The organism is Telluria antibiotica (assembly GCF_011682055.1).
GTDB classification, from domain to species: domain Bacteria; phylum Pseudomonadota; class Gammaproteobacteria; order Burkholderiales; family Burkholderiaceae_D; genus Telluria; species Telluria antibiotica.
In genome coordinates, this window is sequence record NZ_JAAQOM010000002.1 from 56,175 (window position 1) to 113,144 (window position 56,970).

Sequence of the window (56,970 nt, forward strand, 5' to 3'; positions counted from 1 at the left end):
GGACTGGCGTTCGCCCAGCGCGCACGCGAGTCTCAGCTCGCCCGCCGCCACACGTTCGAGCAGCGCGTCGTGCGCTTGCCCGCGACGCAGGAACTCGGCGCCGAACATGGTCGCGAAATACGGTTCGACCACGAGGCCGCGGCCGAGTTCCTGCATCACGACGAACATGTCGACGGCGTCGCCATCGAAGCCGCCCTGTGCTTCCGGCAGCGGCAGCGCCGTCAGGCCGAGCTCGGCGAGCGTGGCCCAGGCGGCATCCGACACGCCGGGCGGCGAACCCACGATGGCCCGCCGCGCCTCGAACGTGTAGTCGCGCGCGATCCAGCGCTTGAGCGCGTCCGCCAGTTGCAGCTGCTCTTCCTTGAAGTTGAAGTCCATGTCTTTCCTCACAGGCCCAGGATCATCTGGGAGATGATGTTGCGTTGGATCTCGTTCGACCCGCCGTAGATCGACGTCTTGCGGAAATTGAAGTAGTGCGGCAACAGCGGCGCGGCGAAGTCGTCGTCGATGATGCTGTGTTCGCGCTCGCCATCCAGATAGGCCGGGTCGAACGGCAGCGCCAGCGGGCCCGCCGCTTCGACCATCAGCTCCGACAGGCGTTGCTGAATCTCCGTACCGCGCACCTTCAGCACCGACGCTTCCGGCCCGGGCGCCTTGTCCGTTTGCGCCAGCACCCGCAGCACCGTCATCTCCAGCGCCATCAGCTCGATCTCCAGGTCCGCGACCTTCGCCGCGAACAGCGGGTCGTCCAGCAGCGGCGCGCCATTCTTTTGCTCGCGCAGCGCGAGCGCCTTCAATCGTGCCAGTTCGCGTTTCGAGCGCCCGACGGCGGCGATCCCCGTGCGTTCGTGGCCCAGCAGATATTTGGCGTAGGTCCAGCCGCGGTTTTCCTGGCCGACGAGGTTCGCCACGGGCACGCGCACGTTGTCGAAGAAGACCTCGTTCACCTCGTGGTCCTCGTCCAGCATGATGATCGGGCGCACGGTGACGCCGGGCGCGTGCATGTCGATCAGCAGGAACGAGATGCCCTCCTGCTTGCGCACGCCGGGATCCGTGCGGACGAGGCAGAAGATCATGTCGGCGTGCTGGGCGAGCGTCGTCCACGTCTTCTGGCCGTTGACGATGTAGTGATCGCCGTCGCGCACGGCGGTCGTCTTCAGCGACGCGAGGTCGGACCCGGCACCGGGCTCCGAATAGCCCTGGCACCACCAGTCCTCGCACGACAGGATGCGCGGCAAATAGTAATCTTTCTGGGCCTGGCTGCCGAACGCCATGATGACGGGCGCGACCATGTTCACGCCGAATGGCAGCACGGGCGGCGTGCCGGCGCGGGCGCATTCTTCCTCGAAGATGTGGCGCTGCACGGGTGTCCAGCCGGGGCCGCCGTATTCGCGCGGCCAGCCGGGTGCCGCCCAGCCCTCGCGCGCGAGGATCCGGTGCCAGCGCACATAGTCGTCCTTGTGCAGGCGCAGGTGGTTGCGCACCTTGTGGCGCAGGTCGGCCGGCAGCTCGGCCTCGAGGAAGGCACGTACCTGGTTGCGGAAAGCGAGGTCGTCGCCGGTATAGGTCAGGTCCATCTTGTCTCCTTTTATTATGCCGGCCAGAAAAGCACGACCGTTCAAAAGATTGTACCGGAAATCACCGGTGCAAAAGGCTGTGTTCGCGTTAGTTATGTGAACTGAAACCGGGTCGCAGCAGTCATACGCATCGTCGAGTTAACTCATGAGGAGTGACGATGCGTGCCGTGCCGTTCGACGAGCTCTTTGCCCTGTTGTCGGCGGCCCATCTGTCCGCCCCCGACCTGGCTCGGCTGCGGGAATGGATTGCGGGAATCGCCCATCCGGACGAGTGCGTCGCGCTGATCGAGCACGCTGCTCGGGGTCGCCCGTGTCCGCGCTGCGCTTGTCCTCGCGTCCACCGGTGCGGCCAAGCGAGCGGCCTGCAACGTTTTCGTTGCCTCGGCTGCGGGCGCAGCTACAACGCGCTGACGGGGACACCTCTCGCAAGGTTAAGGAAGAAAGAACGTTGGCTGGCGTATCTGCAGTGCGTGCTCGAGTCGCGTACGGTACGCGACGCGGCGCGCATTGTCGGCGTCCATCGCACGACCAGTTTTCGCTGGCGTCATCGCTTCGTTCCAGGCGCGATGCGCGATCGGCCGGCGACCTTGACTGTCATTGTCGAAGCGGACGAAACATATCGGTTGGAATCACAGAAGGGTTCGCGCAACATGACACGTAAGCCGCGGAAGCGCGGCGGCGTGGCGGGAAAGCGCGGCATCATCGGTGAATTCGACTGCCTCCTCGTGGCACGCGACCGCACCGGGCAGACGCTCGATTTCCACACTGGCCGCGGCCAGGTGACGGTGGTGCAATTGAATGTTTGCCTCAAGCCCGTGCTGCCGGCGGACGTCCTTCTGATCAGCGATTCGGCGCTTTCATACCATCACTTTGCGGAGCAAGCCGGCATCATGCACGAGGCAGTGAACACGAAGCCAGGCGGCCGGTCACGCGGCGCAATCCATCTACAAAACGTCGATGCCTGGCACAGCCGCTTCAAGAGCTGGCTGGTGCGGTTCCGCGGTGTCGCGAGCCGCTACTTGATCAATTACTCGGGCTGGCAACGGGTGCTCGATGCGCGACGGCTGGCGACGCCAGCACATCTGCTGCGCGTCGCTGTTCAGCTCGCCTAAATTGCCGCGTCACCGAATTAGCGCGAACACAGCCGCGCAAAAAGCGGACGAAAAAAAGCCGCCCCGATACAAGGCGGCCCAGGCATGATCTCGACGAATCAGCGCTTGCGACGGCGGGCGACGCCCAGCCCACCCAGCATACCGGCCATCATCAGCGCGATGGACGACGGCTCCGGCACGGCGGCAGCCGGCGTGGCGGCGGTCGGGGTCGGAGTCGAGGTCGGCGGCAACGGCAGCGTCACCGGCGGCGGGGCCTGGCCCACGTCGCCGCCGTGTGCGGCTTGCGCCGGGGCCGGCAGCTGCACGACGGCCGGGCCCTGGTTGCCGGCCCCGGTCGGCAGCGTCACGATGGCGCCGTTGCCCTGGCTGCCGCCCGACGTCTGCTGCGGAGGTGCCGTCACTGCCGGTGCGGGTGCCGCGGCCGCAGGCGCCGGTGCGTAGACCACTGGCGCGGGCGGCAAGACCGCGGGCGCAGGCGCACTGGCCGCAGGCGCGGGTGCGCTGGCCACTTGCGACGGCGTACCGCCAGCCACTGCCACGCGCCGACCGTTGTACACGCCCACCAGGGCGTTGCCGCCGGCAGTGGTCGCATACGACGGATTGCCCACGGCCACAGGCAGGACACCAGCGTTTGCACTGAAGGCGCCCCCGACGAGGAACGCCGCGACGAGATAACGAATTGCCATAATGAACTCCTTGCTCAGTCTAAAAAGTTATTCTTAATTTAACTGCTGAGCCAATGTATCACAGCTGTAAAAATCACAATTTTCAATTGAACGGCATAAAAAAAAGACGAGGCCCCTGGGGGAGCCTCGTCTTCAGCCATCCTTTTCGGATGAAATGCCGGAAATTCCTATTGCATATTTAACAATCAGTATGCGACAAAATCATTTCAAACTTGACAAATACGGCATCGCGCGCGACGCCAGCCGGGTATCAGCTTTCAACATACCCGACTCGTCGGCCAGGATGTGGGCCGCTTCCTGCAGGTAGACGTCCTTCGCGTTTTTCGCGGCCTTCTCGGCTGCGAGCTCCGCCGTCAGGCTGCGCTCGTCGCCCTGCAGGCCGTCGTCGGCGGCGCCCTTCAGCGCCACATTGGTCTTGCGCGGCGTGGTCGGCATCGGCACCTTGCCGCGCTGTTCCTTGCTGCCCGGGCCGGCGACCGGCTCGTCCGGATTGTCCTTGCCGGTCAGGCGCGCTTCGCGCAGGCGGGCCTTCGCTTCCTGGTTCTCGCGCTCCTTGCGGCGCACGGCCTCGTTCAGCGAAATGACGTTGTCCTTGCGCAGCTTCATTCCCTCGGCGATGTCCTGCTCGATGTCGAGGAAGTCACGGTCCTTGGCGACGCGGGCGTCATGCTTCTTCTGCAGCGGGTTGACCAGTTCCTTCAGGTCGCCCGCCTGCATGTACATGGCCGGCTTGATCTGCGTCCACGGCAGCGCGTTCTCGTACGACGATTCGCCGAAGTTGTCGTCGTCCGACGTCACGGGGAACTTGATGTCGGGCGTGACGCCGCGCAGCTGCGTGGTGCCGCCGTTGATGCGGAAGAACTGGGCGATCGTCATCTTCAGTTCGCCGTACTTCACCTTGTCGTTCTGCGAGAAGCGGTCGAGGTTGATCAGCGTCTGCACGGTGCCCTTGCCGAAGCTGGGCTCGCCGATGATCAGGCCGCGGCCATAATCCTGGATGGCGGCAGCGAAGATCTCCGACGCCGATGCGGAACCGCGGTTGATCAGCACACCCATCGGGCCGTCCCACGCGAGGCCGGCATCCGAATCGCTTTCGACTTCGACGCGGCCTTCGGCGCTGCGCTGCTGCACGACAGGGCCCTTGTCGATGAACAGGCCCGTCAGTTCGACGGCCTCGATCAGGGAGCCGCCACCGTTGTTGCGCAAGTCGATCAGGACGTTGTCGACCTTCTCCTTCTTGAGCTCGCCCAGGATGCGCTTGACGTCGCGCGTGGCGCTCTTGAAGTCCTTGTCGCCCTTGCGGCGCGCTTCGAAGTCCTGGTAGAACGTCGGCAGCTGGATCACGCCGATGCGGCGCTTGACGCCGTTGTCGGTGACTTCGATGATCTTCTTCTTGGCCGACTGCTCTTCCATGCTGATCTTCTGGCGCACGATGGAAACGGTCGTGTGCTTGCCGTCCTGGCCGGCGTCGGCCGGGAGCACGTCGAGGCGCACGGTCGAATTGCGCTCACCGCGCACGAGCTGCACGACGTCGTCGATGCGCCAGCCCATCACGTCCGTGAACGGACCGTTGCCCTGCGCGACGCCGACGATGCGGTCGCCGACCTTCAGCTTGCCGGATTTGTCGGCCGGGCCGCCGGGGACGACCTCGCGGATCACGGTATAGTCGTCGCGCGACTGCAGCACGGCGCCGATGCCGTCCAGCGACAGGCGCATGGCGATGTCGAAGTTCTCGGCCGAACGGGGGCCCAGGTAGTTCGTGTGCGGCTCGATGGCCATCGCGTACGCGTTCATGAACATCTGGAACACGTCTTCGTTGTTCAGCTTCTTGAGGCGGTTCTGGTAGCCCTCGTAGCGCTTGTCGAGCGTCTCACGGATCGATTTCTCGTCCTTGCCGGCCAGCTTCAGGCGCAGCCAGTCGTTCTTCACGCGGCGGCGCCACAGGTCTTTCGCTTCGTCGTCGTTCCTGGCCCATGCGGCCTTCTCGCGGTCGATCTGGAGGGTTTCGTCCGTCGTGAAGTCGAACTTGCCCTTCAACAGCTCGCGGGCATAGGCCATGCGGTCGAAGAAGCGCTGCTGGTACAGGTTGTAGATCTGGAACGGGACCGTCAGGTCTTCGTTGTTGATCGCATCGTCCAGCTTGGTCCGGACAGGCGCGAAGCTGTCGACGTCGGCCTGCGTGAAGTACAGCTTCTCGCTGTCGAGCGCCTTGAAATAGGCATCGAAGATCTTCGCGGACAACGCGTCGTCGAGCGGCAGGGCCTTGTAGTGGTAGCGCGACAGCACGCGCGAAGCCCACAGGGCGGCCTGGGTCTGGGCGGCGGATGGCTTGAGCTGGACGATGGCGGCCTTGTCGGTCTGGACAGCAGCAACCTTTTCGGGCTGCGCCGTGACCACGTGGGCCGACATGGCAAACGCCAGCGCGACCATCAACATCTGCTTCTTCATACTTCGGTTCTCCGGACGGGGAAATGATTGGCGATCGCCAGGCGGGGGGCCGGCAATCGCGCCGACGCAACGGCGGATGCGACCCATTCTACAGGATAGCGCAGCGGCGCAGAGCCGGCTTGTACGCCATTTCAGCCGAGCTTAAGTCTGGTCGGGGCCGCCGCGCCTACGCTTTTACAAATCGAAACAAACTGGTGTGAAACCAACAGTACGCCAGCCCCGCCGCCGCGATGATCAACAGATAAGGCCAGCTGCGCACGGCGAGCCTCCAGTCCACGGGCGATGGCCAGAACGACAGGAATTGCGGCGCCAGCAGCAACGTCAGCGCCAGGTCGACGGGACCGAAATGCCATGCCGTGCGCGTGCGCCACCACGCCACTGCCAGCGGCAGCAACAGGATGAGAAACGGAGCCAGCGCCGCCGGCGCCGCGTTATACCAGCGCAGGTTGGCGAACGTCACGGACCCGAGCTCCCACGTGCGGCCCTTGCCGCGCGGGATGATCGTGAAGCCGACGGGCTCCGCATGGAGCAGCAGCCCGACGCCGAAATGCGCGAGTTCGTGGCAGAACGTGCCGACGGCACTGAGCAGGAAGAACGCGGGATGCAGCCGCGTCACGAGCCAGATGAGGAACGCGAGCGCCATCGACGGCACGAGGTACAGCGCGATCTCGCCCAGGCCGCAGGCCCAGCTGGGCAGATGGGCGGCGCACATTGCCGGCCAGGACATGGTCGCGCCGCGTCAGCCCAGGTAGAAGCAGCGCCCGCAGGCCTGGCGATAACTCTCGTTGCCGCCGATGCTGACTTGCTCCCCTTCGCGGAGGCGGCGTCCTTCGGCGTCGACGCGGATGTTCATCGTCGCCTTCTTGCCGCACGTGCAAATGTTCTTGATTTCCTCGATGTCGTCGGCCAGCGCCAGCAGGTACGCGGAGCCGGGGAACGGCTCGCCGCGGAAATCGCTGCGCAAGCCGTAGCAGATCACCGGGACGCCCCGTACCTGGGCCACCTGGTGCAGCTGCACGACCTGCTCCTTCGTCAGGAACTGGGCTTCGTCGACGAGCACGCAGGCCACGGCGGGCGCCTGTTCCAGGAAGTTCGTGGTCTTGTCGAACACGTCGGTCTGGCGGTGCGGTCCGAGGCGCGACGTGATCTGGCCGACGCCGTAGCGGTCGTCGATGGCGGCCGTGTACAACTGGACCTTCTGGCCCTGCTCCTCGTAGTTGTGTGCCACCTGCAGCAGCGACGTCGATTTGCCGGCGTTCATCGCCGAATACCTAAAATAGAGTTTTGCCACTGCTTGCCTGACCGGATGACCGTTGTACGATCCGTCGATTATAGCAATCGGTCCCGGCGCCGCGCCAGCCGGCTCAGTCGCCCGGGTGGTATTTGCGCTCGAGGTGTTTGTCGATGTCCGCGCGGTAGTACAGCACGTCCTTGAACTCCCCGCGGCTGTACATCGCCGCCTGGTCTGTGAAGTGCGGCGACGCCGGATCGCCGCTCTCGCCGCCCGCGAGAATGCTCTTCGCGCGCACGCGCGGCCCGAATTCGACCGCGGCCACGAAGCTGTTGCCGCGGTCGCCGTAGATGCGCTTCGTCGTCTGCGGCGCCGTCATGCCGAACGACGCCAATGATCCCCAGTTCGCCGACGTGAAGCCGACGGGCAGGCTCGGCTTGCCGTCGTCGTAGCGCTGGTCGACGGCGCCGGACAGGCGCTGGAAGCGGTTGATCTCGCCCCACGGCGTCTTCCAGTCGCCGAAGTCCGCCTGCAGCTTGTCGCTCGCGCGCGCCAGCGCATCCAGGCGCTCGCGCGGCGTCAGGCGCGTCTGCACGAAGTCGATCACGGGAATGTGGTCCGCTTTCGCGCGGGCCGACGACTGCTTGACCATGTCCTGCGCCCAGTACACGGCGAGCGACGTCGGCACGGAGGTCGTCGAGAAGCGCAAGTCCCAGCCGCGCAGCAATGCCACCTGGGCGGCCAGGCGGGCCTTCAGCGGATCGGCGTCCGGCAGCGCGTCCCAATCGTTTGCGACGGCCGGCATGAGGGGCTCGAACGCCGTCAAATAGCTGTCGTAGGCTTTTGCGATGAGGCCATCGAGCGTGAGATCGTGCGCGTCGTGCAGGACGCGCTCCGCGTGGATGCCGCGCGGGTTCTGCGGCAGCGACCACATGTACGCGGGATACTTGACGCAATCCGGACTGCTTGCGCCGAATCCGGTGCACGGCCAGTTGTTCGTGTTCGAGATATAGCCGCTCTTCGGATTGAACACCGTGATCGTCTCGGCGACGTCATGCAAGCCCTGCCACTCCGTCGCGGGGTCGCTGCCGTCGACGGGCTTCGTCCAGTCGAAGCGCGGGTCGCGGCGCGGGATGAAATTCCCGTGGAAGTAGGCGATATTCCCGTCCGCATCCGCGTACACCGTGTTGTTCGACGAATTCGTCCGCAACTGCATGACCTTGTAGAACGCCGCGTAGTCGCGCGCCTTCGTGCGGCCGTACGACTGCATCAGCGCGTGCATCGGGTCGTCCATCATCCGGACGGCCACCCACTTGCCGTCCTGCGCGCGGATCACGGGGCCGTGGTGCGTGAAGTACGCGGTGACGGTCCGGCTGGCCATGCCTTGATCCGTGCGGTACGGCAGCGTGATGGTCTTTGCGCGCACGGCGCGCTCGCCGTCGCCGTAGCGGTAGACCCAGCGGCCGTCGAGCGAGCTCACCGTCTCGAGGTATTCGTCGATGACGTCGCCGCCGCCCGACGTGTGCATCCAGCCGATGCGGTCGTTGAAACCCTGGTAGACGAAGAACTGGCCCCACGTGACGGCGCCGTACGCGTTCAAACCTTCGTCGCTCACCATATGGATCTCGGGGCGGAAGTAGAACGACGTGTGCGGATTGATCATCAACAGCGCGTGCCCGTCCGCCGTGCGGCGCGGCGCGATGGCGAAACCGTTGGAGCCGCGCGGTTCCGGGTCGAAGCCCTGCCCGGACTCATTCGCATCGGCCAGCGCGACGGACGGCGCCGCCGGCTTGCCGTAGAAGTCTTCGAGGCCGTTCAGGTTGATCGTCTCGATGTCGCCGCCGATGCTGCCCTCGCTGAACGCGAGCGCCATCCATGGCTCGAACCGCGTGATCAGCTTCGGCTTGACCCGCGGATGCGTGACGAGATACCAGTTCAAGCCGTCGGCGTATGCATCCATCAGCGCCTTCAGCCACGCAGGACTCGTAGCATATTTTGCCTTCAGCTCGACCGGGTCGATGTACAGCTTCATGCGCAGGTCGCGCCAGATTGCCGTCTCGCCCTCTACTTCCGCCAGGCGCCCGAGCGCGTTGATGTAATTGAGTTCGACGCGGTTGAAATCGTCCTCCGCCTGCGCGAACAGCATGCCGAACACGGCGTCCGCATCCGTCTTGCCGAACACGTGCGGGATGCCCCAGGTGTCGCGCAGGATCGTGACGCGCCGCGCCGTCGCCCGCATGCGCGCGAGGTCCGCCGACGCGAAGGCGGCTCGGGCCGTCGCCGCCACGGCGGGTTGCGCCGCCGCCTGTGCGTGGACGGGCTGGGCCAGCACGCACAACGCCGCGCAGGCGGCAACGAACGGCGTCAAGCGGGGCATCGTCATGGGGTCTCCGGGATCAGGCGCCGCCGAGCGCGGCGAGCTTCTGGCGCAGCACCTCGTTTTCCGTCATCAGGGTGGCGACGCGGTCCTTCAATTCGCCGACCTGGCTGCGCAACGCCTTGACCTGGTCTTCCGGCGAGTCGGGCACGGTTTCCTTTTTCGGCTTCGCGCCGGTCTTCTGCTCGCGCACCTGGCGCGCGGCCTGCTGCAATTCCTTGCGCCCACCGGCGACGGCGGCGACCTGCGCTTCCGGCGGCAGCGACGCGACACTGGCCGCGGCGCTGACGGAAATCGTCCCGCTGCGCACGGCGTCGACGAGTTCCGGCGCGGCCGTCTTGCGGATGCGCTCGATCTGGCTCAGCGTGTTCGCCGACACGCGCGCGGCCTTGGCGACGTCCTCTCGCGTGCTCCACGGCGGATCGGAGGCATCGTCGGCGGCATCGGGCGCCGCCTGTTCCGGCGCGGCGTCGGCCGGTTGCTGCGCGGCGCGCTGGGCGGCCCGCGCGGCGACAATCTCCTTCTTACGCAGCGCCAGCATGCCGCGCTGGAAGTCGGACACGCTGCGGCGCGCTAGGTTATTGTCGATCACCCACAGCATGACGTCTTCGAGCGAGTCGAATTTGTCGTTGGCGACGGTGCGGAACGGGATGCCGTGCTTCTTGCAGATGTCGTAGCGGTTATGGCCGTCGATCAGCACGTCGCGCCAGAGCACGAGCGCATCGCGGCAGCCGTCGGCCAGGAGGCTGCGTTCGAGCGCCGCGTACTCGACGGGCGTGAGGGGATCGATGAAAGAGCGGAGTTCGTCGTTGATGGTGATGTCCAATGGTTTTCCTTGCTTGAGTCCTGGCGCGCGGCGTCGGCCGCGGGCGTATCGCCCCGCATGCTACACCAAGCGTGTCCGCGACTGAAGCGGCGCGCGGATGACAAGGCCGGCCGAACCGGTGCACAATTATCCGGACTGAGCTGTTGGGGAGCCCGATGAACCGCCGCCGTGACCGCATATCCGCCCTATTGATCGACGCCGTGCTCGATGCCAGCCCGCAACACGGGATCGCCCGCGCGGCCCGCCTCCTGCACGAGGACGGCATACCGATCGACGTCGCGCTGCGCGTCCTGACGCGCCCCATGCAGCGCCGCCACGGCCCGCCGCGCGTCCACCCGCTGGTGGCGGTCGCGAGCGCCCTGTTCGCGCCGTTCGGCTCGGCGGACCGCTGGCCGGCGCCGGCGAACCGGACGCTGCGCCCGTTCTGACTCCGGATCGTCAACATTGCATTTTCGACCCTGAACAGGCCTGGCTGTGCTAGAATCCTGCGCGCTGCCCGGATGGTGAAACTGGTAGACACCCGGGACTTAAAATCCCGTGCCAGCAATGGCGTGCCGGTTCGATCCCGGCTCCGGGCACCATCAGATTGTCTCTCGCCCTTCCCTACCGTCCCCAAACCTGCCGTCTTCCGGCTTTGTTGAGCGAATAGAGCGAAGGCCGAGCTGACGCTATTTGTAGTTCGTTTTATAACACTGGGACCGTAATCGCAGTGTCCAGTCGAGTGAAGCGGTTCAGCACGGCGGCCCTCACTTGTAGCTCGGCGACTTGACGGTCGAAGTCGCGTGCCATGACGCGTTCGCCCAGCGACTTGAAGCAGCGCATCTTGGTTTCGACAAGGCTGCGCCGGTGGTAGCCGCTCCATCTCTTCCATATCGCCCCTCCCAGCCTCTTGGTCGCCCGTAGGATGTCGTTACGTGCATCGACACCGCAGCGGTTTGCCTTCCAGGGCTTGGCATTCTTGCGCGTCGCGATGATGGCATGCGCCGCGCGCAACGCGATGGCTTCGTGACAGTCCTTCGTATCATAAGCGCCGTCGCCACTGACGCTGGCAATGCGGTCGTCAGCAGGAATCTGGCCCAGCAGCGCTGGCAAGACAGGTGCGTCACCGATACTGTTGTCGGTCACTTCCATGGCCCGGATCTCGAGCGTGGACGCGTCGATCCCGAGATGCACCTTGCGCCATTGGCGGCGATACTCCGCGCCGTGTTTCTTCGTCTTCCATTCGCCTTCGCCCAGCATCTTGATGCCCGTGCTGTCTACCAGCAGATGCAAGCCCGTCGTGCTCGAGACAGCGCCGATGGCCACCTACAGCGTCTTTTGCGGCCGGCTGACCGTGCTGTAGTCCGGCACCGGCCAGTCGAGCCCAGCCAGGTGCAGCAAGCTTTGCGTCATCCCCATGGCCTGGCGTAGTGGTAAATTGAAGAGGCACTTGATGCTGAGGCAGAACTGGATCGCCTCGTCGCTGAACGTCTGGCCGCGTCCGCGCTTGCCGCTCGGTTGCCCATGCCAGTTCATCGTCGGGTCAAGCCAGATGAGCAGCGTACTGCTTGACTTCAGCGCTTCGTTGTACGTCTTCCAGTTGGTCGTGCGGTACTTCTGTGGAGCTGGTTTCATCCCGTTCAGGCTACCAGACCTACGCGTTCTACGCTGGCCAAGCCTGATTTACGCAACAAAGCCGGTTGTATTCATGCACATGATCCCTCCCTTTTCCTTGACGATCAGTTCTGTTTGGATCAGTGCAGTGTCAGTGGTGCCATCGGAGTACCGCCACAACACTTTTTCATTTTCCTACCGCTGCCACAAGGGCACGGGTCGTTGCGCCCAACCTTCGGTGTCGCCCGGACGATGGGGGGCGTCGGCGTACGCATGTCGCCAGGCATGAATAACCGTGACTTCCAGTAGGCTGCGATCTCCAACAACGATGGCATGATGGCATCGACCCATTGAGCAGCATCGCCTTGCTTGTGCGTGATCGCAATGCCGTCTTCGGTTCCCAAACGCATGAATGGAGCGAACCAGGTCGGCTGTCCCACGGCGAGCAGGCTCCACGCGCGCTCGTCGAACCGGAAGCCGCAAAGGAAACCATCGGACCATTCGGCAGCACCGTACTCAGCGCCGCGCATGAACAGGGGCTCGAAACCGGCTGGGTCGGTATTGAAAGCCTCGACAACTGCGTTGTAATGCCGCATCAGCAGCGAGAGGACATGGTTCGCATCCGAGAGCTCGTCAAACACGGGCTCGGCCACGCCGTCGACATGGTCCCATACCCACGGGAGCCATTCGGACACGGGAACCAGCTCAGGACCGATGGCGATCGCTGCAAAGTAGCCGTCGAGCATCGCAAGATCCATTGACGTCGACTCAATCGATGGGTCTGCTAGAAAATCACCAAGCTCGTAAAGCTCGGTATCGGACAAGCCGAGCAAGATCGCATTGCGCTTGTCGTGGCCGGGCGGCGGGCCGATCACCGCGTCGATGCCCTGCTCATCAATGGTGCGCAAAGCTTCGTCCAGAGCTGCTTGGTCAGTCGAGAACAGACCCTCCCAAACCGTCGAGTTGCCGTGCTCATCGACCACCTCGAGTATCCACTCCTCGTTTTCCGCGCGGTAGATTTCCACCTCGACACTCCTGCCATTGCGGCTCACTGTCCCATTCAGCGGAGAGTAAATGAGCGGAATGTCGTCGTCGATATTTGTCACCGTTTCAGGCTGTGCCATTTCGTATTCCTATCTCATGCGTGGTGGAGGGGTACGCAAAATCTCTCACGCTTTCAACCACTTAGACCAAGTTGACGGCGGGTCAACTTGATCGTGCTCTTTCCTTACTCGAGAATAGCCCGTAACCGAGCAAGCGCGTCCTCGACCACAAATTCAGGTGCCGTTTCGATTTTCTTCGCCCCGCGAGCGGCCAAATCCATCGTGCGAATCATATTGACCAGCGCGACACCTTGAGTCTCAGTCCCCGAACCACTCAACGGCACCGCGAAGCCCGCATAGCGAGCGAAATCGCCGCCTTGGGTAATTGGCGCCACTAACGCCACCCCCATGAGATTGAATGCGGCCGGGGAGAGTACGAGGGCTGGACGAAAATCGCGTTGCTGTTCTCGCCCTACTGTTGGGTTAAGGTTCACGCGAACGATATCTCCACGGTTAAACGTGGTACGCCTCACCATACTTCCTGGCCTACCGGTTTGGTGCCTTCCCAAGCCTCCACGTCTACAGGAGGCGCCGCCTTCAGATCACATTGCGCCATCAGATCAGCGAGGGAATAGGCTTTGCGAGCAGGGCGCAATACCAGCCCTTCCGGTTGCATGTCAGCGCTCAGTTTGTCGCCAAGCGCAACCCCTAGTTGACTCAACAGAGTAGACGGCAGTCGAACTGCCGCACTGTTGCCCCATTTTTGAATCGAGAGTTCCATCGTTACACCTCCAATGTAGATACATTGTATTACCTAAAATCCGGCCTGACAAGGGAATTCTACAATGTAGATACGCTTCAAAGCACCGATTCGAACATCGCTTCGAGCCTTTTTTGCGACCCTTGAAGATACGGGCGAACGTGGTTCAGCTCGGATCTTGTAAGTGCCATGTATCATAAAAACCAGGCGCAACACAGCTGTCTGGCCGGCCAGATGCCGTAGCGCCGTTAGCTGGCCACGCGCTGATTCAAGTTCGGCAAGGAGGATTCCGACCCGGGTTCGCAGCACTGGGGCCGAAACATCTTCCAGGATCTCATCCAGGATCGAACCCTTTCGCGCCGTCACCTTTTTGGCCTTGCCGCCCACTGCCTCGGCGTAGGACGTGATGAGCGCCTTGTAGTCGTCGCCCGTCTTGTTTCTGATTGCAGCTGCTGATGGCCCATCTGCCGCTGCGGAGAGGCAGCCAATCGTTGCAATCGAGAAGTCACTACTGCCGCGATCATGCTGCTCCTCGCAGAGCCGGTAGATCAACCGAACCGACTGCTGCTTTCGTGGATGAGAGCCAGCGCAAAGCGCTTCGAGCAAGTCATTGGGGGCCATCTTTGCCATGTCCTATTTTTCCGTCTCAACTTTTGGTGTCACGCCGACCAGCGGTGCCAGTGCTCCGATCGTGGAGAGCTTTATTGGGGGAACCGCCCTGCCCAGCCAGGAGGCGGTCTACGTCCTTCTCAATGCCGGTCGATTCCAGCATCCGGCGCCCCAATCAGGTCAACCATCTCGGCGCGCCCCATGCGCGCCATTAGCAGATTTACGAACTCGTTCCCGACCGCAATCGCTTCGTCCTCGGAGAGGGTGGCAAACACCCGCCCGCGACCGTTGTGCGACAGCATTACGTCGAGCAGTCGCCCACGTCGCAGCGTCGACACCACAGGGCTGTCGTTGGGATAAACGGCTGCCACTTGGCACACGGCGTTGTAAAGCTCGAAGTTCCAGCATTCCTCCAAGGCCGCAATCTCCGCATTCTTCAGGAAGCGCAGGAAATTACCCTGCTCGGCCCGTTCGATGCGCTGTTGTGCCTTCGCCATCTCTTCCGACACGTAAGCAGGCCCCGGCTTCGTGTAATAGAGCGTCATCAGGACCGTTGTGTGGCCAGCGATGCACTTGGAGAATATCTGTATCGGTACGCCTCCCTCAATCGCATAGGCGGTACTCGGCGCAACCCGAAGCGAATGAAGGTCGAAGTGTGGAAGCGGAAGCCCTGCGCCGGCCGCGGGGCGCACAAAGCGTACCGGAGAGCCGTCGGCAAGGGCATGAAATCGCCAGCGGTCGTGATCATCAGAACGCGTACCCCAACCGGATCGAAAAACGGCGCCCCGTGTAAAACGCCCCCCGCTCCATCAACCCGATTCCCTGCTGCATATATTGCTTGTACAACGCATTGGTCAAATTCGTCGCCTGCACAGACAAATTCACATTGTCCGTAAACTTGTACTGCAAGCTCGCATCGAGCTGCCCATACGCCCCACCCCACGTCGGCAACGCGTACTGCACCGAATACGGCTGACCGAAGCGCGGACTGGAAGGATTGGCGTCGATGCCGTCGCCACCATTCGTGCCATAGGCATTGATGGCCTGCAGATACTTCGACCGCCAGCTATACGCCAGGCGCGCGGACACGGCCCCCTTGTCGTACAGCAGCGCCACGTTGAACGCGTTCTTCGACAGGCCCGTCAGCGGCACGTTACCGACGTTCAGCAGGCGGCCGTCCGTATCGCACCCGGACAGGTCGCGGGCAATGAACGCGTTCGTGTCCTGCGGCGTGCACCACGCTTGCGCCAGCGGCTTGCCCAGGTCCTGGCGGCTGTCGATGTACGTGTAGTTCGCGGACACGCCGAAGCCCGACCACAGGCCCGGCAGCTTGTCGAAGTACTGCAGGTAACCGATCTCGGCCCCGCTGGCGCGGCCGGTGGCGCCGTTGACCGGTGACGTGACGGCGAAGTCGTGCGGCTGCCCTGTCGTATCGTTGAGCGTGACGACCGACGTCTTGCCGATGATAACGTCCGACAGGCGCTTGTTGAACAGCGCAAGCGTCACCTGGCCGCCATGGCCGAAATAGTACTCGGCCGTCAGGTCGACGTTGGTCGAGCGCGTCGGCTTGAGCATGGGGTTGCCCACGCCCGTGCCCGTGTAGTCGATACTGTCGAGGATCGTCGCTTTCGTCGCATTGTCCGTGTGCGTGTGCACGTTCTGGCTCAATGTCGTGTAGGTCTGCATCTGCCAGAAGTCCGGACGCGTCATCCCTTTCGAGAACGCAGCGCGGAATTGCAGTCCGTCGCTGGCCTTCATGCGCAGGTTCAGGCTGGGCAGCACGTTCGTGTACTTGTTCTCGAAATGCGTACGATCGGACAAAGGCGCGATCACCGGCACGCCAGGCACGTTCGACGACGCCGACGGCGAGAACAACAGGTAGCCGGCCGCCGACATGTCCGTGCGCACGACCCGCACGCCAACATTGCCATCGACCGGGTAGCGCAGGTCGTCGAAGCCGAAGCGCAGCTGCGCGTGGGCGGCCTTCGTCTTCTCGTGCTGCTGGTTCAGGCTCTCGGGGTCGCCGAACTTTGCGTAGTCCCACAGCGCGTCGCCCGAGCACGGCATGTTGCAGAGCACTTTCACCATCTCGTGCAACTGGGCGAATGCCGGGGGCGGCGCGCCGGCCGACAACGCGATGTTCGCTGCGACGATGGCCGGCGGCATCGCCGTCTTCCGGCCGAAGAAGTCGTTGAACTGCAGTGGCGCGACCTTGTCGCCGGCAAAGCGCGGGTCGCTCAGGTACGCGAGCTGGCTGAACGGCTGCCAGCCGTCGTGGCCCACGGCCCAGGGCGCCGTGATCTCGTGCCACTGGCTGTTGCCGTGCGTCGCGCGCGTGTCGGCATCGCGCGTCGTGAAGCGCACGCCGAAACGGAGGTCGTTCAGCACCGGGCCGTCGAACGCGTACTTCGCGTCCAGGCGGGCCGCGTTCTGCGTCGAGACGGCGTCGTCGCGGTGCTCCTGCGCCGAGTTCCAATAATAATTGTTCGGATCGGCGAGATAGGCGCGGTCGGCCGCGTCGAACGTCAGCGTGGGCGGCGACGTGCGGAAATCGACGCCCTCTTTCGGCATGTAGCCGCCCAGGCTGACGAGGTTGTCGTACCCGAACGTCGTCGCGCGCGCGTGCTGCAGGTCGCCGGCGAGCGTCCACCGGTCGGTCGGCCGCCACTGCAGGTTCCACGCGGCGTCGCGCGTGTCCGACGTACGGCCGGCGGTGCGGCTCTGGACGCCGAACCCGACGCCCGGATCCCTCGGCGCCCGGATCGAGCATGATCGTGGCCGGGTTCGCGCCCGCCGCGAGCGAGTATTCCGACGTGCGCACGTCGTACTTCGACCGGAAATACGTCAAGGACGACGACAGCGTGTCCTTCTTCCACTGCAGGGCGCCGTACAGGCCGTCGCGCTCGCGCTCGAAATTGTTCGTCGTCCAGCCGCCCCCGTTCGAGATCCAGTGCCGGGCGCCGCTCGTGTCGCCCGTCACGGCATCGGTACGCGGAATGTACGGCGAAATCTGCAGGCCGTCGCTGCGCGTGTCGATGCGCGAGCGCGCGACGTCGATCAATGCGCCGAACTCGCCGAACCCGGTCTTCCAGCGGTCCGACAGCAGGCCGGAAAACGACGGCGCATACTTGCCGCGCAGCTGCGAGCGCGACGCTTCGATGGAGACCGCACCGTTGCGGCCCTTGAAGTCGAACGGCAGGTGCGTGCGCAGGTTCACCAGGCCGCCGATGCCGCCTTCGATCTGCTCGGCCGACGGGTCCTTGTACACGTCGACGCCGGCCATCAGCTCGGGCGGCACGTCCTCGAAGCTCAGCGAACGGCCGCCGTTGGCGGAGAATGCGTCGCGACCGTTCAATTCCGAACGCACGTACGACAGGCCGCGCACCGAGACGCCCGTCCCTTCGGCCGCGAAGTGGTTGATGCCGTCGTGCACGCTCTGCAGCGGGTCGGCGACGTTCATCGTGCGGTCGATGGTGACACCGACCACGCGCTGCAGCACTTCCGTCACCGACTTGTCCGGCAGCTTGCCGATGTCGACCTCGACGACCGAATCGACGATCTCGTCCGCATTCTTCTTGCGCGCCGCGGCCGATGCCAGCGCGGCGCGCTGGCCCACGACGACGACGGTGGCGACGTTCGACCCCGCGTCCTGCGCGCGCGCGCCCTGCGCGCACATCGCGCCGCCGGCGGCGACCGCGAGCTGGGCCACGCCGACGGCAATGGCCGTTCTCTCGAACTGTTTCATGGTTGTCTCCTTCGGTTTCCCTGTGCCTCCTTTGTTGTCTGGTCGAGCTGCCCGAAGGCGGTCGCAGGCGATCCGGCGCCGATGCGATGGCGCCACGTCCAACGATACTGCGCCTGTCCTTCGAACGCACAAAAAGAGTGCAAAATTCCCTCGGGCGGCAACAGCTCGAGGGACGTGGCCGCCGAAGCATTACGGAAAGGCATTGCCTGGGTATATACTGCGTCCATCTGTCCGAGTTCCGATCGGTACCCACATGAATCAGTGGCTCTCCCACTCGACCAGGATCCGCTACGCCCTGGTTATCCTGCTGGTGCTGGCGACCCCCATCCTGCTCGTCTGGCAGCACTATGGGATGACGCGCACCCTCGAGATCTCCCCGCAGCATCCGTATAACGTGCAGGTGACCGACGACCGCGACACCACGCTCGGCAATCACGCGAACGGCAGTTCGGTCGGTACGCTGACCATCACCAAGGATGCGTTCACGATGCGTTGCCAGCTGGGCGCGGCCGCGACGTATCCATACTGCAAATTGCGATTCACGATGGGCGACCCGGTCAACGGCATGGACCTGAGCGGGTACGACACGGTCACCCTGGACATGTCGTATTCGGGCCGGAACCGGCGTGTCGTCAAGCTGCACCTGACGAATTTCGAACCGGAGTTTTCCACGCTGAGCGACTGGAATTCCCAGCGATTCAATGAGCTGCTCATTGACCTCCCCGATCAGCCCCGGTTCACGATCCCGATGAATGCCGTGCGCACCGCGGACTGGTGGCAGTTCTCGCGCCAGATTCCGCTGGCCAAGAGCTACGCCCGCCTCGATCACGTCACGGCCGTGGAACTGTCGACGGACGACTACGGCGCCGCCGGACATGTGCTCACGGTCGTGCTGCGCAAGATCGAGTTCCGCGGCAAATGGATGTCGAAGACGACCCTGCTCAGCTGGCTGGTGGGCGGATGGATCGCCTGCGGCATTCTGGGACTTGCGCTCAGCCTGCTGCACTTCCGCTCCGACCTGCAAGCCAACAATACGCGGCTGGAGCAGCTGGCCGCGATCGACCGCGAACGCAAGGAAGCGGAGGCGGCCCGCGAAACGGCATTGGCCGAGGCCGTCGCCCTGGCGCAGCAGAGAAGCAGTTTCCTGGCGCAGATGAGTCACGAGCTGCGCACGCCGCTCAATGCCATCATGGGCTACGCCCACTTGCTCGGGCGTGATCGCGGCCACCTCAGCGACCGGCAAGCGTCCGGCCTGGCGACGATCCACGAGAGCGGCCAGCACCTGCTCACCCTGATCGACGACATCCTCGACCTGGCACGGGTCGAAGCGGGCAAGATGGTGCTGCATACGGCCGCGGTCGATCTCGGTACCTTCCTGCATGTCGTGGCCGACATCATGCGCGTCAAGGCCGAAGAAAAGGGGCTGGCGTTCGGCTACGAACTCGCACCCGGCCTGCCGACCGCGGTGACGATCGACGAAACCCGCCTGCGCCAAGTGCTGTTGAACCTGCTGGGCAATGCGGTGAAATTCACCGACAGCGGCAAGGTCTCGTTGCGCGTGCAGCCGGCACCGGCGACCGGCGAGGCCGGCGCGGCCACCGCGCGGTTGCGCTTCGAAGTGACGGACAGCGGCATCGGCATGAGTCCCGAACAGCTCGCGCGCATCTTCCAGCCCTTCGAGCAGGTGGCCACGGCGCAGCGGCGCGAGGGCGGCACGGGCCTCGGCCTCGCCATCAGCCAGCAACTGGTGCGTCTCATGGGCGGCAGGATCGACGTCGTCAGCGCGCCCGGCAAAGGCAGTACGTTCTGGTTCGACATCGACGTGCCGGTCGCCGCCACCGGCCCGGCAGCGGTGGCACCGCAGGACACCCCGGTGAGCTATGAAGGCGAACGCAAGCGCCTGCTGGTCGTCGACGACGTGCCGCAGAACCGCGCGATGCTGCAGGACCTGCTGCAGGACGCCGGCTTCGTCGTCGCCACCGCCACGAACGGCCTGGAATGCCTCGTCCTGCTCGACACCTTCAAGCCCGACCTGATCCTCATGGACGTCATGATGCCTGTGATGGACGGCAACGAGACGATGCGGCAGATCCGCCGGATGCCGGGCTGGGGCGGGATCCCGATCGTCGCCGTGACGGCCAGTGCCGGGCCGGAAGACGAACGAAAAAGCCGCGACGCCGGCGCCAGCGCGTTCCTCGCCAAGCCGCTCGATCACAACCGCCTGCTGCGCACCATCGGCGCACTGCTGGGGCTGAAGTGGGTCACGGAGCAACCCGTCGCGACAGCAACCGCGCCGGCAGACGTGGACGACGCCGCCCTGGTCGCACCACCGGCCGACGAGATCGAGGAATTGTGGCAGATGGCGCAGATCGGCAATATGCGGCAGATCCGCGCGCGCGCCGCGTACCTGCGTGAGCTCGACCCGGCGTACGCGCCGTTCGCGAACCGCCTGGACGCGCTGGCGCAGGGCTACCATTCGAAGCACCTGGCCGCCTTCGTGGCGCGCTTCCGCGCCGCGGACGCCGTCCCGCCGGCGTGACGCACCATGCAACTCATGTATTGCTTGGGTATATACTGGATGCACTTGTCCGATTTCCGATCGGAACGCACATGAACCAGTGGCTTTCCCGCTCGACGAGGATCAGTCACATCCTGATCATCCTTCTCGTACTGACGACGTCCATCTCGTTGGTCTGGCAGCATTTCGGGATGACGAGCACGCTCGAGATCTCGCCGCGGCACCCGGCGCGCGCCGTCGTGAGCGACGACCGCGGCGAGAAGCGCGGCAATCGTACGCCCGGCAAGTCGGTTGCGTCGTTCACGGTGACCAAGGATGCCTACGTCATGCGTTGCGTGTTGGCGGACGTGGCGCAATATCCATACTGTAATTTGCTGTTCGAGTTGGGCGACCCGGTCAAGGGTCTCGACCTGACCGGATACGACACGATCGCCCTCGACGTGCGCTATTCGGGCGGCGGACGGCATGTCCTCAAGCTGCACCTGATGAACTTCGAACCGGAGTATTCCGCGCGCGGCGGCTGGGACGCGCAGCGGTTCAACGAAGTGCTCGTCGATATTCCGCCGGGTCCCCCGTTCGCGATCCCGATGAATGCCTTCCGCACCGCGGACTGGTGGCTGTTCTCGCGCGAGGTTCCGTTGGCCAGGAGCTATGCCCGCCTCGATCACGTCACGGCCCTGCAACTGCAACTGGACGACCGCAGCGCCATCGGCCACGTCGTCACCGTCGAAGTGCGGAAGATCGAGTTCCGCAAAAAATGGATATCGAAGACGACCCTGCTGAGTTGGCTGGTATCCGGCTGGATCGTCGCGGGCATGATCAGCCTGTCGCTGGGCCTGCTGCACTTCCGCTCCGACCTGCAAGCGAGCAAGACCCGCCTGGAAAAACTGGCGGCCGTCGACAGGGAGCGCAAGGAAGCCGCGGCGGCGCGCGAGAAGGCGCTGGCCGAGGCGGTCGCCCTGGCGCGGCAAAGGAGCAATTTCCTGGCGCAGATGAGCCACGAATTGCGCACGCCCCTGAACGCCATCATCGGGTACGCCCGGCTGCTGGGACGCGATCGCGAACAGCTCACCGAACGGCAGGCGGCCGGGCTGGCGAGCATCCAGGACAGCGGCCAGCACCTGCTCACCCTGATCAACGACATCCTCGACCTGGCGCGCGTCGAGGCCGGCAAGATGGTCTTGTATCCGGCCACCGTCCACCTCGGCACGTTCGTGCAGGTCCTCGCGAACATCATGCGCGTCAAGGCCGAAGAGAAAGGCCTCGCGTTCAGCTGCGAACTCGCGTCCGGCGTGCCGCCGGCCGTGACGGTCGACGAAACGCGGCTGCGCCAGGTGCTGCTGAACCTGCTGGGCAATGCGGTGAAATTCACCGACAGCGGGAAGGTGTGCCTGCGCGTCCTGCCGGCGTCACCGGCAGAGGCGCCGCCAGGCGAGACCGGCGAAGCCGTCGCGCGCTTGCGCTTCGAAGTGGCCGACAGCGGCATCGGCATGAGCGCGTCGCAGCTCGGGCGCATCTTCCAGCCGTTCGAACAGGTCGCCTCGATCCAGCGGCGCGAAGGCGGCACGGGCCTGGGCCTGGCCATCAGCCAGCAGCTGGTGCGCCTGATGGGCGGCGAGATCGCCGTCGTCAGCGAGCCGAGCAAGGGCAGCACGTTCTCGTTCGAGATCGACGTGCCGGTGGCCACCGGCGGGCCCGTCGCGGCCCAGCCGCAGGAAACGGTCGTCGGCTACGAGGGCGAGCGCAAGCGGCTGCTCGTCGTCGACGACGTGCCGCAGAACCGTGCGATGCTGCTCGACCTCTTGCAGGATGCCGGTTTCATCGTCGCGGCCGCGACGAACGGCCTGGAATGCCTCATCCTCCTCGACAGCTTCAAGCCGGACCTGATCCTGATGGACGTCATGATGCCGGTAATGGACGGCAACGAGACGACGCGACGGATCCGCCACTTGCCGGGCTGGGGCGGAATCCCGATCGTGGCCGTGACCGCCAGCGCCGGTCCGGAAGACGAACACCGGAGCCGCGATGCCGGCGCCGACGCCTTCCTCGCGAAGCCCATCGACCACGACGCCCTGCTGCGCACGGTCGGCGAACTGCTGTCACTCAAGTGGATCACGGCGGAGGCGGCGCCAGCGCAGGCCGACGAGGATGCCGGCATGGCCGTTCCGCCGGCCGATGAGATCGAGGCACTGTGGCAGCTGGCACGCGTCGGCAATATGCGCGAGGTGCGCGAGCACGCCGCGCACCTGCGCGAACGCGATCCGGCCTACGCGGCGTTCGCGAACCGCCTGGACGTCCTCGCGCAGGGCTACCATTCGAAGCAGCTCGCGGCCTTCGTGACGCGCTACCGGGCGGAGAACGTGGTGCCACCGCTGTGACCCGGCGCCGCCGGCTGGTACATGCGCGCGAAGACGGGGACGAGCAGGTGCGCGCCAAACTCGTCCAGGTGGCCGTAATCGGAATACAGCGGACGCCCGCTGCGCGTGGCCGAGCACACGCCGTCATGGCATAAGGTCGCGGTCGGGTCGAGGATGACGATGCCGCACCTGTCACGCGCCTCGTTCTGCGCCTGCCAGACCCAGCCGTTGCGCTGCATGTACTGCGCCGTCGTGACCGACAGGCTCGGGTCCAGTCCCCACGCCATCCGGCGCGCGACGTATTGCGGGACGCTGGCCGGCATCTCGGGGATCGGCCGCATCATGTAGACGGTGCGGGTCCGCGCCAGCTTGCACGCCGTCTCCGTCAAATGCCGGCCGAACTCGCGCAGGAAGGCCGGCGTCGTCGTCGTTTCGGGCTGGCCGGCGAAATACACTTCCGGCTTGGCGACGTCCCGATCGAGCTCGAACGGGCCGAACGCATAGCGGGCGTACCGTCCGGCGAGCAGCACGGGCAGCGTCGGCGCCGCGTCCAGTTGCTTGGCGGCCCAATCGGTGAAGCCCTTGCAATCGGCGTTCGCGCCGAAACGGTGTGGACGTATCTGCAGCATGCCCGGGATGAACACGCAGCCGTCGTACGACAATTGCACAACACCGGCTGCGCCGCGCGGGCCCGCGTCCACGACGCTGGAGATGATCGCGGCCACGTGGCTGTCGCCGACGACGAACAGCTTGCGCTCCGTGCCGCCGAACAGGCAGGCCGGGGACGTCGACCCGGCGCTCTGGTGGCAGCGGGCGCGTTCGGGATTGACGTCGGTCGCGGCGGCGGCCGCCAGCTCGACGCCCGGCGCGAACCGTCCGGCCACGCCGTTCGACCGCCACACGCCTGCCGCGCACAGCGCCACGCATGCGGCCGCCCCAACCAGCGTGGCGATGCGCGCGTCGAGACGGGGCTTGCGCAACGCCCGGCGCGACGGGTTTTCCACGAACGTGTACGACAACGCGCCGAGTACGACCGAGGCTACGACGCCGGCCGCGAGCGCCAGCCCGTTGAACCGCAAGCCGATGTACGCAAGGAACACGTAGACGGGCCAGTGCCACAGGTACAGCGAATACGAGCGCAGGCCGATCCATTGCGCGAAGCGGTTGCCCGTCCACACGGACTCCCGGCTGGCCAGCAGCACGAGCGCCGCGCCGGCCACCGGCACGACGGCGCGCCAGCCGGGCCACGCGGACTCCGCATCGAATGCGAGAATGGCGGCGGCGATGAGGACGAGGCCCGTGCCTTCGATCAGGCGGCGCCGGCCGGGCGAATACGTTGCGGTGCGCGCGGCCAGGAACACAAGGCCGCCGGCCAGCATTTCCCAGGCCCGCGTATGGATCAGGAAGAATGCGGCGGACGGGTTGCTGGCCGTCGTCCAGACACAGGCGGCCAACGACACCGCGGCCAGCGCGGCCAGCGCCCGACCCCACGCGTGCGCGCTGCGCGTCACGCGCGCGAGGCCCATGAGAACGAGGGGCAGCAGCAGGTAGAACTGCCACTCGACCGCCAGCGACCACGTGTGCAGCAACCATTTCTCGTGCGAACTGGTGTCGAAGTAACCGGCCTCGCGCCAAAACGCGATATCCGACAGGAAGGTCAGGCTGTAGGCCGTGTGGGCACCGAGCATCTTGTAGTCGGGCGGCAGCAGCGCGAACCAGCCCGCTGCCACCAGCACGGCACACACGACGACGAGCGCCGGCACGATCCGCACGGCGCGCGCCAGATAAAACCCCATCAGCGAGAAATCACCGTTCCACAGCGCGCGGCAAATCATTTGCGTCATCAGGAAGCCGGAGATGACGAAGAATACGTCGACGCCCGCGAAACCGCCGCTGAAGCCGGGCACGCCGAAATGGAAAAGGACGACGGGTACGATCGCCCAGGCACGCAGCCCGTTGATGTCGTGCCGGAACTCACGGCTGGTGGCGCCTTGGACGTTCTGCGCGGAAGGCGGGGCAACTGTGGACAAGCTTGCGATGGGTGCACGTAGGATCGGCACGAACAAGCGATGTTCTCGACGCATTGAATTCCAGACAGTGAGTTCGTTATCGGAACGATACTATCGCCGTGTGCCGTCAGGCGGCGCACCGGACGATTCCGCCCTAACGAACGCCCGCCCTCGCCCATTTGCGCTACCATCGCGCCATGTGCGGACGATTCGACCAAAGCCAGACGGCGCGTCATTACGCCAACCTGATCGGGTGGACCGACGCCGTATTCGACAGCGCATCGGCGCCGACGACGAACGCGGCGCCCGGCACCTATCGCCCCGTCATGCACGTGCAGGACGGCGAGCACCGCGTGGACGACGTGTTCTGGAGCTACCGCGCCAAATGGGCCGAGGGCAAGGTGCCCATCGTCATCAATGCGCGCCTGGAAAAGCTGGCCAACCGCTACTGGTCGCGCCTCGTCAAGAACGGACGCGGCGTCGTGCCGGCCGAGGGCTGGTACGAATGGACGGGCGAGAAAGGCCACAAGCAGCCGTGGCACATCCACCGCAGGGACCACCGCCCGCTGTTCATGCTGGCCGTCGCCAACTTCGGCTCCTTCGAGGAAAACCGCGCGGAAGCGGGCTTCGTCATCGTGACGGACGACGCGTCCGGCGGCATGCTCGACATCCACGACCGCCGCCCCGTCGTACTCGACGCGGAGGACGCGAAGCTGTGGCTCGACCCCGACCTGTCACCCCAGCAGGCGATCGAGCTGGCGCGCCACGCCGCCGTGCCTGCCGACGAATTCGAGTGGTACAAGGTGAGCACGGCAGTGAACCGTGCCGGTGCCGACGGCCCCCAGATCGTCAAGCCGCTGGACGACTGACCCGCGACGGCGCGACAGCCGGAAAACCGAGATCGACTGCTACGCATCCCGTCATGAGCCAGGTCTATCGCACGACGCAACCAAGCGCGGCGATCGATGGTCTTACGAGACCGGAAGACATGACGAAAGGGTTGCGCGATGGGTGATTACCTGAGGATCCAAGAAATGCTGAAGGAGGGCGAAGCCTATGCCGGCGTGATACTCGGCAAGAACGGCGAGCCCGACTACCACCTGGTGCTGCTGGCGGACGAAGCATCCGACGTCAGCTGGCCCGCCGCGCGCGAATGGGCATCCGCGCGCGCTGGCGAACTGCCGACGCGGCGCGAACTCGCGCTGCTGTTCGCCAACCAGCGCGAACGTTTCGACCGTGTCTGGTACTGGTCGAGCGAGCCGCACGAGACACGCCCTCCCCTCGTCTGGGGCCAGAACTTCGCCAGCGGTATCCAGACCGTGTACGGCCGGCCGTTCCGGGGCCATGCCCGAGCGGTCCGGCGCATCGACGTCGGGTGACACGGGCAGTCGCCGGCGTCCAGGGCGGCGCCGGTCCACTCCGGCGGCGCGGGCCGCCCGCGCTCCGCTTACTTGGTGCCCGTTGCCTCGGTAGCGACGTTGGCGCGGCCGATCGGCTGCTCCATATTCGCGAGGAACCAGGCCGTCGTCGCCATCACGGCGGCGTGGCGGCGCAGGTTCTCCGGATTGACCTTATCGAACGTATCGGCGGGGGTATGGTGATAATTGAAGTAGTCGGACGAGTCGATCCACGGCTCGAAGCTGGGCACGCCGGAATCTTCCAGGAAGTGCAGGTCGCCGGCGCCGATCACGTCTTCGCGCTGGAACGCACCCGCACCCATCGGATACAGCGCGGCCTGCAGCGGTGCCAGCAGCTTGGCGCCGGCCTGGCCGATGCCCGCGCGCAGACCGAACGGGCGACCGGAGCCGGCATCATCCTCGTACGCGGCGAAATGCTTCTCGACGCCCTTCTTGTACACGGTGTCGTACGTTTGACCGCCGCGTCCGCCGTTTTCCTCGCTCATCCAGGCCACGACGCGGATCGTGCGGTGCGCGTGATAGTCGAGCTTGCGCAAGGTGTCGATCACCGCCATCGCCGTGACGACGCCCGAACCGTCGTCGTTGGCGCCCGTCGCCAGGTCCCAGGAATCGAGGTGGCCCGACACGAGCACGATCTCGTCGGCTTTGTCCGTGCCCGGCCAGTCCGCGATCACGTTGTAGCTGTCGGCATCCGGCAGGATCTGCGGCGTCAACGTCAGGTGCATCGTCACAGGGCCGCGCTTGGCCAGCCGGCCGATCAGCAGCGCGTCCTCGATGGTGACGGCCGCCGCCGGGATGCGCGCATCGTCCTTCAGCAAGGTCAAACCCGTGTGCGGGATGCGGTACGCGGCGCCGCCGACGGCGCGCACGAGGGCCGCCGCGGCCCCCATCTCGGCGGCCATGCGCGGGCCGGCCCCGCGGAACGCGACAGCCTGGCCGTACGCAGTGCCCGCCAGGCCGCGGTCCGCCATGTTCTGGTCGAACGGCACGTCGATCAGCACGATGCGGCCCTTCACCTCGGCCGCGTGCGCCTTCAGCTCCTCGAAGCTGTGCACGACGATCACGGGTGCCGTGATGCCGCCGGCCGGGGTCGCGCCCGAGCCGCCCAGCGCCGTCAGCACGATCTTTTGCGTCACGCCGGCGGGCCGCCCCTGGTAATCGACGAGCGACGCCGTCTCCTCGCCGCGGACCCAATGCGGCACCTTGATCGGCTGCAGCGTGACCTTCGCACCCAGCTTGCGCAGCGCATCCGCGACCTGCGTCACGGCAGCGGCGGCGCCGGGCGAACCGGACAGACGCGGACCCACGAGGTCCGTCAAGTCCTCCAGTTGCCGGTAGGCGTAATCGCTGTGCAGCGCCGTGTCGCGCACCTTGGCGAGCGCGGCCGGGTCGTTACCGGGAGTGGCGGCGTTCGCGGCGCCGCCCAGCAGGCAGGCGGCGATTATGCTCAAGGCGGGGAAACGGAGGCGGTTCATGCTTGCGATCCTTTGGTCGGTGGAAAAACCAAAACGATAACGCATCCGCATGCTTTTGGGGGATTATATTGTCGTACATATACGCCGCGCCGGCGGCGAAGCGACCCCGCTACGCCCGGCCGGGCACGAGGCGCACGAGCGTGATCTCGGACGGCGCGCCGAAGCGCTTCGGCGGTCCCCAATATCCTGTGCCGCGGCTCGTGTACACCCACAGCGAGCGCACGCGGTTCAGGCCGGCCACGAACGGCTGCTGCAGCGGGACGAACAGATTCCACGGGAAGAACTGGCCGCCGTGCGTGTGCCCGGACAATTGCAGGTGAAAGCCCGCGGCGGCGGCGGCCGGTGCGCTGCGCGGCTGGTGGGCCAGCAGGATGCGCACGGCCACGTCGTCCGGCGCACCGGCCGCGGCCTGGTGCGGATCGCTCTTGTGCGTAGGCTCGAAATGCTGCGCCGTGTAGTCCGTCACGCCCGCGATCATGACGGTGGCGCGGCCGCGGCGCCGGATCACGTGCTCGTTCATCAACACGCGCAAGCCGAGCCGGCGCACCTCGGCCACCCATTGATCGGCGCCGGAATAATACTCGTGGTTGCCGGTCACGAAGAACGCGCCGTCCGGCGCGGACAGGCGCGCGAGCGGTTCCGTGTGCGGCGCGAGGCGCTGCACGCTGCCGTCGACGAGGTCGCCCGTGATGGCGATCGCATCGGGCTTCAGCGCATTGACCTTCGTGACGATGGCGTTCAGATAGGGCCGGCGGATCGTCGGGCCGACGTGGATATCGGAAATCTGCGCGATCGAATAGCCGTGCAAGTCCTCGGGCAGGCCGTCGATCGGCACCTCGACCTTGACGACGCGCGCCACGCGGCGGGCGTTGATGAAGCCGATGAACGTGACGGCCAGCGCCAGGAGGGGCACGACGACGGCACTGCCGCGCGTGAGCGCCGGCCCGCGCTCGCCCGCGACCATCCCCATGAGCAGCACGACGTCGCGCACGAGCGTCAGCACGAACAGCGACGAAAACAGGCCCATCGCCAGCAAACCGGCCCACGTCAGCGATTCCGACCAGCGCGTCCGCCGCAAGCTGGGTGCGACGAGACCGATGCGCACGAGCACGGCCGACGCGGCCAGCAGCACCGTCCCCGCCAGCATTCCGACCGGTCCCGCGTCGAGCGCGGGCAACAGCCGCAGCCCAATGTACGCGTGCAACAGGATGAGGATGACTAGGATGGGAACGAAAGAACGTTGGCGGGCCATGGCAGGTCGGGACAGTCGGGATCCTACCAAGATGGGGTGGGCTGCGCCGACTGCAAGGAAATAAATCGGTGGCAGCCCCTCCGCCGCGCGATCGTGGTCGCCACGACGTGTCCACTGGCGACCGACACCAGGGTATTTAACTAATTTTGAACATTTTGTTGAAATGTTGAAATATGATCATTATAATTTTCAAATCAACACTTTTATCAACGCTGATTAGAAGGATTCCGATGTCCATTCGCAACAAATTACTCGCCGCCCTCGTGACCGGCTGCTTCGCCACCTCCGCAATGGCGACTGTCAGCTACAGCACGGGTATCGATGCCAACCATGACGGCAAGGACGACCAGTTCACCCTCAATGGCGCCAGCGCGTACCTCGTCACCGCGACCGCCGCCGGCTGGCCCGTGCTGCCGGACTCGTCGATTACGACCGGCAAGTACATCTCGTGGAACCCGGTCCAGTCGGGTCGCAGCGCGAGCACGCTGAAGGATCAGGTGTACAAGTACACGTTCCAGTTCAATTGGTCCGGCGCCGCCCTGACGACCGGGATGGATTTCCGCTGGGTGTCGGACGACTACCTGACGGACGTTACGTTGAACGGTGTGTCGCTGGGCATCAACAACGTCGGCGCAAGCCAAGTGTGGAAAATTTCGAACGCCACCAGTGTGACGGGCAACGTCGCCGCCGGCATCAACACGCTGCAATTCATCGTGGGCAACACCGGCGGCGGCGCCACGGGTCTGGCGGCCGACTTCACGATCAACGGCGACGCCAGCTTCGTGCCGGAACCCGGCTCGTTCGCACTGTTCGGCCTGGGCCTGGCGCTCATCCCGGCGCTGCGCAAGCGTTCGACCCGCGCATAACCCGGCGCGGCTGTTCCTGGCCCGGCCTGCGCCGCATCGAGCGGTCACGGCGGGCCAGCATCGATCGCTCGCGGATGTTACCGTCGCGGAAGCAGATGTAATAATCTGTATTATCCCGTGGCACTTTTCTGCACCCGATCTATGATACTTGCATGCCTGGCGTAGTCGTGATCATCCCGATCCCCCGTTGAGGCGCAAGGAACAAGCATGTTGAAGAACAAATGCATTGGTGCCATGCTCCTGGCCGCGGCTGCCGTGTCCACCACGGCAATGGCTGACGATCGGGGCGTGAACACGGTCGTGGGCGCTCTCGCGGGCGCCGCCATCGGTGGCGGCGTGGGCGGCCGCAACGGTGCCATCGTCGGCGGCGTCATCGGTGCCGCGGTCGGCAACTCCGCACGCACGCGCGACGATTATTACTACAACAACCGCGGCTACGCCTATTCCGGTAGCGGATATTCCAACGGGTATTACCAGCAGGCGCCGACTTATGTCGAGTCGCAGCCGGTCTACGTTGAATCGCGACCGGTCTACGTCGAGTCGCAGCCGGTCTACGTGGAATCGCGTCCGGTCTACGTCGAGTCGCGCCCCGTGTACGTCGAACCGCCCCGCTATTACTACGACAACCGTCCGGACGTCGTCGTCGTGGAACGGCGCGGCTATGTCGAGCACGACCGCGGCTGGCACCACGGCTGGGGTCACGGCGGCTGGCGCCGCTGATCCGGGAACCGAACGAACCGCGCCTCGTGCGCGGTTTTTTCATGCGCGTCGCACGGCATGGACATAGGACTTGCCCAAGTCTAGGAAAAAAGTAAAATCGGGAAAATTCGACGGTCTGCAACGGGTCGGCCGCAGCCGCCCTGGGCATCACGGTCAAGACGCTGCAGCGCTGGGCGAGCGCACCTGGACCTGCGCCGGCTGCGGCGCGCAGCACGACCGCGACGTGAACGCGGCCATCAACCTGCAACGGCTCGCCACCGGCGCCCTGGCGGCGCGCACGGCGCTACCCGAGGCGAGCCATGCCTTAACGCGTGGCGCTGCCCGCCGGCCCGGGCCGGCGCGAGGCGCGGAAGTGACGCCTGTCAGGCACGAGCACGGTCAGCAGGACGGCTCGGGACAGGAAGAGAACGCAGTGCGCATTTGCACACGTAATCGATAGCAGGACAAGGCTGTGAATCTTGACCGTCAGGGCGAACGCTTGTCGTACAAGTTGCCAGTCGTCGCCATCCTCCTCGGGCCTGTCGCTGCCTTCATCACAGCATGTGTGGTGTCCTGGTCGACACCAGATGGCAACTTCGTCGTGACTTCGGTGCCAGCACTGGCAGTCGGCCTGACCGTCTTCCTACTTGCGTTCCAACGCGTCCGTCGTGGCGGGTCGAAGTGACTCAAACGAACCCGCACCTGAGTTCAGACGACGGCGCGGCCACTTCACCGTTGAAGTACGACACGAGCTTGACGAGGCTTTCGCTCCCGCTCAAATTTCCGTCACGCTACATGCTCACTTTCAGCGAACAATGGAGTTGTCCCCCGGCGACCCACACGCGCAGCATTTCCATGGCGTTCGGATCCTGCAAAGCTGCTGGCGGTATCGGGCGTTCGTCCATATGCGGATTCCATTTGTAAATTGTTGACGAGTGAGGCTGGCGCCCTCGAAAAACTGCCGAGCTCGGTGTAGGTCGCTTTTGGCTCTGCCGGCACTGGAGAATTTCGATGCGCTTCGGCCGCCTTACAAATTTCCAACGTTGCCCTGTGAGCAACGACCGCCTACACTGGCGCGCTTCGACCATCCCCTTGCCGCCCGGGCCGAGGGCCTGGGTTTCCCGGCCGGCATAGCCGTCGAACTTCGCGCGCTCTCATCCCTCCCAGGCATACTGGAGCTTGACGCTACACCTGAACGGACGGCGGTCTACGGGTGGGCTGGCAGCACGTTGCAAGTGGTTGCTGACGGAGCCCTTGTTCAATGTCTGGCGTTACGGCTTCCCTCACGGCTGGTTTTTCTAAGACAAGCGGCTTCCTCGCAGGTTGCGTCGAACTGCAACGTCCGACCGAATACGTCGTCTCGGCTCCCTTCACCGCTTCGGACGATTGCGCACTCGGCTTCAGTCACGAGCAGGCACCTATCGGGCCACCCGCACGCTTGCCTGCCAGCTCATCTGTCGACAGCATCGCGAACGGTGCGGTTAAGCATCCTCAATCGTCGAAGTCCTCGGCAAGGTTCTTCCACCCCCGGCTCTTGGCAAACGCAGCAAATTCCTCCGGCGCCTCGAGCACGATCAGGCGGCTTTCCTGCAGCCCGGGATCGCTGTGGCCGAAGTCCGGCCCCTTGTAGCCGACGCTGCGCAGCCGGTCGATGATCTGGCGCACGAGCACGGTGTCCTTGTACGCGCCGGGATCGAGCCTGGCGGCGAACTCCACGTACACGTCGATAATGCCGTAGCCCTCGTCGAAGATGCGGATCGCCTTGACGTCGAGGGTACGGCCGTTGCTGTCCCTGGCCTGGAACGGGCCGGACAGCTCAATGTCGGAATCGGTAGTCATGGCGCCAGCATACCATCGCCGGGCGTCGCGCCGCCTTTTTCCTTGCCCCCCCGCTACGCAGCTGCACGCGGCGCCGCCGCCCTCGGAGGACACATGGTCGAAGCGGGAGACATCATCACGTTGACGGCGGGCAGCTGGCGCCTGCAGGCGCCGCTGGGCGGCTCGAGCTACGGAGAGGTGTGGCGCGCCGCGTCCGTTCTTGATGGCACGCCGGCCGCAGTGAAACTCGTCAACCGGGCGCAGATGGACCTCGCGCCGCCACAGCAGCGTGCCGCATGGCGCGCGGCCTTCGACGCGGAACTCGCCTTCCTGCGCGCGCTGCAGCCATGGGACCAGCGCCACATCGTGCGCCTGCTCGACAGCGGCACGCACGACGGCCAGCCCGCACTGGCGCTGGAATTGCTCGACGAGGATCTCGCCAGCCACCTGGCGCGCCGCCGCGCCCGCGACGCCGGCCCCGGCTGCGCGCAGGCGCTGGCGTGGACGGCGCAGGTCAACGCCGCGCTGGCGAAAGTCCATCAATACGGCTGGCGCTACCTGGACCTGAAACCGACCAACCTCCTCGTCGACGCCGACGGCGCCACGCTGAAACTGGCCGACTTCGGCACCAATCGCGCGCTGCAGGACGCGGCCGCCCACGCGTATGCCGGCACGGCCGCGTGGCAAGCGCCGGAACAGTTCTTCCCCGACGCCGCAGGCCACTACCGGACGGACGCGCGCAGCGATTATTTCGCGCTCGGTGCCCTGCTCTACTCCATGGTCGCCGGCGTCCCGCTACGGTTCTGCGCGGCCTGCGCCGACGCCTATCGCACGCACGGCCCGGCGGGCGCCGCCGCGTTACGCGCCCGGCACGGCGGCGCCCTGCCCCCCACCCTCGCGCCCGACGAGGCCGCGCGGTTCGCCGCCCATGCGGCGGCGGGCGGTCACGGCGCGGCGCTGGCCCTGCTGCGCACTCTCCTGGCGCCGCGGCCGGAAGGACGCCCGCGCCACGCGCTCGAGATCAGCCGCCTGCTCGCGCGTGCCGCGGCCGGCATCGACGGGGCAGCGCCCATGCGGAGCGCGGCATGACCCGCGTGCTCGCCGGCGCGGCGCTCGCCGCCCTGTGCGCGCTGCAGGCGCTGGCCCTGCTGCGCGCGCCCGCCGCGTGGCTACCCGCGCAGGTCGACGTGACGCTGGCCCGTACCGCAGCCGTCGATCTCGACCATGCCGCACTGGGCGCGCCCGCAGGCGACGGCGGCCGGCTGCATGTCAGCCGCGCGGCGGACGGCACCTGGTGGGCGGCCGACGACGGCACGGGCCGTCCGCTGCTCGTGCAGGACGGCGTGCGCCAGCGGCGCAGCGGCAGCGTCGCACTCGCGCCGGGACAGCGCTTCCAGCTGGGTGTCCTGCAGGCCGACGTGCGCGCAGCCGATGTGAATGGTGTGTCCTTCACGGCCGGCCGCACCGTGTGGCATTACGACGGCGCCGTGGTTCGTCGCGACGGCGTGCCGCAGCCGGCATGCCCCGACATCCACCTTGGCACGCGCCTCGCCGGCCTGTGGAACCGCATCGCGCCCCGCGCCCTCGCATCGGATCGTCCCCTGCTCTTCGGCGGCAACCTCGATTGCGGCAACCGCATCGCCGTCGCCGGCCTGGCGCTGCACGCCGCCACCATCGCGCACCACCGGGACGACGGCGGCTACCTGCTTGCGCCGGCCGCTGCCGTCCCGTTGCTGCTGATCGAGAACGGCCGCGCCGACCTGCTGGCCGGCCGCCCGCTGCGCCTCGCCGCCGGGCAGACGCTCGTCGCCGGCCGCACACGCCTCACGATCTTGGACGCGGGCGACGTACTGCGCCTGCGCCCGGGCGGCCACGTCGGCATCTACCCGGACGCGCAGCGCCGCCTGCCGCCCGGCGTGACGTGGACGTGGGTCGCACGCGCGCCGTGGACGCTGCCCGCGCAGGCGTGGACGCCCCTGCTTGCCGTCGCGGGCTTCAGCTGTGCGGCCGCCCTGGCCGCCGCGCTTCTCGCCGATGCGCGGGCACGGGTGCGCGCGGGCGTGGCGGCCGGCGCCGCGCTGCTGCTTGCCGGCGCCGGCGCCGTGCTGTTCTGGCTGCAGCGCGGCGGCGCGCCCGCGGGTGCGGGCATCGGGCTCGTCGTCGCGTGGGCCGCGCTCGCGTTCACGCTGCTGGCGCCGCGCCGTCTCGACCCCGCGCTGGCCGCGGCGCTGCCGCTGCTGGCCGTCGGCCTGCTGGCCCAGCTGGACCTGGGCCTCGGCGCGCCGGACACCGCGTGGCTGCGCCACTTCCACAAGACGTCCGCGCTGCTGGCGTTGGGCACGGGCGCCGCCACGTTGGCGCGCCTCGCGCGCCCCGCCCGGCCGCCCGCGCAGGCGCGCATCGAAGCCGCACTTCTCGTCTTGACGTGCGCGGCGCTCGGCGCGCTGCTGCTGCAGGTCGCGTATGGCGACGAGACGGGCGTGTTCGATTTGCAGCCCGTGGAATTCGCCAAGCTGGCGCTGGCCGCGCTGTCCGCGCACTGCCTCGCGCTGGCGTGCGCGGACGGGCCCGCGCCCGGCGGCGCGTGGCGGCGCGGCCTGCGGCTCGCGGCACCCGTCGTGCTGTTCATGCTGCTGCTGGGCGTCGCGCTCGTCCAGGTCGACGACTATTCGCCCCTCGTGCTGCTGGCGCTGTGGGCCGGCACGATGATGCTGGCGCAGGCGCTCGCGACGCGCCGCCGCGGCACGGCGCTGGCGCTGGCCGCAAGCGCCGTCTGCGCCGTGCTGGCCGTGGCGCTGCTGCGCGGGGCGGGCGCCGACGGCATCGCGCGCTGGGACTTCTATGCCGACCGCTTCCTCGTCTGGCTCGACCCCGGCACGCATCCGCACACGGGCCAGCAATTGCTGCAGGGCGCACGCGCCATCGCGCAGGGCGGCTGGCGCGGCGCGGACGGCGCGTTCGGCCTCGCGGCGCTGGGCCAGGGCCCCGGCTTCGCATTGCGCATCCCGGCCGTGCAGGACGATTTCGCCGCGTCGTTCTTCCTGCAGCGCCACGGCCTCGTCGCGGCCGTCGGCCTGTGGCTGCTGCAGGCGCTGTTCCTCGCGGCGCTGCTTCACCTGGCCGTGCGCTGCTGGCTGATGGCGGGCCGCGCGCGCGACTTCCGCATCGCATGGCTGGCGCGCCTGCGCTGCTTCTTCCTGGCCGGCGGCGCCGCGTTCGCGTTCGGCCACTTCCTGCTGTCGTGGGGGACGAACCTCGCGATCTTCCCCGTGATGGGCCAGCCCATGAGCTTCCTGTCCGCGGGCGGCTCGCACCTGCTGTTTTTCATCTGCCCCCTGCTAGGTGCCGCTGCCGCCAGCAGCCAATCTTTAGAGGAGAACGAATCATGCCGGTCTACGTCCAACATGAAGCCCTAGGCAAGGTGGGCGACGTCTTCGATGCCCACGCCATCTGGCAGTCGCCCGGCCTCGCGCTGTTCGCGCGCCGCCCGCTGCTGCGCGACCTGCTGGAACGCTCGCCGCGCGAACACCGCGGCCGCGCCGCCACCCGCTGCTTTTCCCACATCACGCTCGTGCTGCCGCAGGAAGAAGTCGACGACGACCGCCACCTCACGCGCGGCGCGCGCGTGCGCGACCTCGCCCAGGGCCTGGCGACGCTGCACCAGAAGGACTTCGGGGACCTGCTGCACGGCGAGGACGTGCGTTACCAGGTCGTCGGCGCCGACCGCCTGGAACCGGGCGAAGTCGAAGTCAAGTTCGGCCATGCCGTCTACCTGCCGGCGCCCGGCGAGGCCGTGCAGTACACCGTCAGCGTGTCGCGCGACAGCGCCGTGTGGAAGACCGTCTGCCCCATCTACCCGAACCAGCGGCTCACGTTGATCGGCCACGACGAGCACGAGGCGACGTACGCCGCGCCGGGCTGGCCGTTCGGCGCGGAGGGCGCCGTCCTCCTCATCAACGACGGGCCGGACGCGCCACTCGAAGTGCAAGTGCGCCCGAAGGAGGCGTTCGACTGCAGCTGGGATGCGAACGCCGGCTACTGGACGATCAAGTCGCGCCGCGGCGCGGTCGACGCGAACGGCGCCGCGCTGCGCCTGCTGCTGCGTGTGACGCCGGCGCGGGCGTGTGCCGCGCTAAGCATTCCTGCGGCGCCGGCCCAGCCGGAAGCACCTGTTCCGACCGCCGCACGCGCACGGATCGCACCGGCGGCTGCACGCCCGGCCAGCACGCCGGTGGCGAGCGTGCCAGCAACGGCCGCCGCGCCTTCTCCCTCCACTGCAGGCGGTGCACGCCCCGCCGTCTGGAAGCCGCGCGCCATGCCCGATCCCGAACTGACGGCCGTGCCGATCGCGCGCGCGCCCGCGGCGCAACCGGCCGGCGCGGAGCTCGACGCAACGTACGCCCCCGTCGCGCGCCAGCGCGTGGCCCTCGCCGCGCTGGCCCTGCCGCGCCTGTCGCGCTACCGCGAGACGGGCGCGCAGGCCCTGGAGATCGGCTTGAACCGCGCCTTCGTGCCCGCGCCGCTCGCGCGCGACGCCGTCATCGCGTTCGCCATCGACGACCAGGATACGCTGCAGGCCATCACACCGGCCGGCCGCGAACAGATCGCCGTCCCCGCGACGTTCAGCCCCGTCGACGGCACGCGCCTGGAGCTGGTCGTCTGCGCGCCCGCGCTCGCCGACCGCTATTGCGCGCTGCTGCGGCTGCCGCAGCCCCCGGCACTTCCCGTCGCCGCCGGCGCCCGCTTCACGTTCGGCCGCGCCGCACCGATGCTGGCGGCGTTGCGCGTGCTGGATTCGCCGCGCTTCCTGAAGCACGCCGCGGGCACGCCGCCGTCGAGCGCCGACCGCCTCGGCCTGTCGCGCGCCGCGTTCACCTTCGAGGCCGGGCCGGACGGCTGGCTGATCGCCCGCCAGTCGCCCACGCAGGCCTTGTACCACCTGGACGAGCAGCTGGCGTTCGTGGCCACCATCGACGACGCCTCGCCGGAGCAGCCGTACCGCCTGCCGGCCGGGCACCACGTCGTCGCGGGCCATTACGTGCTGCGCTTCGATGCCTGAGGCGACCATGCCACCGTGGATGCTCACGACGCTCGTGTGGTGCGCCGCGCTGGCGGCGACGCTCGTGCTGGCCGCGTGGTGCACGCCGCGCGCGTGGTGGCGCCGGCCGAATCTGCGCGCGCTGGCCGTGCTGGCCGGCGGCACGGCCGCCTGCGGGCTGTGGTTTTCGGCGCTGCTGCCCGCCGCGCCCGCGCGCATCCCCATGCCGCTGGCGGCTGCAGCGCCGGTCATGGGTCCTGCGCCGGGTGCGCACTATCGCGTCGCCGACGACCTGAACCTGCGCGAACACCGCGGCGTGCGCGCCGCGCGCATGCGCGTGCTGCCGGCCGGTACGGTCGTCAGCACGACGGGCGCGACGGACGGCGACTGGTGGCGCGTGCGCGCCAGGGTCGGCGGGCACGACGTGGAAGGCTGGGCCAGCAGCCTGTGGCTACGCCGGATCGACGAGGGGCACTGACGCGGACACGACGAGCCGCATCGGGTTGTACGGCACCGTATCGGCCTGCACCGGCGCCGTGCGCTCGAAGCCCTGCGCCGCGTAAAAGGGCACGGCGACGTTCGACGCGTTCACGGTGAAGATCCCCGGATGGCCGGGCCCCAGGGCCGCCGCGCGCGCGGCCTGCCACAGCGCCCCCGCGATGCCGCGCCGCTGGAACGCTTCATCGACGAACAGGTGGAACAGGTGCGTGCCGCCGCGCACACCGACGAAACCTGCCAGCACGCCGTCGACGATCGCCACGTGGTACACGAAGCCGGCGTCCAGGTTGCGGCGCAACCCGGCCGCGTCGTGCTGGGCGAGGAAAGCCGCCGCGGCGTCCGGGTCGCATTCGTGGAGGATGAACACGGTGGCCGCGCGGTGCAGCACGGCCGCGGCGGCGGGGATGTCGTCGGGGTCGAGCGGTCGTATCTGCATGGGCGCGGTATGTGTGGTCGAACCGGCAAGATAACATGGCCTTGTCGAACCGTCACGTTGGGAAAACGACGCGCCGCGTGCCGCCGCGTTGACCCGGCCGGATGCCACCCGTAGACTGTCGTGATGACGAAACCCCGCCTCGCCTCTCCCGCCCCGCCCCACGCGGGCACCGCGGCCCCGGCCCGGCGCAAGGTCCCGCTGACGCAGCCGCTGCGCCACCCGCGCTATCGCCGGCTGTGGTGCGCCAACCTGGTCTCGAACCTCGGCACGTGGATCCAGACGTTCGCGTCGGCGTGGCTCATCGCGTCCAGCTCGCACTCCGCCTCGATGACGACGCTCGTGCAGACGTCGACGTACATCCCGATCTTCATGTTCGCGCTGTTCGCGGGCGTCGTCGCTGACGCCGTGCACCGGCCGAAGTTCCTGTTCTTCTGCAACCTGTTCATGGCCTGCTGCGCGTGCACGATGGCGGGCCTCGTCGCGAGCGGCCATGCGCCGCATACCGCAGTGCTGGCGCTCGTGTTCTGCCTCGGCTGCGGCTCGGCATTCATGTGGCCCGCGTGGCAGGCCGCATTGTCCGGGCTCGTCGAGCCGGACGAAGTGGAAGCGGCGGCAACCCTGAACAACCTGTCGTACAACACGGCCGCGATCATCGGGCCGGCGCTGGGCGGCGTGCTGTTCAAATGGGTCGGCCCCGGCCCGCTGTTCCTCGTGAACGCCCTGTCGTTCGTCGGCCTGCTCGCGATCTACCGCGCGTGGTGGCGCGAAGGCGGCGACCACGCGCGGCCATGCGCGGGCTATGCGGCGCGCCTGCGCGAAGGCCTGTCCATCGCGTTCGGCTGCCCGCGCTACCGCCGCATCCTGCGCAACGTGGCGACCGTGTTCTTCGCGACGATCGCCTTCGCCGGGCTGCTGCCCGTGTTCGTGCGCGACGTGCTGCACATGGACGCCAGCGTGTTCGGCACGTTGATGGGCAGCCTGGGCGGCGGCGCCGTCATCGCCGCGTTCTGCCTGCCCGCCATCCGCGCCCGCGTCGACAAGACGAGCATCCTCGCCGGTGCCCTCGTCGTGTACGGCACGATGCTGGCCGCGATGCCGTTCCTGCACACGCTCGCGCTGCTCGTGCCGCTGATCGTGGCCGGGGGCATGGCCTGGTCGGCCGTCGTGTCCACGTTGAACGCGGCCGCGCAGCTGTCGTTCCCGGTCGCCGTGCGGGCCCGCACCCTGGCCATCTACCTCGTCGTGATGGCGGGCGGCTACACGGCCGGCAGCCTGTTCTGGGGCCGCATCGCGGACGCGACGGGCGTGCGCTTCGCGCTGGCGGCGGCGGGCGCGTGCGTGCTCGTGAACGCGGCCGTATTACTCACGGGTGGACGCAAAAACCCCATCTAATCGACGCTTGGCGAAATGGCATGTCCGGGTAGACTAGCGACATGCCGACCTCTCCCCCTTCCGTTTCCGCCCCCGCCTGGATCACCGGGCTGCGCTTCACCCGCCTCGACGTGGCCGCCTGCTCGCGCCTGGGCGCGGGCCCCCGCCTGCGCGCGGAAAACCAGGACAACCTGCTGCTGATCGACGTGGACGGCCAGGCCGCGTGGCTGCACGACCAGGTCCCGCAGCGCCGCCGCCTGCCCGGCTGGCGCGCCGGCCACGCGCGGCTCGCCGTGCTGGACGGGATGGGCGGCCACGGCCACGGGCGCGAGGCCGCGGAAGCCGTCGTCGCCGGCCTGCTGGCCATGCCGCCCTGTGCGGACGGCGCCGAACTGGCCCATCGCCTGGATGCCCTGCACACCGACCTGCAGCGCCATTTCGCCGACGTGTCCGGTCCACGTCCCGGCACCACGCTCACGCTTCTGGAGTTCCGACCGGACGCGCCGCCGCTGCTGTATCACGTGGGCGATTCGCGCCTGTACGAGATCACGGCGGCGCGGGCCTCGCCGCTGACGGTCGACCACGTCCCCGCGACCGCCTACGCGATGGCGGACCTCGTGAGCGAAGCGGACTGGTGGCAGCAAGTCCACGGCGAACACCGCCCGCAGGTCGCGCAAGCGTTCCTGCTCGGTAACGCGTTCGCCGATCCGTCGCGGCTGAACGACCCGCTGTTCGAATTGTCGTCCCTGAACCTTCCGTCCTGGCTGTGCCGCCTGGGCGATCGCCGCCCCATCGACCTGCGCCCCGGCTGCTCGTACCTGCTGGCGACGGATGGACTGTGGTCGTGTTCCGACCCGTGGGGCTGGGTCGGGCAATGGCCGCAGCTGCTGGGAGGCGACACGGATGCCGCGACGATGCTGCGGGCACTGCTCGTGGCCTACGACGCGCATCCGGCCGCGTTCTTTCATCCGGACAACGTGACGGCGATCCTGCTGCGGGTCCCCGGTGCTGCCCACCCGCACGACGAGACGGCATTGCCGGGGACCTGATCGTTGTAATTGATGCATATAGGAAAAAAGTCTTGTCAGAAACTGAATTCCGCGCGCCGCGCTCGGCTACAATCGCGTAAGCTGGTGCCGCCACCACCGTCCACGGCATCCCTTTACTGTTGAGCCGATAAGCCCATGAAGCGTTGCAGCAGTCCCGACCATCCGCATTGCACCGTCTGGGTCGCCCCGGGCGATGCCACGTGCGCGCACGGTCACCGGCAGCCAGCGGGCGCGATCGACCTGCTCGGCTCCAGTTTCGACCTGCTGCAACGGGCGCGCACCGCCCATCCGCCCATGGCCGCGCCAGAAACGCCACGGACGGCACCGCGCCCGCACCTGCACGTGAGCGGGTTCGATCCGCGCGCGGCCGGCGGCCGCCAGGCCATCAAGCTGGAATTGCGCGGCATGCCGGACGACGTGCCGCCGCAACTGACGGTATTGCTCGACTCCAAGCTGTTGCCGGACGACGGCGGCCGCCTGCAGTTCCACCGCACCCTGCGCGGCGACTGGCGTCCCGTGTTCGTGGAATTCTCGTCGCGCGGACGCGAGCACGGCCAGTACCGCGTCGACGTCGAGCTGCACGCGCACCAGCCGGAACAGCCGGCGCTCGCGCGGACGTGGGTCGCAACGCTCGTGCTGCTGGTCCCGCGCCCGGACGCGTCGCTGGGTGAAATCCACCAGACCTATCTCGCCACGCACAAGAACGTGCGCATCAGCGCCGACGACGCCGCCATCGCCCGTGTGCACGGCCTGGCCGGCGGCGGCGCGATGGACATCGACATCCACGCGCGCAACGCCTCGATCGCGCAGCTGCACCTGGACGCGGCGGCCGGCGGCAAGGTCGCCGTTGCGCTGCCGACGATTGCGTGGGACGAGGACCTGATCGAAATCGACATCCCCGCCGAGCGCGCGGCGCACCCGTGCCCGGCGAGCGGCGCCTGCCTCGTGCACGTGGAACCGGACGCGGGTGCGCAACGCCACGTGCGCCTGTTCGCGCTGGACGAGTGCGTGCTGGGCCGCTGGGAACCGTCGGGCGCCGAGGCTGACTTACTGCTGGAACACTACGGCGAGCACCGTCCCGAGCGGGACGGCCTCACACGCCGGCTGTCCGCGCGCCACGCCGTCGTCCGCCCCGCGCGCGGCGGCTTCGAGATCGAGGATGTGTCGCGCTACGGCCTGCTGCTGGACGGCATCTGGCCCGGCAAGCACGTGCCCGTGCCGCTCAGGCTCGGCATGCGCATCGAGTTGACGGCCAGCATACGCGGCGTGGTGACGTTCGTCGTCACGGCGCTGTATCCGCATGCCGTGACCTTGCACCGCGTGGACGCGGGCGGCACCGCCGAGTGCTTCGTGCTGCTGGCGCCAGGCGCGGAGCCGGCGGCGGACGGCGCGGGCGGCGCCTTGCCGCGTGCGGCCGGCATGCCGGTGCTGTTCCACCGCGACGGCGGCTTCTGGCACGTCGACCCGGCCACCGGCCAGCAGACCGCACTCGGCCCGGCGACGGCGCTGGAGCGCCTCGCCCGCTTCACGGGGCGCGTGCGTTTCACCGCCGAGCCGCGCCCCGAGGATGCGACGGGACGCCGCCGCGCGGGCGAGCGCCGGCGCGCAGCGGCCCGCCTGGCCGCGTCCTGAACGATCCGGGCGCTGCGGTCCGGATCAACCCGGGCGCAGGATGAGGAAGATCAGGGCCGCGCCGGTCAGCAACACCGCTTCCAGCGACAGCACGATGAATGGGATCTGGATGTCCTTCGGGATACGCATGGCAGCCTCCTGAATGGCGCAGCGCCGCGACGCCGCGGCGCCACATGGGCATTATGCGCCTGCGCCCGGCCTTATGTACGCATATCGTGCGGCGCCCCTACATCAGGTCGCGCACGACGCGGAAGCCCACGATGTCGTTCGACAATGCGGCCGAGAAGCCGTTGCGCAATGCCGAGCGGAGGTAGCGCGGCGTGTACAACCACGAGCCGCCGCGCAGCACCCGGCGCGCCTGGTCGCCGCCCTCTTCCCACGCGCTGCCGTCCAGCGGCGCGCCGTCGTAATTGTCGTGCACGACGTCCTGCACCCATTCCCACACATTGCCGTGCATGTCGAACAGGCCCCACGGATTCGCGGCGAACGTGCCGACCGGCGTCGTGCCGCGCCGGTATTCGCCGCGCGGGCCGCCGTTGTACGTGAAGTTGCCGTCGTAGTTGGCCTGCTCCGGCGAGATCGTGTCGCCGAACGAGAACGCCGTCTTCGTCCCTGCGCGGCACGCGTATTCCCACTCGGCCTCGCTGGGCAGCCGGTACGACTTGCCCGTCACCTCGGACAGCCAGCGCACGTAGCGGATCGCGTCGAACCAGTTGATGCCGACGACGGGATGCCGGTCGGTCTGCGCGAAGCCGGGCGCGTCCCAGTCGACTTCCCCGCTCGACCGCCAGCCCGTCGCCGCGACGAACATGCGCCATTCGCCCACGGTGACGGGATAGCGGCCCATCGCGATGGGCTTTTCGATACCGACCCAGTGCTGCGGCAGCTCGCGCGCGAGCCACCCCGGCTGCGAGCCCGCCGCCATCGCGATCTTGCGCTCGTGTTCGGGAGAGCCCATCTGGAAGCGTCCCGTCGGCAGCAGCACCAGTTCCGGCCCCTTCTGCTCGGCGTCGCCGAAGCGGTCGCGCAGCACGCCTTCCGAGTCGGCCACGGGACTCGCGGGCGTGGGGATCAGTTGCGTGAGCTCGGCCTGGGCGCGGGCCGCCTGTTCCTGGCGCGCGCGTTTTTGTTCCGCGATGTACGCGGCTGCCGCCTTGGCCTGCGCGAGCTTGCGCTGTTCCTCTTCCCGTTCCAGCCGCGCCTTTTCCACTTCGGCCGCGCGCCGTTCCAGCAATTGCCGGCGCAGCGCTTCCTTGCGGGCCGCCCGCGCCGCCTCGGCCGCCGCCTTCGCCGCGCGCTCCTGTTCGCGCCGCTGGCGTTCCAGCTCCGCCTTGGCGGCCGCATCGAGCCGCGCACGCTGCTCCGCCTGCGCCTGCGCAACCTTGCGCGCCTGCGCGTCGCGCGCGGCCTGCTCGGCACGTGCACGGGCCGCATCCGCTTCCGCCCGCCGCGCCGCTTCGGCCTGCGCGCGCAACTCGTCCGCGCTCGGTCCCTGCGCGGCGCGCAGCCGGGACAACAGCTCGGTCACGCTGGCGGGACGATGGTCCGGCCGCGGCGCGAATCCGGCCCGGAGCACGTCCCACTGGGCCAGGTTCAATGCGTCAGGCCGTGCGGGCGAGCTGCCCGCCGGCAGTGCGCCCGTCAGCATCCGGTACAGCATCACGGCAACGGCGTACACGTCGAGCCCCCGCGTCGGTGGGCCCCCGCCGCCGCTGGCCTCCGGCGCGCGATAGCCCGCCGTGCCGGACGTGGCGGGCGCCTCCAGCGCGGCGCCGTCCGCACGCGCACGCGCCGCGATGCCGAAGTCCAGCAGTTTCACCTCGCCGCCGCGCGCGACGAAGACGTTGGCCGGCTTGATGTCCCGGTGCACGAGGCCGTGGCGTTCCCACGCATAGTCGAGCGCCGCGGCCACCGGTGTCAGCACGTCGAGCGCCCGGCCGAGATCCAGCGGTCCCTCGCGCGCGAGCGAGGTATCGAGGTCCTCGCCGTCCAGGCATTCCATGATGATGAAATAGCTGCCCGTCGCGGGGTCCTGCGCCCAGTCGTAGACGCGCACGATGTGCTGGTGCGCGAGCTGGCGCGCGCGCGCCGCTTCCTCGATCAGGAGCTTCGCGTGCAGCGCGTTTTCCGTGAGCCGGGGCGGCAGGATTTTCAGCGCCACCTGCGCGCTGTGGCCCAGTTCCGCGTGCGTGGCGAGGTCCGTGGCCTGCCACACTTCGCCCATGCCGCCTTGCGCGATCAGGCGTTCCAGCCGATAGCGCCGGTGCGCCGGCCCCACTTCCTGCGTGGCCATCAGGCCGATTTCCGTGCCGGTCCGCGTGGGCGTGGCGATGTCGGGGGGCACGTCGGCCGGATACGCGGCGTCGAGGATCGCGTTCTTGCGGCTGTCGAATTCCTGACGGCTCAGCAGGCCGTCTTCGTGCAGCGCGCGCAGTTCGCGCAGCTTGTCGATCGCCGTGTGCATCATCCCCGCGCCGGCAGCGGCGCGCCGCAGGTGCCGCAAAAGCGGTCGCCGGGCTGGGCGTCCACGTGCCGGCATGATTGTCCCGCCGCCAGCGCGGCCGCGCCCGCGACGAGGCCCGTCGCCAACTGTGCCTGCGTGGCCAGCGCCGTCTTGTTCACGTCGTTCTGCAAGGTCAGCAGGTCGAGCTGGTGGCGGCGTTCCCGTTCCAGCTCGGCGTCGCGGCGCTCGCGTTCACGCGCCACGTGGTCCTCCGCCAGCCGCAGCGCCTCCTGCGGCGACATCGCCCCCTGCGCGGCCAGCTGGTCCGCGCTCATGTCTGCCTGCGTGCGCACCTTCAACACGTCCGCCAGCAGCGCCGCGTTCGGCGCGGGCGCCAGCACGAGCTTCGTCGCGTCGTCGACGGCGCCCAGGGTCTCCATGCGGCGCAGCTCGTGCGCGCGCTCGGCGGACAAACGCGCTGCCTGCAGTTCGGCCCGCGCTTCCTCGCCTTCGAGCGCAACCTGCTGGGTCGAGCGCGCCAGCGCGGCATCGGCTTCGATCGTGCGCAGCAGCTTCTCGTGCTGGGACACCGCGTCGGCCGCCGCCCCTTCGCGGCGTAAAGCGTCCAGGCGCGACGCGCCCTGCGCATCGTCCCATTCGAGCGACCGTTCCGCGCTGCGGCGCCGGGCCGCATTGGCCAGCTCGAGGAGTCGCAGGCGGCCCGCGTGTTCCTCCGCGTCGATCTCGCGTGCACGCCGGGCCGCGCCTTCCTCGGCCGCGTGCAGCCGTGCCAGTTCCGCGCGCTGGCGCGCCGCGTCCTCGATGCCGCGCGCCTGCTCGATCTTGTTGCGGATCTGCTGCTGCAGCAGCTGGTGCGCGAAGCGCTGCGCCGCGACTGTCCTCGCCTGCGCCGCGTCCTCGCGCGCGACGGCCACTTCCTCCTGCATGCGCACGGCCGCCAGCTCGCGCAGGTGCGCCCATTCCGCGTCCTTGTCCGCCCGGACGCCCCGCTTGGCCGCCAGTTCGTGCTCCAGTTCCGCGACGAGGTCCTGCGCGCCGCGTTCGATCGCCTGCTTGCGCGTGCGCGACTCCACGATGCGGCCATACAGCTCGATCTCGCGCGCGCGCAGCGCGTGCGCGCGCTCGGCGTTCTGCAACGTCGTCTCGGCACGTTCCAGCCCCGTTTCCTGGCGCAGCGCCGCGCGCCGGTTCGCCACACGGGCGTCGCTTTCCTCGCGGGCAATGCGGCGCCATTCGTCCGCCGTGTACAGCTCGTCCAGCTGGCGCGCATGCTCGACCTTCACGCGCTGCTCGTCCGCGGCGAGCCACAGGGTGCCCAGGCGCGCACGGTTCGCGTCGAAACGGTCGTGCCGGAGCGCGAGCGTGTCCACGCGCACGATGGCGAGGCCATACTCGGCCAGCAGCGCGGCGAGTCCGCCCTGCAGGTGCTGGTCCAGCTCCGGCCGCAGTTCGCGCCGGCCCGCCATCTCGCGCAGCGAACGCGCGGCGACGAATTCGGCGGCAAGCTGGCGCACGGGCTCCTGCAGCAGCTCGCGCAGGTGCTCCGCCTTGACGGTGCCGGGCATCGTCATGAAATGGCGCGCGAACGCGGGCACGCTCTCGATGCGCACGGACAGCACGACCTGCGCCGACACGGCAAGGTGCTCGGCGCTGGCGAGACCGTCCAGCGCGAATTCCACCGGCAACGCGCTGCTGCGCGTGACGAGGATTTCCGCGTGCTGGTCGCGCAGCAGGTGGTTCAGCCGCGTGAAGAAACCTTCGATCTCGTATTCGCCCTGCGGCACTTCGGTGGCCTGGTCGCCCTGCAGGATGTAGGCGCGCGCCGTGGCGGGCACGCGCAGGGTCTTGACGAACACGCCGGACAGCGCACGCACGCCAAAGAACACGGCCAATTCGTCGGGGCCGGGTACCCAGCGGTTCTCGACCAGTACCGGGGCGTGACGCGGCGTCCCGAGCATCAATCCGCAGGCGGCGCAATAGCCGTCGGCGGCCGCATGCGCGTGCGCGCAGCGCGGGCAGCGTGCCTCTTTCGTGCCGAACATCCGCAACATCATCGACTCCTTCCCAGTTCCGACAGCCTACCTCAAATGATCCCGATCCGCTCGACGCAGGCGACACTCGCCCCACGCGCACGCACCTCGTCCACGAACCCGTCCGGCAACGCGGCCTGCCAAGCGTGTGGCAACACGATGCGGTCGCCCGGCCCGATCGCGCGCAGCAGCTGCGCACATTTCGGGACGATGCCCTCGACGGTGTCGACGTGCCCCGTGTGCCACCCGTCCGAACACCCCGTCGCGAACAGGCGCGCACGCGGCAGGAATTCTCGGCCGCGTGCAATGCGGTCGGCCAGCACGAGCGCCAGTTCGTACGAACGGCCCGCGAACGGGGCCTCGCTGAACTTCACCGTCGTGCGCCAGCGGCCCAAGGCCCGGCCGTCGAAATGACGTGCGCCGGCCAGCGCCTGGCGCACGGCCAGCTGGCGCGCCGCGTCCGCGCCCGGCACGGCGATCGTCTGTTCCTCGTCGCCAGGCGCCCCATCCGGCATGAGCGGATGCACGCTCACCTCGACCCAGCCGAGATCGTCGTCCGCGCCGGCGTGCAGCGGGAACCAGGCGCGCGCGCTGGACACGCGCGCGCCGGGGTCCGGATGGCCGTCCAGCTGCCCGAGGTGCGCCAAGCCGTCCGGCCCGCCCAGCAAGGCGTCCGGCGACGCATCCGCCACGTCGTGCCCGTCCACGCGTCCCAACTGCCAGGCGTCCGACCAGCCGTTGGCGACGACGTCGCCGCGCCCGTGCCATACGCCGCGCACGATGCGGTCGGCCAGCACGGCGGCCAGTTCCCAGTCGCGGCCGGCCGGCGTCCGGTCGACGCTCAGCACGACCTGGTCGCGGCTGTCCAGCGTCGCTTCCGTGTGTCTTGCGAGGCGCACCACCTGCTGCATGCGCTCGGCCAAGGAGGGGTTGCCCGGCACGGTGCACTTGACGTCCGCGCGGCCCGCGCGTTCGCGCCGCGTCGCCGTCACGGTGAGCAGCGTGCCGTCCGGCAGGCGGCTGCGGCAGATTGCCTGCTGCGGGGCCGTCATGCCGCCTCCTGCGCAACGCCGGCGGCACGCCGGCCGGCGCAATCCGCTTCGAGGTTCGCAACGATGCGCTCGGCCTCGTCGTACAGCGCGGACAGTTTGTCGTCGTCGGCGCCCTCGAGGCGGGCCAGCAGGGCCCACGCTTCGTCCAGCGCGGCCGCGGCGCGCCGGCTGTGGCGCATCCGGCGCAGTTGTTCGCCGGGCGCCAGAGGCTGGCCCGGCGCGGCCAGCACGAGCGCGGGCATCGTCGTAATCTCGACGGACACGCGGTCCAGGCGCTGCAACAAGGCCTGCTGGCGGCGGAACTGGTCCTGGCCGGACGGCAGCGCGCCGAGCCGCAGGCCGCACATGACGCACGGCAGTTCCAGGAACAGGCGGCGCAGTGCCTTCGCGTCCGCGAGCGCCGGCTCCACGGTTTCCACGGCGGCCGGCTGCGACGCCGCGCCCAACGTCCCGGCCGCACGGGCCGCCAATTGCGCCGCATAGTCGACGTCGTCCAGTTCGACCGGCACGCAATCGTCCACCGTGAGGCCGAAGCGCAGGTACAGCAACTGGTTCAGGCCCAGGCGGAACGCGTTCCACTCGTCGATGCCGCAGCACGGCGGCAGATCCAGCGCTCCGTGCGCGAGCGCCGCGCGCACGGCGTCCTGCACGGCGGCCGCGAGCAGGCCCACGTCGATGCGGCCGTCGCCTTCGGCGGCCAAATACAGGTCGAAGCGCTTGCCTGCCGGCGCCGGGTCGAGCGGGTCGATGGCGAACGTCGTGGAGAGGCCGATCTCCGGCGCCTGCGCATACGGGACGATCGTGATCGTGTACGGCCCAGGGTGAAAGGCCCAGGCCAGCTCACCCGGACGCAGCTCGACCTTGCGGCCGGCCGGCGTCGTGGCGCGGCGGGGACGGCCATCGCCATCGACGATGACGACGGGGCAGCCCGGCGGCGCCCCGCAGCCCGGCTGCAGCGGCACGGCGACGGCCGTGCTGCCCAGGGCGCAGGCGTCGGTGGCGGGCGCGGGGCGTTTAAAAAATCCCATCATGGCGTGCCGGTCTCCCCGGGTTCGACGCTGAAGCGGGCGCCGTGCGCCTGCAGGTGTTCGCCCGGTGCGGCCGCGAACGGCCAGGCCGCTTCGCATTCGCCGTCCGCGTCGAGACGGCCGGCCAGGATGTCGGTGCCGGCGCCGTCCAGCACGCGCAGCGGCGCGCGCGCGGCCAGCAGTGCGGGCGCGAACGGCGCTTGCGGCGCCAGTTGCAGCACGGTGCGCCAGCCGGTACCCGCTGCGACGAAGTGCAGCGTCCACCAGCCGTCTTCCGTGACGACGGCGTCGAGCGCTCCGCTGCTGGCGGCGCGCAGCACGCCACGGCTGCCGCGCCAGGCGGCCGATGCGGCGCGCCGCTCCAGCGCCAGGTGACGCAGTCGGCGCACGGTCAGTGGCGACGCCTGCAGTGCGGCCCGTTCGCCCGCCGTCAGCGGCCGGCTGCCTTCCAGGGCGGCGGCCAGCGTGGCGTCGTCCAGCATCAGCCGGTCGCCCGGCTTGCGGTCCTGCAGCAATCGGGCTTCCTGCAGCCGTCGGAACGTCGTGTCGTCGCTATGCATCGCTTCCTCGCTTGTCATCAAAGGCGGCGCCAAGCCGCGCAATGGCCGCGTCGCGCCGGCGGCGGAACGTCGGTAAAGAGACTTCGGCCAGCGCCGCCAGTTGCTGCATCGTCGGCAGCGCGCAGGTGGCCGGGTCGCGCCAGGCGTCCGGATACGTGTCGTCGTCCTGCCCGAGCAGCCGCGCATACACGGCCAGCCGCACGGGCAACCCGTCCGCCGCCAGCAGGCGCGCAACTTGACCGTCCGCCGGCTCGGCCACCGCCGCTTCCCTTGCATAGCCGGGGGGCAGTGAAACAGCCAGCGCCAGTGCTTCCAGCCGCGGGTCGTCCCACGCGTCGGGGGGCGAGGCATCCATTTCCGGTGCCTCGGCGTCGAGGGCGTCCTCGCGCGCTTCCAGGATGCGGTCCGGGCCCGGCGTCGCGGCCCCTTCCGAGTCCTGCAGCACGCGCCAGTAATCCTCGACCCAGGCCGACGCGTCATCCCGGTCCTGCAGCCAGTCTTCGTCGCGGTTGCCGGACAGTTGTTCGTAGTCGCCGATCTCGCGCAGCATCGCACCGATCTTGTCCGGACTGTCCTTCAGGCCCGCGAAACGTTTCGACCGCGTGTGCAGCGGGCCCGGGCCACCGCCGAACGACTCGAGCGAAGCGCTCCAGCGCAGGATCCACTCGGGGCGGCAATCGGCGATCGTGCGCAACTGGCGCACTTCGATGGGTGCAGCGCCGTCGTCGATGGCGCGTCCGAGGATCGCCCCGACCTGCTCCCGGTGCGCGCGCCAGTTGCCGAACAGGCGGGCCACGTCGTGGTACGCGGTGTCCAGCATGCGGTAGGCGTAGATGCGGTTCGGGCTGCACGGGCGGCCGCAGGCGGCCTGGTAATTGTCGGCGTCGACGCGGTCGCGCAGCACGGCGTACATATCGTTCACCTTCTTGCGCAACAGCGCGTCGCCCGCGGACTCCGTGGCGACGGCGGCGCACATGGCGTCCCAGTCGACCGGCCGCGCGCGCAATTCCACGACAAGGGCCACGGCCAGATCGTACACGGTGTCGCCGTAGCCATTGCCGGCCGCGCGGGCGCGCGCGCCGTGCCTCTGCGCGAGCAACAAGGCGGCCATGCGGTCGACGTAGTCTTCCAGGGCGTCGGGACCGGGGCGCAAGGCATCGGCGCCGCGCAGCGCGGCGAGCGAGCACTGTCCCAGCAGCTTGCGCACTTCCTCCCACCCCGGTTCCTGGTACCGGGTTCCCGGCAAACGCATAAATCCTCTTCGATGGTCGGTCCACAATGGCAGGACCGTAACAGATCATGCCATAGAAACACATCGAGAAGGCGCGCAGCTGAGTGGCAATCACCCCTCAATTCGATGCGTAGCCCAGGCCGCGCCGGGCGACCGCCTCCAGCACGGCGGCGGCAACCGGGGCTGCATGCTCGCCGCCCGTCGCTTCCGAACGGCTGACGAAGACGGCGACCGCCAGCCGGTGGTCCTGCCCCGGCACGCTGTGCGGCTCCAGCCAGCCCGTGAACCAGACGGTGGCCTGCGTGCCGTCGCCGGTCGGCGCCGTCCCCGTCTTGCCGGACAGGCCGCGCCGGACGCCTGCCAGCGCCGGTGCGCGGAACGCGGCCGACGCCGTGCCGACGTCGACGACGCCCTTCATGCCGGCGCGGATGCGGTCCAGGCGCACGTCCAGCGCCGGCCCCGCTGACGGCGCGGCCGCCCTGCCGTCCAGCTGCGCCAGCAGGTGCGGGGCGATCACGCGGCCCTGGCCGACGGCGCCCGCCACGAGCGCCATCTGCAGCGGCGTCGCCTGCATGCGCAGGCCGATCGCCATCTGGCGCAGTTCGTGGCGCGTGTGGACAGGGTCGATGCCGGCGGGCGTGGCTTGCAGCGCGTCCCACGTGGACCACGGATAATCCGCCGGCAGCAGCCCCCCGTCGAGCCGCAGCGCCGTGCCGAAGCCGAGCCGGCGCGCCATCGCGACGATGGGGCGCACGGCATCGAGCGCGCCCGGCTCCAGTGGCTGCAGGTCCGGCACGCCGCCGTCCGGCCGGCCGAGAAGGCTCTTGTCGGACAGCTCCCCGGTCCACGCGAACCACGTGTTCAAGCTGTACGTCAGCGCTTGCGCGAGGCCCAGGCGGCCGTCCTGCGCGCGCCGGTCCAGGCCCTGGTCGCGGAAATTCGTGATGCGGGCGCGCCCGTCGACAGGATACGTTGCCGCGTCGGTGCGGAATGCGAAGCCGCGCGCCGCGGCCTGCGCATTGATGGCCGCGAGCGGCAAGCCGTCCAGCAAGGCATCGAGCTCGCGGTTGGCCTGCGCCGCCCGTTCCAGGCCGAGGGCGCTGACGATCTTGAACGTCGATCCCGGTGCCCGTTCCGCGCCGCCGTCGTGCTGCAAGGCCGGGAGGCGCAACGGGCTCGCGGCCGGGTCGATGCGGTCGGCGTCGCGCGCCTCGCGCCAGTTGTCCGTATCGACGGCGGGCATGCCCGCGCCGGCCGCCGCGAGGATGGCACCGGTCTCCGTGTCGAGCAGCACGACGCCGGCCTGGCGCCCGCCCGGCGGCGCCGCGCCGCCGCTGCACGCGCTGCCGTCCCAGTGGCCGCGGCGCATGGCGATGCAGTCGAGTGCGGCCTGCGCCGTCGCTTGCAGGCCGAGGTCCAACGTCAGCCGCGCCGCGTGGCCGGTGCCCGGCAGCCGGCCCAGCATCGCGGCCACGCTGCCGGCCTGGTTCGCGCGCACGCCCAGCAACGTGGCGAGACCGGCCGCACGCGCCGCGTCCGTCGGCGCGCCGTCGCGCCACAGCGGTATGCCGGTGCGGTCGGCCAGCACGACGTCGGCCAGCGGCGCCGCCGGCCGCGTCGTGGACGGGCCCAATGCCTGCCACGCGAGCCGGCCGTCGCGCACGACGAGGTGGCGGTAGCGCGCGTCGCCCGGCGTCGCCAGTGCGTCGGTGCTCAGCGGCGCCGCGTCCAGCACGATCTCCGGCGCGGCGCGGTCGGGCAGCAGCTCGAGTAGCTGCACCTCGTCCGCGGCGCGGCATGCGCGGCCATCGCAGGCGGGCTGCGGTGCGCGGACGAGCTGCGCGCCGCTCACGTGCTTCACACGTCCCGCGACCATGAGTTTGATAGTGCTCCCGTCCCGCAGCGGCGCGGCGAGCCGCAAGTGCAGTCGCGCGGCGGCGCCGGCATCCGGCCACGCGCCGATGCGCTGCCACGGCGCCCAGCCCTGCGGCAGGCCGGCGAACAGCCGGGCGCCGGCGGGCGGCATGTCGTCCACGAGCGGCAGGGGCGCGGTGGCGCCGTCGAGCAGCGCCTCGGCGCGCCATGTGCCCGCGATGCCCGCGATGCCTGCGCCGACGCGCCACGCGAGCAGCCGGCGCTCGGCATTGAAGACGCGCACCTGCTCGCGCACGAAATCGCCGTCGGCGCGACGATACAGGCGTTCGAGCAGGCGCAGCGCATCGCCGTCGAGCACGACGCCATCCCACGGCGTCTTGCCGGCCGCGCGCCACGCGGCGAGGTCCGGCGGGGCCAGCTCGGCCAGGCCATTCGCGCCCAGGCGCACGAGGCCCCGGGCCTGCAACTGGCCGAACAGCTGCTCGTCTTCCAGCGCGGGCGCCGCGGCGGCCGGCACGCGGTAGTCGCCGGGCGCCAACGACGCCTCGACGCTCGGGCCCTGCGCCGGCAGCGCGACCACGAGCGCGCGCGCCGCGGGCGCGGGCCGGTACAGCTGCACCGCGAGCGCACCCGCGGCCGGACACGCGGCAGCCGGCCTGCGCACGAGGCGCAGCGCACCGCCGTGCCACGTCAGCCAGCCCTCACCGCGCAGCGCGGCCGCGCCTTCATTACGCGCAGCTTGCGGCGCGGCCGCGGACGTCCAGCGCGCCTCGCCCTCCCAGCGCACGCCGAGGTCCGACGCGACCCGGCCGTCGATGCGGACGCGCGGCATCGCCTGCTCGGCCAGCAATACGTTGCGCGGCGCGTCCAGGCGCGCCACGTCGGCGAACGTCCAGCCGATGCGCAGCGGCAGCAGCCGGTCGGGCCGCGCGCGGTCCGCGAGCTGGTCGCACAAGTCGATGTGGTGCACGGGGCCGGCGCGCAAGCCCGACAGCACGAGCACGGCCGCGTCGCCCTGCGTGACCACGGTCGCGCCGGGCGTCTCCGGCACCGAGAACGCGAGGCCCGGCACGACCGCCTGCAGGCGCGCGGCGCCGTCGCCTGCCGGCACGTCGACATCAGCAACAAGCCAGCGCGCGTGCACGACGATGAGCGCGGCGCCTGCGCCGGCCAGCAGCGCGCAGCCGGCCGTCAGCCAGCGCAGCGGCGCGCGCGCGCGCGCGCGCGCGGGCGCGGACGGCCGCGTGCGCGTGCCGGCCCGCAGGTTGCGCGCGCGCCGCAGGCGCGTCCGGTTGGCCGCAACGGCCTCGACGAGCACTCCGATCATCCTGTCCTCTGTGCGTGGGAGTCCTTGGGGTTTCCTTGCCCGCCTAGCGGGGGGCGGCGGAAAGCGTGCGTGCGCCGGTCGCGGTTTTACGCGCTTCGTCCCGCGTTTTGCGCGGTCCGTCGCACGCCGGTGGAGACGTGCGCGGGCCGCGACTACAGTACACACATCGACGAACGCTTCACGGTGAAGCAGTCAGGACACCCACCCGAGGAGAACATCATGAACGTCATCAAGCACATGGAAGCCGCCTTCCTGGTCGCACTGAGCCTGGCCGCCGTCTCGAGCGTCGCCGTCGACCGCATGCAGCCCGCCCAGGCCGCGACCCAAGCCGTCGCCATCACGGCCGGCATCCCCGTCGTGCACGTCACCGCCAAGCGCCTGACGCCGGCCGAGAAACAGCAGATGCTGGCGCTGGAGCGCGTGCGGAGCCGCGCATGATGCGGCGCGGACGGCTGCACGCGTGCAGCCGTCCAAGCGTCGACATCCGCGTCATTTCTCGACGTAATCTGTTTCAGATGTAAGGATCTGCTTCAACTGCTGAATCCGCGCCGTGCCCGCGCTATATTGGTCCCATCCGCAGCCCGGATTTTGGAGACCGACATGAAACACCTCGCCCTTGCCGCTTTGATCGCCCTCGGCGCTGCCGCCCCCCTGCCTTCCATGGCTTACAGCAACGTCAGCGTGGTCATCAGGACCGCGCCGCCGGCCCCGCTGTACGAACGCGTTCCACCGCCCCGCTACGGCTACGTGTGGGCGCCTGGCCACTGGGAATGGAATGGTTATCGCCACGTGTGGGCACCCGGCTTCTGGATGGCCGAGCGCCCGGGCTTCGTCTACCGCGCCCCTGCCTGGTACCAGGGCAACGGCGGCTGGTATCTGCAGCCCGCCGCCTGGACGCCGTACGGCCCGGCACGCTATGAACGCCAGTACGAGCGGGACGGGTATCGCGAGCGCCAGTACGAGCGCGGATATGGCGACCGTCCGTATTACCGCGACCGCGACCGAGACGGCATCCCCGACCGCTACGAGCACGGCCACCGGCGCTGGGACGAAGACCGCGACGGCATCCCGAACCGCTACGACCGCGATCGCGACGGCGACGGCGTACCGAACCGGTGGGATCACAGGCCGGACAATCCGTACCGCCGCTAATCCATGACGACAGCGCCGCGCCCCGGCGCTGTTTTTCCTTGTGGCCACAACGCCAGCCAAAAGCGGGTATCCTGACGGCATGAACGACTTCCCCGACCTGGACCGGATCGCCTACAAGGCCGAGCGCGCCGCCAGCCGCCGCCTCGTGCGCAGCGAAGGGCTGTCCGCTGCCGACGCGCTGCGCCGCACCCTGGCGCTGGCGGCCGGCGCGCAGGGACTCGACGCGCTCGTCGCCGCTCGTTCCGGCCAACTGGCCGCGCAAGCGGCACGCGACCTGGCCAGGGCCGCCGAGAAAGCGGCGGCCAACGCGCGCCGCGCCGCCCGCCACGACGGCCAGCCCAGCGCCTGGCGCGGCTGGTTCGACGGCTCCGCGCGGCCGAATCCGGGCCGTTGCGGCATCGGCGCGCTGCTCAGCGGGCCGGACGGCGTGCGGGTCGAAGTCGCCCAGCCGGCCGGCCATGGCAACAGCAGCGAGGCGGAATACCGCGCGCTGATCGCCGTGCTCGAAGCGGCCGTCACGCACGGCGCGCACGACCTCACGCTGTACGGCGACAGCCGCGTCGTCATCGACGACGTCAACGGCCCCGACCTGTACGCCGCACCGGCGCTCGCGCCCTACCGCGCCCGCGTGCTGGCGCTGCTCGCCGCCCTGCCGGACGTGCGCTTACGCTGGGTGCCGCGTCACAAAAATACCGAAGCCGATGCGCTGTCGCAGCGCGCGCTCGGCGCCCTCCCTCTCGACCACAACGATGCAAGCAACGACACGACCACTGCCTCCTGAACTGGACGCCTGGCGTCACCGCCTGGCCGCACTTGCCGCCGCCGCGCTGGCCGAACAAGGCCCCGACGGCGCCCACGACCTGACCCACTTCGAACGCGTGTGGCGCAATGCCCAGGCGCTGCTCGCACACTATCCGCAGGCGGACGCGCTCGTCGTGCTGGCGGCATGCTATCTGCACGACCTCGTCAATGTGCCCAAGGACGATCCGCGCCGCAGCAGCGCGTCGCGCCTGTCGGCCGGGCTGGCACGCGAACGGCTGGCCGCGCTCGGGTTCCGCGCGGACAAGCTGGCCGGCGTCGCGCACGCCATCGAGGCGCACAGCTTTTCCGCCGCCGTGCCCGCGACCACGCTGGAAGCGCGCATCGTCCAGGACGCCGACCGTCTCGACGGCCTCGGTGCCGTGGGCCTTGCCCGCATGTTCTACATCGCGGGCCGCATGGGCAGCGCCCTCGCGCACGGCGCCGACCCGCTCGCGCGCGGGCGCCCGCTGGACGACAAGGCGTATGCGCTCGACCACATCGACACCAAGCTCGCGCGCCTTCCCGGCATGATGCAGACGGACGCCGGACGCGCGCTGGCGGAGCGGCGGCTCGCCATGCTGACGGAGTTCCGCGCCGCGTTCGCCGCCGAGTGGACCGGGAAGGACTAAAGGCGTCACTGTTGTCATCACGGCACTAGTGCTACCATAGAAGTTTTCCGCCTCTTCACGGGAAACCCATGACCACGAGTGCCACGCTTGCAAAACCCCGGTCCGGCAACCTGAATTTCGTCCTGATCAGCGTCTTCGTCGACATGCTCGGCATCGGCCTGATCGTGCCCGTGCTGCCGGGCCTCGTGGGAGAATTCGTCACCGACCCCGGACAGCAGGCCCACTGGTACAGCCTGTTGAGCGCCACGTTCGGCCTGATGCAATTCCTGTTCATGCCGATGGTCGGGGCGATCTCCGACCGCATCGGCCGCCGCCCCGTGCTGCTGTATTCGATGGCCGGCATGTGCATCAACTTCCTCGCGACGGCCTGGGCCCCGA

At 68.5% G+C, this 56,970-nt stretch carries 48 protein-coding genes, 1 tRNA gene and 2 pseudogenes (2 of these 51 running past the window's edge); 22 read left to right on the forward strand and 29 right to left on the reverse strand.

The window, feature by feature from the left end; translation table 11 throughout:
* Together HAV22_RS03230 and HAV22_RS03235 are read right to left on the reverse strand one after the other, a co-directional pair.
* Positions 1–378, reverse strand: the 5' end (the start) of a protein-coding gene (locus tag HAV22_RS03230) for an acyl-CoA dehydrogenase family protein (RefSeq protein WP_166856494.1). It extends 780 nt beyond the left edge of the window; 378 of the gene's 1,158 nt are visible here — the first part of the coding sequence; the start codon lies at positions 376–378; its stop codon lies beyond the left edge, outside the window.
* Between the two features lie 8 nt (positions 379–386).
* Positions 387–1,577: an acyl-CoA dehydrogenase family protein gene (locus tag HAV22_RS03235; RefSeq protein ID WP_166856496.1), complete on the reverse strand. Its 1,191-nt coding sequence runs from the start codon at positions 1,575–1,577 to the stop codon at positions 387–389.
* 158 nt (positions 1,578–1,735) lie between these two features.
* On the opposite strand from HAV22_RS03235, the gene HAV22_RS03240 reads away from it, so the two are divergent.
* Complete coding sequence (locus HAV22_RS03240; RefSeq protein WP_166856498.1) at positions 1,736–2,689, forward strand: IS1595 family transposase; 954 nt, start codon at positions 1,736–1,738, stop codon at positions 2,687–2,689.
* Positions 2,690–2,787: 98 nt separating this feature from the next.
* On the opposite strand, the gene HAV22_RS03245 is transcribed toward HAV22_RS03240, so the two are convergent.
* From HAV22_RS03245 to HAV22_RS03270, 6 genes are all read right to left on the reverse strand, one after another.
* Positions 2,788–3,375: a PEP-CTERM sorting domain-containing protein gene (locus HAV22_RS03245; protein ID WP_166856500.1), complete on the reverse strand. Its 588-nt coding sequence runs from the start codon at positions 3,373–3,375 to the stop codon at positions 2,788–2,790.
* Between the two features lie 201 nt (positions 3,376–3,576).
* On the reverse strand, positions 3,577–5,823 hold the full coding sequence (locus HAV22_RS03250) for a carboxy terminal-processing peptidase (protein ID WP_166856502.1): 2,247 nt from the start codon (positions 5,821–5,823) through the stop codon (positions 3,577–3,579).
* A gap of 166 nt (positions 5,824–5,989) precedes the next feature.
* Positions 5,990–6,550, reverse strand: a complete 561-nt coding sequence (locus tag HAV22_RS03255) for a hypothetical protein (protein ID WP_166856504.1) — start codon at positions 6,548–6,550, stop codon at positions 5,990–5,992.
* Positions 6,551–6,562: 12 nt separating this feature from the next.
* Complete coding sequence (locus HAV22_RS03260; RefSeq protein WP_166856506.1) at positions 6,563–7,114, reverse strand: thymidine kinase; 552 nt, start codon at positions 7,112–7,114, stop codon at positions 6,563–6,565.
* A 73-nt stretch (positions 7,115–7,187) separates the two neighbouring features.
* Positions 7,188–9,437: a penicillin acylase family protein gene (locus tag HAV22_RS03265; protein WP_229421048.1), complete on the reverse strand. Its 2,250-nt coding sequence runs from the start codon at positions 9,435–9,437 to the stop codon at positions 7,188–7,190.
* A 13-nt stretch (positions 9,438–9,450) separates the two neighbouring features.
* Positions 9,451–10,257: a hypothetical protein gene (locus HAV22_RS03270; RefSeq protein WP_166856508.1), complete on the reverse strand. Its 807-nt coding sequence runs from the start codon at positions 10,255–10,257 to the stop codon at positions 9,451–9,453.
* Positions 10,258–10,412: 155 nt separating this feature from the next.
* Here HAV22_RS03270 and HAV22_RS03275 point away from each other — a divergent pair, with 155 nt between their 5' ends.
* Positions 10,413–10,685 carry a hypothetical protein gene (locus HAV22_RS03275; RefSeq protein ID WP_166856511.1) on the forward strand — a complete coding sequence of 91 codons (273 nt, stop codon included), beginning with the start codon at positions 10,413–10,415 and terminating at the stop codon, positions 10,683–10,685.
* Between the two features lie 66 nt (positions 10,686–10,751).
* Positions 10,752–10,838, forward strand: a tRNA-Leu gene (locus HAV22_RS03280).
* 103 nt (positions 10,839–10,941) lie between these two features.
* Here the strand turns inward: HAV22_RS03280 and HAV22_RS03285 are convergent.
* The 8 genes and pseudogenes from HAV22_RS03285 to HAV22_RS31040 all read right to left on the reverse strand — a co-directional run.
* Positions 10,942–11,871, reverse strand: a pseudogene (locus HAV22_RS03285) (IS5 family transposase).
* 119 nt (positions 11,872–11,990) lie between these two features.
* Positions 11,991–12,974 carry a UPF0149 family protein gene (locus tag HAV22_RS03290; RefSeq protein ID WP_166856513.1) on the reverse strand — a complete coding sequence of 328 codons (984 nt, stop codon included), beginning with the start codon at positions 12,972–12,974 and terminating at the stop codon, positions 11,991–11,993.
* Between the two features lie 104 nt (positions 12,975–13,078).
* Positions 13,079–13,429, reverse strand: a complete 351-nt coding sequence (locus HAV22_RS03295; protein ID WP_166856514.1) for a type II toxin-antitoxin system ChpB family toxin — start codon at positions 13,427–13,429, stop codon at positions 13,079–13,081.
* Entirely contained in the window at positions 13,423–13,674 is a 252-nt protein-coding gene (locus HAV22_RS03300; protein ID WP_166856516.1) for an AbrB/MazE/SpoVT family DNA-binding domain-containing protein, read from the reverse strand. The genes HAV22_RS03295 and HAV22_RS03300 overlap by 7 nt, the downstream gene beginning before the upstream one ends.
* 33 nt (positions 13,675–13,707) lie before the next feature.
* Positions 13,708–14,283: a gamma-mobile-trio protein GmtX gene (gene gmtX / locus HAV22_RS03305; protein WP_166856518.1), complete on the reverse strand. Its 576-nt coding sequence runs from the start codon at positions 14,281–14,283 to the stop codon at positions 13,708–13,710.
* A 119-nt stretch (positions 14,284–14,402) separates the two neighbouring features.
* Positions 14,403–14,807, reverse strand: a complete 405-nt coding sequence (locus HAV22_RS03310) for a hypothetical protein (protein WP_166856520.1) — start codon at positions 14,805–14,807, stop codon at positions 14,403–14,405.
* A gap of 202 nt (positions 14,808–15,009) precedes the next feature.
* On the reverse strand, positions 15,010–17,103 hold the full coding sequence (locus tag HAV22_RS31035; RefSeq protein WP_371869547.1) for a TonB-dependent receptor: 2,094 nt from the start codon (positions 17,101–17,103) through the stop codon (positions 15,010–15,012).
* A gap of 439 nt (positions 17,104–17,542) precedes the next feature.
* Positions 17,543–18,007 (reverse strand): annotated as a pseudogene (locus tag HAV22_RS31040) (TonB-dependent receptor plug domain-containing protein); the annotation flags it as partial.
* A gap of 922 nt (positions 18,008–18,929) precedes the next feature.
* On the opposite strand from HAV22_RS31040, the gene HAV22_RS31045 reads away from it, so the two are divergent.
* Positions 18,930–20,546 (forward strand): ATP-binding protein, encoded by a 1,617-nt coding sequence (locus tag HAV22_RS31045; protein ID WP_267874750.1) that lies wholly within the window; start codon positions 18,930–18,932, stop codon positions 20,544–20,546.
* A 71-nt stretch (positions 20,547–20,617) separates the two neighbouring features.
* The gene (locus HAV22_RS03325; protein WP_166856524.1) at positions 20,618–22,903 is read left to right on the forward strand and encodes an ATP-binding protein; all 2,286 of its coding nucleotides are present in this window, start codon (positions 20,618–20,620) and stop codon (positions 22,901–22,903) included.
* Here HAV22_RS03325 and HAV22_RS03330 read toward each other — a convergent pair.
* Positions 22,870–24,912, reverse strand: coding sequence for an acyltransferase family protein (locus tag HAV22_RS03330; RefSeq protein ID WP_166856526.1), 2,043 nt, complete (start codon positions 24,910–24,912; stop codon positions 22,870–22,872). The genes HAV22_RS03325 and HAV22_RS03330 overlap by 34 nt on opposite strands.
* A gap of 176 nt (positions 24,913–25,088) precedes the next feature.
* Between HAV22_RS03330 and HAV22_RS03335 the strand changes: the two genes are divergently transcribed.
* Positions 25,089–25,760, forward strand: a complete 672-nt coding sequence (locus tag HAV22_RS03335; RefSeq protein WP_166856528.1) for an SOS response-associated peptidase — start codon at positions 25,089–25,091, stop codon at positions 25,758–25,760.
* 165 nt (positions 25,761–25,925) lie between these two features.
* Complete coding sequence (locus HAV22_RS03340) at positions 25,926–26,270, forward strand: Lcl C-terminal domain-containing protein (protein ID WP_229421049.1); 345 nt, start codon at positions 25,926–25,928, stop codon at positions 26,268–26,270.
* A 68-nt stretch (positions 26,271–26,338) separates the two neighbouring features.
* Here the strand turns inward: HAV22_RS03340 and HAV22_RS03345 are convergent, their stop codons facing one another.
* Both HAV22_RS03345 and HAV22_RS03350 read right to left on the reverse strand, forming a co-directional pair.
* Positions 26,339–27,784: a M28 family peptidase gene (locus HAV22_RS03345; RefSeq protein ID WP_166856532.1), complete on the reverse strand. Its 1,446-nt coding sequence runs from the start codon at positions 27,782–27,784 to the stop codon at positions 26,339–26,341.
* Between the two features lie 109 nt (positions 27,785–27,893).
* On the reverse strand, positions 27,894–29,036 hold the full coding sequence (locus HAV22_RS03350; RefSeq protein WP_166856534.1) for a metallophosphoesterase: 1,143 nt from the start codon (positions 29,034–29,036) through the stop codon (positions 27,894–27,896).
* 230 nt (positions 29,037–29,266) lie between these two features.
* On the opposite strand from HAV22_RS03350, the gene HAV22_RS03355 reads away from it, so the two are divergent.
* The 3 genes from HAV22_RS03355 (at position 29,267) to HAV22_RS03365 (ending at position 31,061) form a co-directional block, all read left to right on the forward strand.
* Complete coding sequence (locus HAV22_RS03355) at positions 29,267–29,902, forward strand: PEP-CTERM sorting domain-containing protein (RefSeq protein ID WP_166856536.1); 636 nt, start codon at positions 29,267–29,269, stop codon at positions 29,900–29,902.
* A gap of 207 nt (positions 29,903–30,109) precedes the next feature.
* The gene (locus HAV22_RS03360; protein ID WP_208296041.1) at positions 30,110–30,622 is read left to right on the forward strand and encodes a hypothetical protein; all 513 of its coding nucleotides are present in this window, start codon (positions 30,110–30,112) and stop codon (positions 30,620–30,622) included.
* Between the two features lie 70 nt (positions 30,623–30,692).
* Positions 30,693–31,061, forward strand: coding sequence for a zinc ribbon domain-containing protein (locus tag HAV22_RS03365; protein ID WP_229421050.1), 369 nt, complete (start codon positions 30,693–30,695; stop codon positions 31,059–31,061).
* A gap of 331 nt (positions 31,062–31,392) precedes the next feature.
* Here the strand turns inward: HAV22_RS03365 and HAV22_RS31765 are convergent, their stop codons facing one another.
* Both HAV22_RS31765 and HAV22_RS03375 read right to left on the reverse strand, forming a co-directional pair.
* Positions 31,393–31,689, reverse strand: a complete 297-nt coding sequence (locus HAV22_RS31765; RefSeq protein ID WP_371869519.1) for a DUF5076 domain-containing protein — start codon at positions 31,687–31,689, stop codon at positions 31,393–31,395.
* A 403-nt stretch (positions 31,690–32,092) separates the two neighbouring features.
* The gene (locus HAV22_RS03375; RefSeq protein WP_166856540.1) at positions 32,093–32,440 is read right to left on the reverse strand and encodes a hypothetical protein; all 348 of its coding nucleotides are present in this window, start codon (positions 32,438–32,440) and stop codon (positions 32,093–32,095) included.
* A 93-nt stretch (positions 32,441–32,533) separates the two neighbouring features.
* Between HAV22_RS03375 and HAV22_RS03380 the strand changes: the two genes are divergently transcribed.
* Genes HAV22_RS03380 through HAV22_RS03395 form a run of 4 tightly spaced genes read left to right on the forward strand, consistent with a single transcriptional unit; the run spans position 32,534 to position 37,935 of the window.
* Positions 32,534–33,508 carry a protein kinase domain-containing protein gene (locus HAV22_RS03380; protein WP_166856542.1) on the forward strand — a complete coding sequence of 325 codons (975 nt, stop codon included), beginning with the start codon at positions 32,534–32,536 and terminating at the stop codon, positions 33,506–33,508.
* Complete coding sequence (locus HAV22_RS03385; protein WP_166856544.1) at positions 33,505–35,835, forward strand: FtsW/RodA/SpoVE family cell cycle protein; 2,331 nt, start codon at positions 33,505–33,507, stop codon at positions 35,833–35,835. The genes HAV22_RS03380 and HAV22_RS03385 overlap by 4 nt, the downstream gene beginning before the upstream one ends.
* Positions 35,805–37,478 (forward strand): hypothetical protein, encoded by a 1,674-nt coding sequence (locus HAV22_RS03390; protein WP_166856546.1) that lies wholly within the window; start codon positions 35,805–35,807, stop codon positions 37,476–37,478. The genes HAV22_RS03385 and HAV22_RS03390 overlap by 31 nt, the downstream gene beginning before the upstream one ends.
* A gap of 7 nt (positions 37,479–37,485) precedes the next feature.
* Positions 37,486–37,935: an SH3 domain-containing protein gene (locus tag HAV22_RS03395; RefSeq protein ID WP_229421051.1), complete on the forward strand. Its 450-nt coding sequence runs from the start codon at positions 37,486–37,488 to the stop codon at positions 37,933–37,935.
* Here HAV22_RS03395 and HAV22_RS03400 read toward each other — a convergent pair.
* Positions 37,909–38,391, reverse strand: coding sequence for a GNAT family N-acetyltransferase (locus tag HAV22_RS03400; RefSeq protein WP_166856548.1), 483 nt, complete (start codon positions 38,389–38,391; stop codon positions 37,909–37,911). The genes HAV22_RS03395 and HAV22_RS03400 overlap by 27 nt on opposite strands.
* A gap of 123 nt (positions 38,392–38,514) precedes the next feature.
* Here HAV22_RS03400 and HAV22_RS03405 point away from each other — a divergent pair, with 123 nt between their 5' ends.
* From HAV22_RS03405 to HAV22_RS03415, 3 genes are all read left to right on the forward strand, one after another.
* The gene (locus HAV22_RS03405) at positions 38,515–39,783 is read left to right on the forward strand and encodes an MFS transporter (protein WP_166857210.1); all 1,269 of its coding nucleotides are present in this window, start codon (positions 38,515–38,517) and stop codon (positions 39,781–39,783) included.
* 41 nt (positions 39,784–39,824) lie between these two features.
* Entirely contained in the window at positions 39,825–40,811 is a 987-nt protein-coding gene (locus tag HAV22_RS03410) for a PP2C family protein-serine/threonine phosphatase (RefSeq protein ID WP_229421052.1), read from the forward strand.
* A 135-nt stretch (positions 40,812–40,946) separates the two neighbouring features.
* Positions 40,947–42,443, forward strand: coding sequence for an FHA domain-containing protein (locus HAV22_RS03415; RefSeq protein WP_166856550.1), 1,497 nt, complete (start codon positions 40,947–40,949; stop codon positions 42,441–42,443).
* 226 nt (positions 42,444–42,669) lie between these two features.
* On the opposite strand, the gene HAV22_RS03420 is transcribed toward HAV22_RS03415, so the two are convergent.
* From HAV22_RS03420 to HAV22_RS03450, 7 genes are all read right to left on the reverse strand, one after another.
* On the reverse strand, positions 42,670–44,910 hold the full coding sequence (locus HAV22_RS03420) for a bifunctional serine/threonine-protein kinase/formylglycine-generating enzyme family protein (RefSeq protein WP_308789191.1): 2,241 nt from the start codon (positions 44,908–44,910) through the stop codon (positions 42,670–42,672).
* Positions 44,907–46,958: a coiled-coil domain-containing protein gene (locus tag HAV22_RS03425; RefSeq protein ID WP_166857216.1), complete on the reverse strand. Its 2,052-nt coding sequence runs from the start codon at positions 46,956–46,958 to the stop codon at positions 44,907–44,909. The genes HAV22_RS03420 and HAV22_RS03425 overlap by 4 nt, the downstream gene beginning before the upstream one ends.
* A 32-nt stretch (positions 46,959–46,990) precedes the next feature.
* The gene (locus HAV22_RS03430; RefSeq protein WP_166856553.1) at positions 46,991–47,989 is read right to left on the reverse strand and encodes a hypothetical protein; all 999 of its coding nucleotides are present in this window, start codon (positions 47,987–47,989) and stop codon (positions 46,991–46,993) included.
* On the reverse strand, positions 47,986–49,020 hold the full coding sequence (locus HAV22_RS03435) for a hypothetical protein (RefSeq protein ID WP_229421053.1): 1,035 nt from the start codon (positions 49,018–49,020) through the stop codon (positions 47,986–47,988). Before HAV22_RS03435 ends, HAV22_RS03430 begins: the two co-directional genes overlap by 4 nt.
* Complete coding sequence (locus tag HAV22_RS03440) at positions 49,017–49,577, reverse strand: hypothetical protein (protein WP_166856555.1); 561 nt, start codon at positions 49,575–49,577, stop codon at positions 49,017–49,019. Before HAV22_RS03440 ends, HAV22_RS03435 begins: the two co-directional genes overlap by 4 nt.
* Positions 49,570–50,829 carry a hypothetical protein gene (locus HAV22_RS03445; RefSeq protein WP_166856557.1) on the reverse strand — a complete coding sequence of 420 codons (1,260 nt, stop codon included), beginning with the start codon at positions 50,827–50,829 and terminating at the stop codon, positions 49,570–49,572. The genes HAV22_RS03440 and HAV22_RS03445 overlap by 8 nt, the downstream gene beginning before the upstream one ends.
* Before the next feature lie 97 nt (positions 50,830–50,926).
* Positions 50,927–54,010, reverse strand: a complete 3,084-nt coding sequence (locus tag HAV22_RS03450; protein ID WP_166856560.1) for a penicillin-binding transpeptidase domain-containing protein — start codon at positions 54,008–54,010, stop codon at positions 50,927–50,929.
* Between the two features lie 219 nt (positions 54,011–54,229).
* On the opposite strand from HAV22_RS03450, the gene HAV22_RS03455 reads away from it, so the two are divergent.
* The 5 genes from HAV22_RS03455 to HAV22_RS03475 form a co-directional block, all read left to right on the forward strand.
* On the forward strand, positions 54,230–54,448 hold the full coding sequence (locus HAV22_RS03455) for a hypothetical protein (RefSeq protein ID WP_166856562.1): 219 nt from the start codon (positions 54,230–54,232) through the stop codon (positions 54,446–54,448).
* A 162-nt stretch (positions 54,449–54,610) separates the two neighbouring features.
* Positions 54,611–55,162, forward strand: coding sequence for a thrombospondin type 3 repeat-containing protein (locus HAV22_RS03460; RefSeq protein ID WP_166856564.1), 552 nt, complete (start codon positions 54,611–54,613; stop codon positions 55,160–55,162).
* Between the two features lie 79 nt (positions 55,163–55,241).
* A complete protein-coding gene (locus HAV22_RS03465) occupies positions 55,242–55,943 on the forward strand; it encodes a ribonuclease HI family protein (protein ID WP_166856566.1) in 702 nt (233 codons plus the stop codon).
* Positions 55,912–56,592 (forward strand): HD domain-containing protein, encoded by a 681-nt coding sequence (locus HAV22_RS03470; protein WP_166856568.1) that lies wholly within the window; start codon positions 55,912–55,914, stop codon positions 56,590–56,592. Before HAV22_RS03465 ends, HAV22_RS03470 begins: the two co-directional genes overlap by 32 nt.
* A gap of 68 nt (positions 56,593–56,660) precedes the next feature.
* On the forward strand, positions 56,661–56,970 hold the 5' end (the start) of the coding sequence (locus HAV22_RS03475; RefSeq protein ID WP_166856570.1) for an MFS transporter. Its footprint extends 950 nt past the window's final position; 310 of the gene's 1,260 nt are visible here — the first part of the coding sequence; its start codon is at positions 56,661–56,663; its stop codon lies beyond the right edge, outside the window.

Excerpts from the sequence above, each read along its gene's own strand:
- HAV22_RS03235 (WP_166856496.1), bottom strand. The coding sequence starts at position 1,577 with ATGGACCTGACCTATACCGGCGACGACCTCGCTTTCCGCAACCAGGTA.
- HAV22_RS03240 (WP_166856498.1), top strand. The coding sequence starts at position 1,736 with ATGCGTGCCGTGCCGTTCGACGAGCTCTTTGCCCTGTTGTCGGCGGCC.
- HAV22_RS03245 (WP_166856500.1), bottom strand. The coding sequence starts at position 3,375 with ATGGCAATTCGTTATCTCGTCGCGGCGTTCCTCGTCGGGGGCGCCTTC.
- HAV22_RS03250 (WP_166856502.1), bottom strand. The coding sequence starts at position 5,823 with ATGAAGAAGCAGATGTTGATGGTCGCGCTGGCGTTTGCCATGTCGGCC.
- HAV22_RS03255 (WP_166856504.1), bottom strand. The coding sequence starts at position 6,550 with ATGTCCTGGCCGGCAATGTGCGCCGCCCATCTGCCCAGCTGGGCCTGC.
- HAV22_RS03265 (WP_229421048.1), bottom strand. The coding sequence starts at position 9,437 with ATGACGATGCCCCGCTTGACGCCGTTCGTTGCCGCCTGCGCGGCGTTG.
- HAV22_RS03275 (WP_166856511.1), top strand. The coding sequence starts at position 10,413 with ATGAACCGCCGCCGTGACCGCATATCCGCCCTATTGATCGACGCCGTG.
- HAV22_RS03290 (WP_166856513.1), bottom strand. The coding sequence starts at position 12,974 with ATGGCACAGCCTGAAACGGTGACAAATATCGACGACGACATTCCGCTC.
- HAV22_RS03295 (WP_166856514.1), bottom strand. The coding sequence starts at position 13,429 with ATGGTGAGGCGTACCACGTTTAACCGTGGAGATATCGTTCGCGTGAAC.
- HAV22_RS03300 (WP_166856516.1), bottom strand. The coding sequence starts at position 13,674 with ATGGAACTCTCGATTCAAAAATGGGGCAACAGTGCGGCAGTTCGACTG.
- gmtX (WP_166856518.1), bottom strand. The coding sequence starts at position 14,283 with ATGGCAAAGATGGCCCCCAATGACTTGCTCGAAGCGCTTTGCGCTGGC.
- HAV22_RS03310 (WP_166856520.1), bottom strand. The coding sequence starts at position 14,807 with ATGACGCTCTATTACACGAAGCCGGGGCCTGCTTACGTGTCGGAAGAG.
- HAV22_RS31045 (WP_267874750.1), top strand. The coding sequence starts at position 18,930 with ATGTCGAAGACGACCCTGCTCAGCTGGCTGGTGGGCGGATGGATCGCC.
- HAV22_RS03325 (WP_166856524.1), top strand. The coding sequence starts at position 20,618 with ATGAACCAGTGGCTTTCCCGCTCGACGAGGATCAGTCACATCCTGATC.
- HAV22_RS03335 (WP_166856528.1), top strand. The coding sequence starts at position 25,089 with ATGTGCGGACGATTCGACCAAAGCCAGACGGCGCGTCATTACGCCAAC.
- HAV22_RS03340 (WP_229421049.1), top strand. The coding sequence starts at position 25,926 with ATGCTGAAGGAGGGCGAAGCCTATGCCGGCGTGATACTCGGCAAGAAC.
- HAV22_RS03345 (WP_166856532.1), bottom strand. The coding sequence starts at position 27,784 with ATGAACCGCCTCCGTTTCCCCGCCTTGAGCATAATCGCCGCCTGCCTG.
- HAV22_RS03350 (WP_166856534.1), bottom strand. The coding sequence starts at position 29,036 with ATGGCCCGCCAACGTTCTTTCGTTCCCATCCTAGTCATCCTCATCCTG.
- HAV22_RS03355 (WP_166856536.1), top strand. The coding sequence starts at position 29,267 with ATGTCCATTCGCAACAAATTACTCGCCGCCCTCGTGACCGGCTGCTTC.
- HAV22_RS03360 (WP_208296041.1), top strand. The coding sequence starts at position 30,110 with ATGTTGAAGAACAAATGCATTGGTGCCATGCTCCTGGCCGCGGCTGCC.
- HAV22_RS31765 (WP_371869519.1), bottom strand. The coding sequence starts at position 31,689 with ATGGTCGAAGCGCGCCAGTGTAGGCGGTCGTTGCTCACAGGGCAACGT.
- HAV22_RS03375 (WP_166856540.1), bottom strand. The coding sequence starts at position 32,440 with ATGACTACCGATTCCGACATTGAGCTGTCCGGCCCGTTCCAGGCCAGG.
- HAV22_RS03380 (WP_166856542.1), top strand. The coding sequence starts at position 32,534 with ATGGTCGAAGCGGGAGACATCATCACGTTGACGGCGGGCAGCTGGCGC.
- HAV22_RS03385 (WP_166856544.1), top strand. The coding sequence starts at position 33,505 with ATGACCCGCGTGCTCGCCGGCGCGGCGCTCGCCGCCCTGTGCGCGCTG.
- HAV22_RS03390 (WP_166856546.1), top strand. The coding sequence starts at position 35,805 with ATGCCGGTCTACGTCCAACATGAAGCCCTAGGCAAGGTGGGCGACGTC.
- HAV22_RS03395 (WP_229421051.1), top strand. The coding sequence starts at position 37,486 with ATGCCACCGTGGATGCTCACGACGCTCGTGTGGTGCGCCGCGCTGGCG.
- HAV22_RS03400 (WP_166856548.1), bottom strand. The coding sequence starts at position 38,391 with ATGCAGATACGACCGCTCGACCCCGACGACATCCCCGCCGCCGCGGCC.
- HAV22_RS03405 (WP_166857210.1), top strand. The coding sequence starts at position 38,515 with ATGACGAAACCCCGCCTCGCCTCTCCCGCCCCGCCCCACGCGGGCACC.
- HAV22_RS03410 (WP_229421052.1), top strand. The coding sequence starts at position 39,825 with ATGCCGACCTCTCCCCCTTCCGTTTCCGCCCCCGCCTGGATCACCGGG.
- HAV22_RS03415 (WP_166856550.1), top strand. The coding sequence starts at position 40,947 with ATGAAGCGTTGCAGCAGTCCCGACCATCCGCATTGCACCGTCTGGGTC.
- HAV22_RS03420 (WP_308789191.1), bottom strand. The coding sequence starts at position 44,910 with ATGATGCACACGGCGATCGACAAGCTGCGCGAACTGCGCGCGCTGCAC.
- HAV22_RS03425 (WP_166857216.1), bottom strand. The coding sequence starts at position 46,958 with ATGTTGCGGATGTTCGGCACGAAAGAGGCACGCTGCCCGCGCTGCGCG.
- HAV22_RS03430 (WP_166856553.1), bottom strand. The coding sequence starts at position 47,989 with ATGACGGCCCCGCAGCAGGCAATCTGCCGCAGCCGCCTGCCGGACGGC.
- HAV22_RS03435 (WP_229421053.1), bottom strand. The coding sequence starts at position 49,020 with ATGATGGGATTTTTTAAACGCCCCGCGCCCGCCACCGACGCCTGCGCC.
- HAV22_RS03440 (WP_166856555.1), bottom strand. The coding sequence starts at position 49,577 with ATGCATAGCGACGACACGACGTTCCGACGGCTGCAGGAAGCCCGATTG.
- HAV22_RS03445 (WP_166856557.1), bottom strand. The coding sequence starts at position 50,829 with ATGCGTTTGCCGGGAACCCGGTACCAGGAACCGGGGTGGGAGGAAGTG.
- HAV22_RS03450 (WP_166856560.1), bottom strand. The coding sequence starts at position 54,010 with ATGATCGGAGTGCTCGTCGAGGCCGTTGCGGCCAACCGGACGCGCCTG.
- HAV22_RS03455 (WP_166856562.1), top strand. The coding sequence starts at position 54,230 with ATGAACGTCATCAAGCACATGGAAGCCGCCTTCCTGGTCGCACTGAGC.
- HAV22_RS03460 (WP_166856564.1), top strand. The coding sequence starts at position 54,611 with ATGAAACACCTCGCCCTTGCCGCTTTGATCGCCCTCGGCGCTGCCGCC.
- HAV22_RS03465 (WP_166856566.1), top strand. The coding sequence starts at position 55,242 with ATGAACGACTTCCCCGACCTGGACCGGATCGCCTACAAGGCCGAGCGC.
- HAV22_RS03470 (WP_166856568.1), top strand. The coding sequence starts at position 55,912 with ATGCAAGCAACGACACGACCACTGCCTCCTGAACTGGACGCCTGGCGT.